The 55,100-nt window shown below is 65.2% G+C and carries 59 protein-coding genes and 1 tRNA gene (1 of these 60 running past the window's edge); 37 read left to right on the forward strand and 23 right to left on the reverse strand.

What is annotated here, in order from left to right; genetic code table 11:
- Positions 1–289: transposase (locus H1B27_RS22190; RefSeq protein ID WP_197967352.1), on the forward strand; the 289-nt coding region annotated here is incomplete at its 5' end.
- Positions 290–379: 90 nt separating this feature from the next.
- Here the strand turns inward: H1B27_RS22190 and H1B27_RS22195 are convergent.
- Positions 380–676, reverse strand: a complete 297-nt coding sequence (locus tag H1B27_RS22195; RefSeq protein ID WP_018648333.1) for a DUF4282 domain-containing protein — start codon at positions 674–676, stop codon at positions 380–382.
- A gap of 156 nt (positions 677–832) precedes the next feature.
- Here H1B27_RS22195 and H1B27_RS22200 point away from each other — a divergent pair, with 156 nt between their 5' ends.
- The 3 genes from H1B27_RS22200 to H1B27_RS22210 all read left to right on the forward strand — a co-directional run bounded on the left by H1B27_RS22200 (position 833) and on the right by H1B27_RS22210 (position 2,110).
- A complete protein-coding gene (locus tag H1B27_RS22200; RefSeq protein WP_197967534.1) occupies positions 833–1,285 on the forward strand; it encodes a MaoC family dehydratase in 453 nt (150 codons plus the stop codon).
- Positions 1,285–1,767 carry a MaoC family dehydratase gene (locus H1B27_RS22205; RefSeq protein WP_197967535.1) on the forward strand — a complete coding sequence of 161 codons (483 nt, stop codon included), beginning with the start codon at positions 1,285–1,287 and terminating at the stop codon, positions 1,765–1,767. The genes H1B27_RS22200 and H1B27_RS22205 overlap by 1 nt, the downstream gene beginning before the upstream one ends.
- Before the next feature lie 196 nt (positions 1,768–1,963).
- Positions 1,964–2,110, forward strand: a complete 147-nt coding sequence (locus H1B27_RS22210) for a hypothetical protein (protein ID WP_164934669.1) — start codon at positions 1,964–1,966, stop codon at positions 2,108–2,110.
- A gap of 139 nt (positions 2,111–2,249) precedes the next feature.
- Here H1B27_RS22210 and H1B27_RS22215 read toward each other — a convergent pair whose 3' ends face one another.
- From H1B27_RS22215 to H1B27_RS22235, 5 genes are all read right to left on the reverse strand, one after another.
- Positions 2,250–2,387: a hypothetical protein gene (locus tag H1B27_RS22215; protein WP_165935882.1), complete on the reverse strand. Its 138-nt coding sequence runs from the start codon at positions 2,385–2,387 to the stop codon at positions 2,250–2,252.
- A 410-nt stretch (positions 2,388–2,797) separates the two neighbouring features.
- Complete coding sequence (locus H1B27_RS22220; RefSeq protein ID WP_061877449.1) at positions 2,798–3,220, reverse strand: hypothetical protein; 423 nt, start codon at positions 3,218–3,220, stop codon at positions 2,798–2,800.
- Positions 3,221–3,577: 357 nt separating this feature from the next.
- Entirely contained in the window at positions 3,578–4,486 is a 909-nt protein-coding gene (locus tag H1B27_RS22225) for a hypothetical protein (protein ID WP_197967605.1), read from the reverse strand.
- Positions 4,487–4,857: 371 nt separating this feature from the next.
- Positions 4,858–5,298 carry a nuclear transport factor 2 family protein gene (locus H1B27_RS22230; protein WP_061877450.1) on the reverse strand — a complete coding sequence of 147 codons (441 nt, stop codon included), beginning with the start codon at positions 5,296–5,298 and terminating at the stop codon, positions 4,858–4,860.
- 236 nt (positions 5,299–5,534) lie between these two features.
- The gene (locus H1B27_RS22235; RefSeq protein WP_061877451.1) at positions 5,535–5,981 is read right to left on the reverse strand and encodes a nuclear transport factor 2 family protein; all 447 of its coding nucleotides are present in this window, start codon (positions 5,979–5,981) and stop codon (positions 5,535–5,537) included.
- A 400-nt stretch (positions 5,982–6,381) separates the two neighbouring features.
- Here H1B27_RS22235 and H1B27_RS22240 point away from each other — a divergent pair, with 400 nt between their 5' ends.
- Entirely contained in the window at positions 6,382–6,531 is a 150-nt protein-coding gene (locus H1B27_RS22240; RefSeq protein ID WP_197488641.1) for a hypothetical protein, read from the forward strand.
- A gap of 104 nt (positions 6,532–6,635) precedes the next feature.
- On the opposite strand, the gene uvrB is transcribed toward H1B27_RS22240, so the two are convergent.
- The 4 genes from uvrB to H1B27_RS22260 all read right to left on the reverse strand — a co-directional run bounded on the left by uvrB (position 6,636) and on the right by H1B27_RS22260 (position 11,228).
- Positions 6,636–9,602 carry an excinuclease ABC subunit UvrB gene (uvrB, locus tag H1B27_RS22245; protein WP_197967536.1) on the reverse strand — a complete coding sequence of 989 codons (2,967 nt, stop codon included), beginning with the start codon at positions 9,600–9,602 and terminating at the stop codon, positions 6,636–6,638.
- A gap of 94 nt (positions 9,603–9,696) precedes the next feature.
- Positions 9,697–9,924, reverse strand: a complete 228-nt coding sequence (locus H1B27_RS22250) for a hypothetical protein (RefSeq protein WP_061877453.1) — start codon at positions 9,922–9,924, stop codon at positions 9,697–9,699.
- Positions 9,925–9,978: 54 nt separating this feature from the next.
- Entirely contained in the window at positions 9,979–10,200 is a 222-nt protein-coding gene (locus H1B27_RS22255) for a hypothetical protein (protein WP_061877454.1), read from the reverse strand.
- Positions 10,201–10,313: 113 nt separating this feature from the next.
- Positions 10,314–11,228: a LysR substrate-binding domain-containing protein gene (locus H1B27_RS22260; RefSeq protein WP_061877455.1), complete on the reverse strand. Its 915-nt coding sequence runs from the start codon at positions 11,226–11,228 to the stop codon at positions 10,314–10,316.
- A 326-nt stretch (positions 11,229–11,554) separates the two neighbouring features.
- On the opposite strand from H1B27_RS22260, the gene H1B27_RS22265 reads away from it, so the two are divergent.
- The 3 genes from H1B27_RS22265 to H1B27_RS22275 all read left to right on the forward strand — a co-directional run bounded on the left by H1B27_RS22265 (position 11,555) and on the right by H1B27_RS22275 (position 13,381).
- Positions 11,555–12,334 (forward strand): sulfite exporter TauE/SafE family protein, encoded by a 780-nt coding sequence (locus tag H1B27_RS22265; RefSeq protein WP_197967537.1) that lies wholly within the window; start codon positions 11,555–11,557, stop codon positions 12,332–12,334.
- Entirely contained in the window at positions 12,331–12,561 is a 231-nt protein-coding gene (locus H1B27_RS22270; RefSeq protein WP_028176669.1) for a hypothetical protein, read from the forward strand. Before H1B27_RS22265 ends, H1B27_RS22270 begins: the two co-directional genes overlap by 4 nt.
- Positions 12,562–12,682: 121 nt before the next feature.
- A complete protein-coding gene (locus H1B27_RS22275; RefSeq protein ID WP_197967538.1) occupies positions 12,683–13,381 on the forward strand; it encodes a glutathione S-transferase family protein in 699 nt (232 codons plus the stop codon).
- 31 nt (positions 13,382–13,412) lie between these two features.
- Here H1B27_RS22275 and H1B27_RS22280 read toward each other — a convergent pair whose 3' ends face one another.
- From H1B27_RS22280 to H1B27_RS40260, 3 genes are all read right to left on the reverse strand, one after another.
- Positions 13,413–13,898, reverse strand: coding sequence for a hypothetical protein (locus tag H1B27_RS22280; RefSeq protein ID WP_197967539.1), 486 nt, complete (start codon positions 13,896–13,898; stop codon positions 13,413–13,415).
- Complete coding sequence (locus H1B27_RS22285; protein ID WP_197967540.1) at positions 13,895–14,491, reverse strand: hypothetical protein; 597 nt, start codon at positions 14,489–14,491, stop codon at positions 13,895–13,897. The genes H1B27_RS22280 and H1B27_RS22285 overlap by 4 nt, the downstream gene beginning before the upstream one ends.
- 208 nt (positions 14,492–14,699) lie before the next feature.
- On the reverse strand, positions 14,700–14,930 hold the full coding sequence (locus tag H1B27_RS40260; protein WP_246515607.1) for a cysteine-rich CWC family protein: 231 nt from the start codon (positions 14,928–14,930) through the stop codon (positions 14,700–14,702).
- Between the two features lie 113 nt (positions 14,931–15,043).
- On the opposite strand from H1B27_RS40260, the gene H1B27_RS22290 reads away from it, so the two are divergent.
- The 3 genes from H1B27_RS22290 to hmuQ all read left to right on the forward strand — a co-directional run bounded on the left by H1B27_RS22290 (position 15,044) and on the right by hmuQ (position 18,308).
- Complete coding sequence (locus H1B27_RS22290) at positions 15,044–16,588, forward strand: DUF1800 domain-containing protein (RefSeq protein ID WP_197967541.1); 1,545 nt, start codon at positions 15,044–15,046, stop codon at positions 16,586–16,588.
- A gap of 2 nt (positions 16,589–16,590) precedes the next feature.
- Positions 16,591–17,808: a DUF1501 domain-containing protein gene (locus tag H1B27_RS22295; protein ID WP_197967542.1), complete on the forward strand. Its 1,218-nt coding sequence runs from the start codon at positions 16,591–16,593 to the stop codon at positions 17,806–17,808.
- A gap of 176 nt (positions 17,809–17,984) precedes the next feature.
- Positions 17,985–18,308, forward strand: a complete 324-nt coding sequence (gene hmuQ / locus H1B27_RS22300; RefSeq protein ID WP_024340421.1) for a heme-degrading protein HmuQ — start codon at positions 17,985–17,987, stop codon at positions 18,306–18,308.
- Between the two features lie 13 nt (positions 18,309–18,321).
- On the opposite strand, the gene H1B27_RS22305 is transcribed toward hmuQ, so the two are convergent.
- The 6 genes from H1B27_RS22305 to H1B27_RS22330 form a co-directional block, all read right to left on the reverse strand.
- Positions 18,322–19,263 (reverse strand): aldo/keto reductase, encoded by a 942-nt coding sequence (locus H1B27_RS22305; RefSeq protein ID WP_061877461.1) that lies wholly within the window; start codon positions 19,261–19,263, stop codon positions 18,322–18,324.
- 257 nt (positions 19,264–19,520) lie between these two features.
- Positions 19,521–19,976 (reverse strand): GNAT family N-acetyltransferase, encoded by a 456-nt coding sequence (locus H1B27_RS22310; RefSeq protein WP_197967543.1) that lies wholly within the window; start codon positions 19,974–19,976, stop codon positions 19,521–19,523.
- Between the two features lie 72 nt (positions 19,977–20,048).
- Complete coding sequence (locus tag H1B27_RS22315; RefSeq protein WP_197967544.1) at positions 20,049–20,861, reverse strand: PAS-domain containing protein; 813 nt, start codon at positions 20,859–20,861, stop codon at positions 20,049–20,051.
- Between the two features lie 128 nt (positions 20,862–20,989).
- Positions 20,990–21,148, reverse strand: a complete 159-nt coding sequence (locus tag H1B27_RS22320; RefSeq protein ID WP_061877464.1) for a hypothetical protein — start codon at positions 21,146–21,148, stop codon at positions 20,990–20,992.
- Positions 21,149–21,221: 73 nt separating this feature from the next.
- Positions 21,222–21,398 carry a hypothetical protein gene (locus H1B27_RS22325; RefSeq protein ID WP_162832045.1) on the reverse strand — a complete coding sequence of 59 codons (177 nt, stop codon included), beginning with the start codon at positions 21,396–21,398 and terminating at the stop codon, positions 21,222–21,224.
- A 152-nt stretch (positions 21,399–21,550) separates the two neighbouring features.
- Complete coding sequence (locus H1B27_RS22330; protein ID WP_197967545.1) at positions 21,551–22,201, reverse strand: glutathione S-transferase family protein; 651 nt, start codon at positions 22,199–22,201, stop codon at positions 21,551–21,553.
- 566 nt (positions 22,202–22,767) lie between these two features.
- Here H1B27_RS22330 and H1B27_RS22335 point away from each other — a divergent pair.
- From H1B27_RS22335 to H1B27_RS22365, 7 genes are all read left to right on the forward strand, one after another.
- On the forward strand, positions 22,768–23,970 hold the full coding sequence (locus H1B27_RS22335) for a pyridoxal phosphate-dependent aminotransferase (RefSeq protein ID WP_028176678.1): 1,203 nt from the start codon (positions 22,768–22,770) through the stop codon (positions 23,968–23,970).
- 336 nt (positions 23,971–24,306) lie between these two features.
- Positions 24,307–24,786 (forward strand): DUF992 domain-containing protein, encoded by a 480-nt coding sequence (locus H1B27_RS22340; RefSeq protein ID WP_061877466.1) that lies wholly within the window; start codon positions 24,307–24,309, stop codon positions 24,784–24,786.
- 154 nt (positions 24,787–24,940) lie between these two features.
- Positions 24,941–26,989 carry an elongation factor G gene (locus tag H1B27_RS22345; RefSeq protein WP_197967546.1) on the forward strand — a complete coding sequence of 683 codons (2,049 nt, stop codon included), beginning with the start codon at positions 24,941–24,943 and terminating at the stop codon, positions 26,987–26,989.
- 332 nt (positions 26,990–27,321) lie between these two features.
- Complete coding sequence (locus H1B27_RS22350) at positions 27,322–27,588, forward strand: helix-turn-helix domain-containing protein (RefSeq protein WP_061877468.1); 267 nt, start codon at positions 27,322–27,324, stop codon at positions 27,586–27,588.
- A 99-nt stretch (positions 27,589–27,687) separates the two neighbouring features.
- Positions 27,688–29,430, forward strand: coding sequence for a SulP family inorganic anion transporter (locus H1B27_RS22355; protein ID WP_197967547.1), 1,743 nt, complete (start codon positions 27,688–27,690; stop codon positions 29,428–29,430).
- 66 nt (positions 29,431–29,496) lie between these two features.
- On the forward strand, positions 29,497–30,336 hold the full coding sequence (locus H1B27_RS22360) for a shikimate dehydrogenase (protein ID WP_197967548.1): 840 nt from the start codon (positions 29,497–29,499) through the stop codon (positions 30,334–30,336).
- A 65-nt stretch (positions 30,337–30,401) separates the two neighbouring features.
- On the forward strand, positions 30,402–31,028 hold the full coding sequence (locus tag H1B27_RS22365; RefSeq protein ID WP_061877502.1) for a hypothetical protein: 627 nt from the start codon (positions 30,402–30,404) through the stop codon (positions 31,026–31,028).
- A 228-nt stretch (positions 31,029–31,256) separates the two neighbouring features.
- Here the strand turns inward: H1B27_RS22365 and H1B27_RS22370 are convergent, their stop codons facing one another.
- Positions 31,257–32,393 carry an alpha-hydroxy acid oxidase gene (locus H1B27_RS22370; protein WP_131869236.1) on the reverse strand — a complete coding sequence of 379 codons (1,137 nt, stop codon included), beginning with the start codon at positions 32,391–32,393 and terminating at the stop codon, positions 31,257–31,259.
- Positions 32,394–32,507: 114 nt separating this feature from the next.
- On the opposite strand from H1B27_RS22370, the gene H1B27_RS22375 reads away from it, so the two are divergent.
- From H1B27_RS22375 to H1B27_RS22425, 11 genes are all read left to right on the forward strand, one after another.
- Entirely contained in the window at positions 32,508–32,675 is a 168-nt protein-coding gene (locus H1B27_RS22375; protein ID WP_165935878.1) for a hypothetical protein, read from the forward strand.
- Positions 32,676–32,899: 224 nt separating this feature from the next.
- Entirely contained in the window at positions 32,900–34,243 is a 1,344-nt protein-coding gene (gene glmM / locus H1B27_RS22380) for a phosphoglucosamine mutase (RefSeq protein WP_061877473.1), read from the forward strand.
- 156 nt (positions 34,244–34,399) lie between these two features.
- On the forward strand, positions 34,400–35,650 hold the full coding sequence (locus H1B27_RS22385) for an MFS transporter (protein ID WP_197967549.1): 1,251 nt from the start codon (positions 34,400–34,402) through the stop codon (positions 35,648–35,650).
- 227 nt (positions 35,651–35,877) lie between these two features.
- Positions 35,878–36,708 (forward strand): outer membrane protein, encoded by an 831-nt coding sequence (locus H1B27_RS22390; RefSeq protein ID WP_197967550.1) that lies wholly within the window; start codon positions 35,878–35,880, stop codon positions 36,706–36,708.
- 167 nt (positions 36,709–36,875) lie between these two features.
- Positions 36,876–37,757, forward strand: coding sequence for an outer membrane protein (locus tag H1B27_RS22395; protein WP_061877475.1), 882 nt, complete (start codon positions 36,876–36,878; stop codon positions 37,755–37,757).
- A gap of 69 nt (positions 37,758–37,826) precedes the next feature.
- The gene (locus tag H1B27_RS22400) at positions 37,827–38,417 is read left to right on the forward strand and encodes a glutathione S-transferase family protein (protein WP_197967551.1); all 591 of its coding nucleotides are present in this window, start codon (positions 37,827–37,829) and stop codon (positions 38,415–38,417) included.
- An 18-nt stretch (positions 38,418–38,435) separates the two neighbouring features.
- A complete protein-coding gene (locus tag H1B27_RS22405) occupies positions 38,436–38,900 on the forward strand; it encodes a GNAT family N-acetyltransferase (RefSeq protein ID WP_131869240.1) in 465 nt (154 codons plus the stop codon).
- 265 nt (positions 38,901–39,165) lie between these two features.
- Positions 39,166–39,357 carry a hypothetical protein gene (locus H1B27_RS22410; RefSeq protein ID WP_239621322.1) on the forward strand — a complete coding sequence of 64 codons (192 nt, stop codon included), beginning with the start codon at positions 39,166–39,168 and terminating at the stop codon, positions 39,355–39,357.
- A 79-nt stretch (positions 39,358–39,436) separates the two neighbouring features.
- The gene (locus H1B27_RS22415; RefSeq protein WP_197967552.1) at positions 39,437–40,609 is read left to right on the forward strand and encodes a phosphoserine transaminase; all 1,173 of its coding nucleotides are present in this window, start codon (positions 39,437–39,439) and stop codon (positions 40,607–40,609) included.
- Between the two features lie 219 nt (positions 40,610–40,828).
- Entirely contained in the window at positions 40,829–42,418 is a 1,590-nt protein-coding gene (gene serA, locus H1B27_RS22420) for a phosphoglycerate dehydrogenase (RefSeq protein WP_197967553.1), read from the forward strand.
- A 303-nt stretch (positions 42,419–42,721) separates the two neighbouring features.
- Positions 42,722–43,894 (forward strand): thiolase family protein, encoded by a 1,173-nt coding sequence (locus H1B27_RS22425; protein ID WP_197967554.1) that lies wholly within the window; start codon positions 42,722–42,724, stop codon positions 43,892–43,894.
- A gap of 66 nt (positions 43,895–43,960) precedes the next feature.
- Here H1B27_RS22425 and H1B27_RS22430 read toward each other — a convergent pair whose 3' ends face one another.
- Positions 43,961–44,941 (reverse strand): LysR family transcriptional regulator, encoded by a 981-nt coding sequence (locus H1B27_RS22430; protein WP_197967555.1) that lies wholly within the window; start codon positions 44,939–44,941, stop codon positions 43,961–43,963.
- Between the two features lie 173 nt (positions 44,942–45,114).
- Between H1B27_RS22430 and H1B27_RS22435 the strand changes: the two genes are divergently transcribed.
- Entirely contained in the window at positions 45,115–45,594 is a 480-nt protein-coding gene (locus H1B27_RS22435; RefSeq protein ID WP_246515609.1) for a YybH family protein, read from the forward strand.
- Positions 45,595–45,599: 5 nt separating this feature from the next.
- Here the strand turns inward: H1B27_RS22435 and H1B27_RS22440 are convergent, their stop codons facing one another.
- Positions 45,600–49,085, reverse strand: a complete 3,486-nt coding sequence (locus H1B27_RS22440) for a PAS domain-containing sensor histidine kinase (protein WP_197967556.1) — start codon at positions 49,083–49,085, stop codon at positions 45,600–45,602.
- 598 nt (positions 49,086–49,683) lie between these two features.
- On the opposite strand from H1B27_RS22440, the gene H1B27_RS22445 reads away from it, so the two are divergent.
- The 5 genes from H1B27_RS22445 (at position 49,684) to H1B27_RS22465 (ending at position 52,654) form a co-directional block, all read left to right on the forward strand.
- The gene (locus H1B27_RS22445) at positions 49,684–50,118 is read left to right on the forward strand and encodes a phasin (RefSeq protein ID WP_197967557.1); all 435 of its coding nucleotides are present in this window, start codon (positions 49,684–49,686) and stop codon (positions 50,116–50,118) included.
- A gap of 302 nt (positions 50,119–50,420) precedes the next feature.
- Positions 50,421–50,497 (forward strand) — tRNA-His (locus H1B27_RS22450).
- Positions 50,498–51,184: 687 nt separating this feature from the next.
- Positions 51,185–51,649 (forward strand): Xre family toxin-antitoxin system antitoxin, encoded by a 465-nt coding sequence (locus H1B27_RS41045; protein ID WP_197967558.1) that lies wholly within the window; start codon positions 51,185–51,187, stop codon positions 51,647–51,649.
- Between the two features lie 9 nt (positions 51,650–51,658).
- The gene (locus H1B27_RS22460) at positions 51,659–52,132 is read left to right on the forward strand and encodes an RES family NAD+ phosphorylase (RefSeq protein WP_197967559.1); all 474 of its coding nucleotides are present in this window, start codon (positions 51,659–51,661) and stop codon (positions 52,130–52,132) included.
- A gap of 63 nt (positions 52,133–52,195) precedes the next feature.
- Positions 52,196–52,654, forward strand: a complete 459-nt coding sequence (locus H1B27_RS22465) for a GNAT family N-acetyltransferase (RefSeq protein WP_197967560.1) — start codon at positions 52,196–52,198, stop codon at positions 52,652–52,654.
- Between the two features lie 225 nt (positions 52,655–52,879).
- Here H1B27_RS22465 and H1B27_RS22470 read toward each other — a convergent pair whose 3' ends face one another.
- Positions 52,880–53,287, reverse strand: coding sequence for a nuclear transport factor 2 family protein (locus H1B27_RS22470; protein WP_197967561.1), 408 nt, complete (start codon positions 53,285–53,287; stop codon positions 52,880–52,882).
- A 682-nt stretch (positions 53,288–53,969) separates the two neighbouring features.
- Between H1B27_RS22470 and H1B27_RS40855 the strand changes: the two genes are divergently transcribed.
- Entirely contained in the window at positions 53,970–54,104 is a 135-nt protein-coding gene (locus H1B27_RS40855; protein WP_283808228.1) for a hypothetical protein, read from the forward strand.
- Positions 54,105–54,652: 548 nt separating this feature from the next.
- Positions 54,653–55,100: the beginning of a vanadium-dependent haloperoxidase gene (locus H1B27_RS22475; RefSeq protein ID WP_246515613.1), read on the forward strand. 803 nt of this gene lie beyond the right edge of the window; the window shows 448 of its 1,251 coding nt (coding positions 1–448); its start codon is at positions 54,653–54,655; its stop codon lies off the right edge, out of view.

A 55,100-nucleotide genomic window follows, 5' to 3' on the forward strand; every position in this document is an offset into this window, starting at 1 on the left:
CCGCCGAATCTTCATCTCTGGCCAGAAGCGCGGCGTCTTCGGTGTCATCAAGCGCGAGCTGCGCCGCCGTTCCGCCATCGAACCCATCATCGGACACCTGAAGACCGATGGCCACCTCGGCCGCTGCTACCTCAAAGGCCGCGCCGGCGATGCGGCCAACGTCATCCTCTCAGCCGTCGGCCACAACTTCCGCCGCATCCTCGCCTGGATCAGAGAACTCTTGTGCCTGTTCCTGATCCAGCTCTGGCGCACGCGCGCCTGTCCGGCCCCGCTCAATTCGGCTTCTTAACGGACGACGGTGTAACCCACCACTGTCTCGGTCCGCGGAAACGGAAGAGGTGGGTTACGGCTTCGCCTAACCCACCCTACGAGACCAACCTCACCGCATCCCGCCGCCCTGGTCGCGGATCGCGCCGAGATGCTCGTTGATGCGGAAGACGATCAGGATCAGCTCCGCGACGATGCGCGAGAACACGATGCCGACCACGACGCTGGCAATCGAGGACAGTAGCACCAGGAAGCCGCCGAACGGGCTGATCGCCATCGCGGCCAGGCCAGAGAAGATGCCGGAGAGGCCGAACAGGCAGATCAGCGCGATCACCAGCCAGTAGAAGGTCTTGATGATCGTCGGCGTGATGAAGCGGTCCCATTGAAACAGGTCGCTGAATGAAAACATCGCTCTCCCCAGGGGCAAATCAGGCCTCGGCCGTCGGTAGATCCGACTCAGGATCAACGCCGACACCCCATATGTAGCACGAGCCATGCGGGCCGGCGGGTTGAGATTGCCGCAAAGTGCGGCCACAATCTGTCATTTCCGCCAACCCATCCCAAGATGACCCTGACCTTCGAAGATTTCCCGCCCGGCCGGTTCGGAACGTTCGGCCCGCGCCATGTCACCCGCGACGAGATATTGGCCTTTGCCGCCGAGTTCGATCCGCAGCCGATGCACCTCGACGAGGAGGCGGCGGCCAAGAGCATGCTGCGCGGCCTGTCCGGCTCGGGCTGGCACCTGTGCTCGCTGATGATGCGGATGATGGCCGACGGCTTCATCACCAGCGCCGCGTCGCTCGGCTCGCCCGGCGTGGACGAGGTGCGCTGGCTGTCGCCACTTCGACCCGGCGACGATCTCATGCTCGACGTCGACGTCGTGGAGGCGCGCACCTCGAAGAGCCGGCCGGAGCTCGGCATCGTCAAATTCAAATGCACTGTGCGCAACGCGGCGGGGCAGGCGCTCGCCGAGATGACCTCGCCGATCCTGATCAAGCGGCGCGAGGGAGCTGTCTGATGCGGTTCTTCGACGACATCGCGATCGGACAGCGCCGCGAGATCGGCAGCTATACGTTCACTGCCGAGGCCATCAAGACATTCGCCGCCAAATTCGATCCGCAGCGCTTTCACCTCGACGAGGAGGAGGGCAAGAACTCGCTGTTCGGCGGGCTCGCCGCCTCCGGCTGGCATGTCGGCTCGGCCTGCATGAGCCTGCTTGTCGTCGACGGCCAGCGTCTGGCGCGGGAAGCCGCAGCGCGCGGCGAGGAGGTCGCGGTGTGGGGCCCGTCGCCGGGCTTTCGCGACCTGCGCTGGATCAGGCCCGTGCTCGCCGGCGACACCGTTGCTTTCGTCAACGTCGTCGTCGACAAGCGCACCTCCGCCTCGCGCCCCGGCTGGGGCATTCTGACGGCCCGGACCACCGGCACCAACCAGCGCGGCGAGGAAGTCTATTCCATCACCGCCAGCGCGTTCGTGCCGACGCGTGCGAACAGCGCTTAGACTCGTTCCAGAATGAACGTGCAAATGAGTGCGCGAGTGTTGCCCGCGCGCTATGGACGCGATTCCGGGTGGCTGCCATAAGCCTGCGCAACATGGTTACCGCGAGCAGTTTGGCGGAACCAGTGAGTTGCTAACTAATTATGAACCTGTCGCTGTCTATTTGAAACGAATTGGCAGAGAACAGGGGACGAGGACCATGGCAGACCGCGGCGCACTCAAATTCGTTGGATTCATCTTCGCGACCGCGACGCTCGCCGTGATGCTGGTCGCCGGCATGGTGGTGAAGGGCTATGCCGATGGCGGCTACACGCTGGAAGCCTCGACCGTGGAGGCCGCCCGGTAAGGGGGCGTTGATTTCTGAAGCATGATCCGGAAGAGCGCGCAGCGATTTCAGGGACCATCTGCTCAAACGACAATCCGGACCGCGATGACGCTTCATCCGAATCGCATCGCACTTTAGGAGGGCGGAGTCCGGCCCTCTGTCAGCGGCTGTAGACGAACGCCAGCACCGCGATCGCAGCCGCCAGCAATCCGACAAAGCGCAGCATGATCGTGCCGAGCTGATTCGGCGCGGGCTGCAGCGATATAGGGTCCGTATTGTCGGGCCGAATGCTTTCCATGACGTGTCCCCAAGGCTCGGCCAAGACGGCCACGAGCGCTTGGCGTTTGTCGCCGGAGAGGGGTGGAGGGTTCAAAGGTGGGGCTGTGCTGGGCCGCGTGAGTGTGTGACCGCGTGTTCACTGCCGCGCTGCCATGTCCTTCAGCCATCCCCTCCACGGTCATGCCCCGGCTTGGCGCCTTCGCTAAAGCTTCGGCGGCCGAGCACCCTCGTGGCCCGGCGTAGCCTTCGCGGAGACGGGACCGGGGCATCCAGTACGCCGCGGCCCCTTGGCTCCTGCCTCACCGTCTCGGAGTACTGGATCGCCCGATCTTCGCGGGCGATGACACCTTCGTTGGGGAGATCGCCCCCCAAATCAAAACCGCCGCGCCCCTTCCGGAACGCGGCGGCCGGTGATGCGGTGCTTTGCGATCAGCTGTTGCGCAGGCCGTCGGCGGCGCGCTTCCATTGCGCGACGTTGTCGGCGATCATGCGGGTCGACTTCATCGCGGCCTGGCTGAGCTGGGCGTAGCCGGAGATCTCGCGCTGGACGCGCTGGCCTTCGGCGTGGAGCAGGTCGCGCAGGCTCTCGAGCTCGGAGATCAGGTTCTCGATCTCGGCGAGCGACGTGCCGGCGACGCGCTGGATCAGCGAGTTCACGTTGTTGACGGTGGCTTCCGCGCTCGGGTCGAGCGGCGGCGCGTCGGTCGTGGTCGAGGCGGGGCGGCGCAGATAGGCGATGTCGTTGCGGACGAAATCGCGGATGCCGGCTTCGACCTCAGTCACGGCGGCAAGGTTGGTGTCGACCGTCTCGGTCTCGGTGGCTTCGATCTTTTCGGGACGGGTGGCGTTCATCGTTATTCCCCTGTTCGCGTTGAGCGCAGCGCGAGTGTCCCCGCACGACGACGTCTGTGAGGCTGCCTCATCAAGGCGTCCGAATTTGGCCGCAAATGGGCCGAGATGCGGCAAGGGGGGACGATTCAGGGGTTTTGCCGTGGCGCATGGTTAGGAGAGTATGAATGCTGTCGCGGCGACGCGAAGCTCTAGCCAGGTCGGTGGTCTGCTCCCTCGCCCCGCTTGCGGGGAGAGGGTTGGGGTGAGGGGGAGTCTCCGCAGGAACGGTGACAGAGGTGTTCGCGGAGAGTCCCCCTCACCCGGAATTTGCTTGCGTAAATTCCGGCCCCTGCCCGCAGGCGGGGAGAGGCGAAAGAGTCACCAGCTCTTCTTGAACCCTGCCGTCACGCTCTTGTTGATCGCACCTTGCGAGGTCTCGCCGACCGAGCCGGAGACGGTGACGTTGTCGAACAGCTTCTGCTCGGCGCCGATTCTGCGCAGCCATTTGTCGTCGGTGGTCGACAGCGTCTGGCCGGCGGTGATGCTGGTGCCGGTGTCGGTGAGGGTGACCTTGGCGGTCTGGTCGGTCTCGTAGTTGCGCGTGACATGTCCGCCGATGCCGGGGACCGCGGTGGTGCCCTGCTGGTTGACGCTGTAGCCGTTCTGCAGTGTCAGCGACGTGTCGCCCGACAGCGGCACCGACTTGGTCAGCGATGCCCCGATCTTGCTGTGCTCGGCGCCGGGATCGACCCGGGCCTCCACGGCGGTCTTGTCCCAGAGCGAGCCTGCGCCCGGCGCGGTCGCGGTGGCCCAGGCGCTGCCGGAGGATTGCGGCAGGCTGCCGCCATTGGTGGCCTTCTGCGCCAGCAGCTCAGACATCGTCCGCGGCTCGCTCGTCACCGTCATGTCGGCGCCGATCCGCGTATCCCAGAACGAGAACACGGACTGCTTCACGGTCACGGCCGAGGAGCCGTTCGCATTGGGATTCGAGGACCAGTCCAGGCCGTCCCTGGCTGCGGCCTGGGCGCGCTTCTTGGCGGCCATGGGGTCGATACCGGTCCCGGCATCGACCGCGAGCTGGCTCCAGTCGAGCTTGTCGACATCGATGCCCTTGAGCACGTCGGGGTCGTTGACGTCGGGGGTTTCGGCGGTCTCGGTCGCCTCGTCGTCAGGCGCAGCCGCCGTGGGCGGAATGATCTGCGCCGAGACCGTCAGCACCGAGCCCAGAATGAATGCGGCCGCCAGCACCGGCAGCCTGGTCCAGCCAAACCCTGTCGAGAATTCCATCGTCCTGCCCGCGAACCCCAGCGCATGCTTGCCGCTAATATACATCGGCGTTCGGCCATGCGCCATTCCGCTCACAGGATGCTGATCCATCGTTGCGGAATTGTGGCGGTGCTCCAAAGGGGACGCGAACCAACGGGCCGCGCGAACCGCGCGCGCCCGACGACGAGCTTTTGATGCGACGGCATCCGGCGGGGCTGGAGGCCAGGACGTCGCGATAGCCTTGTCGTCGGTCCCGACAAGCGGGGCCCGTTGGCGTCCCCCCTAAAGCGCGATGATCATCATCGCGCTTCAGGTTGTTGTGTGCGCATGATCTTCTCGGAAAACCGCTTCGCACTTTGCGCTAACGCGGCCCTTCGGGTCCGGATCATGCGTTAGCCAACGCTGGTCATCTTCGGCAGATGAATGGCGCGGCCGAGTGCCTGCTCGACCAGATCGAAGGTGTCGATCAGCACGCGCATGCTGACGAGCTTGCCCGCCCTGAACTGGGCGAACTGCGCTACGCGCAAGCTGATCGGCTTGTTGGAATCCAGTGCGGTCAGTGAATAGCGCAGCATCGAGGCGGCGGAATCGACGCCGAGCATGATGCTCTCGCGGTCGAAGCGGCGAACGTGGAAATTGTCGGCGAGCTGGCGGATGACGTCGAGCACGGCCTCCTTGCCCTGGCGCGCGCCGAGGAACGGAAACATGTCGATCGGGCCGTAGAGCGCCCACTCGACGTCCTCGTCGATGAGCGCTTCGATGTCCTCGAAATGCCGGTCGTTGATCGCGCGGTGCAACGCGCGCGAGAAACGCCAGAGGCTGTGCTCTGTCATTTTGGGCAGTCCTGAAGCTGGCTTGCGAAAGAAACGGAAAACAACCCCATGCACGGTCTCGTGCCGGGGCTCAACTCGTTTGTATACGAATAAAATAAGCGGTTTCGGCCAAAACGCAAATCACATTTCTGCAATGCACCATTGAACGGAATTTGTAAGATTTACAACAGAACCCCGTAATCTTCCGGGTCTGTACGCAAGCCCCGGATGCGGGTTCCAGGCGAGGAGGAGACGCATCAATTCCCCCGCGCCCCCGTGATCAGCGGCCCGATCTCCCGCTCCAGCACCTGCTGCACCAGGTCGTAGGAGTCGATGATCTCCCGGATCTCCGCCACCAGCCCGCCGCGGAAGGTGTAGAACACGGCCATGTCGAACTGCACGATGCGGTCGTTGCTGCGCTTCCTGTAATAGGCGTGCATGTAGGTCGCGACCGCCTCGCCCTCGGCGAGAATGTGCGGCGCCTTGTAGCGGATTTCCGAATAGCGCGACCAGACCGTCTGCCAGAGCTCACGCAGCTCGGCCTTGCCGTGGCGCGGCACCATGTGCGGCAGCACGTCGACGGGCGCGTGAGTGAGGAAGTCGACGTCGTCGGTGCAGCAGGACAGCGCCGTCTCGATATCCCCGCGCGCGAAGGCCTCGAGCAGATGCACGATGCGTTGGCGATTCAGCTTCTCGACCGTCATCCTGCCCGTCCTTGTCTGGCCCTATGGCGTCGCGCAGTGCCAAGGCGCGGTCGCGCGCACCGGCAATCCGCTAGGTCACAGGGACGTTGCAGACGATATGACGCGCGAGCGCCATGCCTGGTTCATGGCATGCAATTGCGGGTTGAATTGCGGTATGCAGGAATTTTCTGCCCATCCGGTTGCGTGGCGCGGATGGCGTAATGCGTTCGGGGCAGGTGGAGGCGCCTAAGCGCCGTCTCGCAGGACGTGGCGCGCTCAGGCGCCGCCAGAGTCATGTGAGATGGTGCTGCCGCCCGCGGGGGAGAGGCGAAGTCCGCGGCCGCACCGCGTGACCCATCTCACATCACCCCAGATATCCCGCCCAACGTCATCCCCGTCTCAACAGGGAGAATTCCCGGCCTTGTTCAGGACCGTCTATGAACCAGAATTCTTCGAGGCCCATCTGTCGCTCTTCGACAAGATCACGGCCTGGCGCACCCTGCCCGTCGCCTCGCTCCAGCTCGTGACGATCTTGCTGCTGCTGCCGGTGATGACGGCGAGCGTGGGGTGAGGAGAGCAAATCTCTCCTCGTCATTCCGGGGCGCTGCGAAGCAGCGAGCTATGATGCGCAATTGCGCATCTGAGAATCCATAGCCACCACTCGCGCGGTTGCGCCTACCTCTTCTTCCACCCACCCCGTCGCCCCGGCATTCCGCCCGTCGACTTCGGCGCGGGTCCGAACTCCGGTCCGGACTGCCGCGAATCCGTCGGCTGGATGATCCGGCTGGTGCTGCCGAACGGCTTTGACGGCAGCGCGCGGTTTTCGCGGTAGGGCAGGGATTCCGGGCCGTGCATCTCGTCGAGATGAGGCTTGTGCACCTTCGAGCCGCTGCCGCCGCCGCTGGCTTTCAGCGCGGAGCTCACGGTCTTCTTCTTCATGGCGCTGACCGGCAAGTTCGCGGCGTCGCCGTACTTCTTCGCGCCGGCATAGGCGCCGGCCTTGCCCTGCACGGTGCGTTGCTTCGCGGTGGGGTCGTCGACCACCGCGAGCTCGGTGGCGCGCAGGCGCTTGACCTCGTCGCGCAGGCGTGCGGCCTCCTCGAAGTTCAGGTCGGCCGCGGCCTCGCGCATGCGGGTTTCGAGATCGGCGAGCACGGCCTCGAAATTGTGGCCGATCGAGATGACGTCGTCGGTCATGTCGTGGCCGCCGACCTCGACCAGCACGTGGTCGCGCTCATAGACGGAGTTAAGGATGTCGCCGATCTGCTTCTTCACGCTCTCCGGCGTGATGCCGTTGGCGGTGTTGTACTCGACCTGCTTCTCGCGGCGGCGGTTGGTCTCGGCGATGGCGCGCTCCATCGACCCGGTCATCTGGTCGGCATAGAGGAGCACCTTGCCGTCGACGTTGCGCGCGGCGCGGCCGATGGTCTGGATCAGCGAGGTCTCGCTGCGCAAAAAGCCTTCCTTGTCGGCGTCGAGGATCGCGACCAGGGCGCATTCGGGAATGTCGAGGCCTTCGCGGAGCAGGTTGATGCCGACCAGCGCGTCGAACGCGCCGAGTCGCAGGTCGCGGATGATCTCGATACGCTCGATGGTGTCGATGTCTGAGTGCATGTAGCGGACGCGGATGCCCTGCTCGTGCAGATATTCGGTGAGGTCCTCCGCCATGCGCTTGGTCAGCACCGTGATAAGCGAGCGATAGCCGGCCTGCGCGGTGGCGCGCACCTCGCCGACGAGATCGTCCACCTGCGTACGCGCCGGGCGGATGTCGACGGGCGGATCGATCAGGCCCGTCGGGCGAATGACCTGCTCGACGAACACGCCGCCGCTCTCGTTCAGCTCCCAGCTGCCGGGCGTCGCCGATACCGCGACGGTCTGCGGCCGCATCATGTCCCACTCCTCGAAGCGCAAGGGGCGGTTGTCCATGCAGGAAGGCAGGCGGAAGCCATATTCGGCCAGCGTCGCCTTGCGGCGGAAGTCGCCGCGGAACATGGCGCCGATCTGCGGAATGGTGACGTGGCTCTCGTCGGCGAAGATCAGCGCGTTGTCGGGGACGTATTCGAACAGCGTCGGCGGCGGCTCGCCGGGGCGGCGCCCCGTGAGATAGCGCGAATAGTTCTCGATGCCGGCGCAGCTTCCGGTCGCTTCCATCATCTCGAGGTCGAAGGTGGTGCGCTGCTCCAGCCGCTGCGCTTCCAGCAGGCGGCCCTGGTCGTGCAGCTGGTCGAGCCGCTGCTTCAGCTCGAACTTGATCGACTTGATCGCCTGCACCAGCGTCGGGCGCGGCGTCACGTAGTGCGAATTGGCGTACATCTTGATGAATTCGAGCTCGTCCTGCTTGTGGCCGGTGAGCGGGTCGAACTCCTCGATGGTCTCGATGGTGTCGCCGAACAGGTTCACGCGCCAGGCGCGGTCTTCATAGTGCGCCGGGAAGATGTCGATGACGTCGCCGCGGACACGGAAGGTGCCGCGGGTGAAATCCGCCTGGGTGCGCTTGTATTGCAGCGCGACGAGGTCGGCGATGAGCTGGCGCTGGTCGATGCGCTCGCCCTTCTTCAGCGCGAACGTCATCGCGGTGTAGGTCTCGACCGAACCGATACCGTAGATGCAGGACACCGACGCCACGATGATGACGTCGTCGCGCTCGAGCAGCGCGCGCGTCGCCGAGTGGCGCATGCGGTCGATCTGCTCGTTGATCGAGGAATCCTTCTCGATATAGGTGTCGGTGCGGGGGACGTAGGCCTCCGGCTGGTAATAGTCGTAGTACGAGACGAAATACTCGACCGCGTTGTCCGGGAAGAAGTTCCTGAACTCGCCGTAGAGCTGGGCGGCCAGCGTCTTGTTCGGCGCCAGGATCAGGGCCGGGCGCTGCGTCGCCTCGATCACCTTGGCCATGGTGTAGGTCTTGCCCGAGCCGGTGACGCCGAGCAGCACCTGCGAGCGGTCGTTGCGGTTGATGCCCTCGACCAGTTCGGCGATCGCGGTCGGCTGGTCGCCCTTGGGCTCGTAGGACGACTTGATCTCGAAGCGCACGCCGCCTTCGGACTTCTCCGGGCGCGGCGGCCGGTGCGGCGTCCACACCTTCATGGAGCCGTCGTCCTTGCGGAACTCCGGCCGGCCCTCGCGGATCAACGACTCCAGCGCATCCGCGGTGGCCTTGACGCCGAGCGCCTCCATCTTGCTACGCGGCGGGCGGGCCAATGCCTCGGCATCGTCCTCCTCGGTCGGCAGTCCAAGCTGCCGCGCCAGTTCCGGATCGAGCGTCGGGATCGTAGCCGCGGTGCCGTAATTGGCCTGCGGCGCTTCGTCCAATCCTGCAAGCTCACTGGACTGACGGGCGCCCGGCGGCTGCGGATTGGGCCGCAGCGGCATCGGCCGTGCGGCATCCTGCGGGAACTCCTTCGGCGTCGAAGCCCGCGCCCGATGCGCGGCGGCCTCGCCTCCGGCGCGGCGGTCGCGCGAATTGTCCGGCGGCGGCTGCAGCCCCGTACCGGATCCGAGGCCCGCATCGCCGCGATTGATCGCGGGATTGAGCAACTCGGCCAGCGCCGGCCCGATCGGCTGCACGTCGGGGCGGTGTGCCTTCGAGTTCGGAGCCTTGGTTTTCGGGGATTTTGCGGGGGGAGCAGGTTTCTTCGCCATCAGGCGAATATGGGACGAGTCCGCCCCGCAATAAAGGGCGATTGGCCGCCTCCATGCAGGCTGCTGACAGCAGGTTGGCAGCAGGCCGGGACCTTCAGGCCGCCGGCAGCGGCCCGCCGTCGTCTTCGGCCGGGACATGCGGCTCGAGGATGTCGAGATGGATGCCGCCGCAATCGCTGCAGCGCATGGCCCAGTACTCGCATCCGGCGCGGCCGGGGATCACGCGGAGCACCGCGAGATCGCCGTCGCATTCCGGGCAGTTGGACAGCACCGCACGGATGTAGATCCGCGGCCGCGCTGCGTCGGTTTCGATGATGGACATGACCGGTGTTCCCCCTGCGCGCTTTTTCTCTGGTCCGCCCGCGGACCCGCTGGGCTATTCGTCGCCTTCGGCCCGCCGGCGAAAGCGATCGATGTGGTGCTTGGCATCGGCGATCGCCGCATCGGGATCGGGCCAGGCGAAGCCGACTTCCATGGCAGGAAACAGCACGCCGTCGATGGCTACCGGGCTGAAATCGGCCCGGCGGATCCGCGCGTGCCACAGCCCCTTGCCAGCTTCGAAGGATTCGATGTCAAAGCCGTCGTAAAGGGTCGTCATGAGTGTAGGTCCCACTTTTTTTCGGAGGGTCAGGGGACCACGATTACGGGTTTCAGAATGTGAAGCGGTTCACAAGCGACGTGGCTTTTTTGCTCAAGCTTGTCGAAAAGACTTCAGTTCCGCGCGCCGGCGCGGCCGATCCGGCGGGGGCGGGCGGCGGGTTCCGAGGCCGCGCGCATGATCCAGCGGCGGAAGGCGGCAAAGTCGCGCTGCTCGGTCTGAAAGCTGCGATAGAGCAGGTACCAGCGCATGCCCTTGGGCACCGAGAGGTCGAGAGGCGCCACCAGCCGGCCGGCCGCGAGATCGTCGTCGATATAGGGCCGGATGCCCATGGCGATGCCGAGCCCGTCGGCGGCGGCCTGCAGCGCCTGGCCGTAGAACTGGAACTCGGGCCCCCGCGCGTTGATCCGCGCAACGCCCGCGGCCTTCAGCCAGATCGGCCAGTCCTCGGGCGAGTGCGCGACGCGGATCAGGCTCGGTCCCTTCAGGTCGGCCGGACGCTTCAGCCCGCCCGCGAGGCGTGGCACGCAGACCGGCGTCAGGTCGCCGGCAAACAGCGGCTCGGCGACGAGGCCGGGCCAGTCGCCGGTGCCGAGCTTGATGCCACAGCTCCAGTCCTCGCCGAACGGCACCGACGCGCCGCCGGTGGTGAAGCGCACCTCGATGTCGGGCTCCTCGTTGCGAAACTCGGACAGGCGCGGGATCAGCCAGCGCATCGCAAAGGTGTGGCCGACGCCGATGGTGAGCACGCGCACGCTCGAAGGCGCCGTCACCTGCGCGGTGAGGCTCGCCAGCGCATCGAAGATCGGGGTCAGCCCGCTCTGATAGGCGCGGCCGGCCTGCGTCAGCACCAGACGGTTGGCCTTGCGCTCGAACAACGCGACGCCGAGCCGCTCTTCGAGCAGATGCACCATGCGGCTGACGGCGGCCGCCGACACGCTCAGCTCCAGCCCGGCCGCAGCAAAGCTGCCGGTCCGCGCCGCCGCCTCGAACGCCTTGATGCCGTTGAGAAACAGCAGTCGCCGCAAATGCAAGACCCTTATGCAAGACCCTCAGGAAAGCTGATGCCAGGGCAAGATAACTCAGTTTGCGCGAGGCGAGCAAGCGAGGCACTAGAATGAGCGCAATTCCTGCTGATTTGTTGGAGCGCGGGCGCGGCCTCTTCGCCTCTCCCCGCTTGCGGGGAGAGGCCGGAATCCAAGCAGAGCTTGGATTCCGGGTGAGGGGGACTTTCCGCGAGTCCAACTGCCACTTCCCTTGCGGAGGGTCCCCCTCACCCCAACCCTCTCCCCGCAAGCGGGGCGAGGGAGTGAAACAGTTTGCGTCCCTCACTCGCCCTCAGGAGATTCCTTTCGTGACGCCCCTCATGATCGCGGCCCTCGGATTGCTGATGGTCGCCACCGCATTCCTGTCCGGGCTGTTCGGCATGGCGGGCGGGCTGATTCTGATCGGTGTGCTGCTGGCCCTGATGCCGCTGCCGACCGCGATGGTGCTGCATGCGATCACGCAGATGGCCTCGAACGGCTGGCGCGCTTTCTTGTGGCGGGCGCATATCCGCTGGCGGCCGGTCGCGAACTATATGGTTGGCGCTGCCGTCGCGCTCGTAGCCTGGTCGCTCACCCGCTACGTGCCGGACAAGCCGGTGGCGCTGCTGATGTTGGGTGCCACGCCGTTCATGGCGCGACTCCTGCCGGCGAACATCAAGCCCGATCCCGACCGTCTCTGGCAGGGCACGGTCTACGGCACGATCTGCATGGGCCTGATGCTGATGACCGGCGTCTCCGGCCCGCTGCTCGACACCTTCTTCCTCGGCGGCAATTTCGGCCGGCGCGAGAAGGTCGCGACCAAGGCGATGTGCCAGCTCGTCAGCCATTTCACCAAGCTGGTCTATTTCGGCGGCATCATCGACCAGGCGGCGAGCCTCGATCCCGTTCTCGCCGGCGTTGCGATTGCGGCCTCGATGCTCGGCACCACGCTGGCGCGGCGCATCCTCGAAGCCATGACCGACCAGCAATTCCTGGCATGGTCGAACAAGCTGATCACCACCATTGCCTGCTACTACATCGCCTATGGCGGCTGGCTCCTAGTCCGTACCCCGGTGCTGGCTGCCTTCGACAAGGGAGGTTTGCAATGAGCCGCAACGCCGATCCGCTGGTGCTGGACTTCGTCGAATGGGTCGCGCGCGAGCCGCGCGCCTATGCCGAGGTAATCGCGACCTGGAAGACCTCCTGCCCGCGCCTCACCATCTGGGAAGACGCCGCGGATCGCGGCTACGTCGCCCGCGAGACGATAGCCGGCGTGGGGCTGGTCATCGCGGTGACGGAGGACGGCGAGAGGCTGCTGCGCACCAACGGGCGGTGATCTCTCCACATCGTCATTGCGAGCGCCAGCGAACCAATCCAGAATGCTTCCGCGGCGACAGTCTGGATTGCTTCGTCGCAGGAGCTCCTCGCAAGGACGGAGCATGAGGAGGCGCCAGCCCATGTCACTCAAACTCTACGAGCTCGTTGGCACCGATGCGTCGCGTCCGTTCAGCCCGTATTGCTGGCGCACGCGGATGGCGCTGGCGCACAAGGGGCTGGCGGCGGAATCGCTGCCCTGGCGTTTCACCGAGAAGAGCGCGATCGCGCCGCATGGCTCGGAGAAGGTGCCGGTGCTGTTGCACGACGACAAGCCCGTGGTCGATTCCTGGACCATCGCGAATTATCTGGAGGACAAGTTTCCCGATCGTCCGTCGTTGTTCGGCGGCGAGGGCGGCCGCGCCATGGCGCGCATGATCAATGCCTTCGGCGACATCGCCATCGTCGGCGGCATCTTTCCGCTTGTAGTCGCCGACATCCCGAACAACCTCGCCGAGGTCGACGCCGCCTATTTCCGCAAGTCGCGCGAGGCGCGCTTCGGCGGCAAGAGCCTGGAAGAGGTGATGGCGAGCCGCGACACCGGCGTGGTCGCGTTCCGCAAATCGCTGGAGGTGATGCGGCAGACCTTGAAGAAGCAGCCCTATCTTGGCGGCAACGCGCCGAACTACGCCGACTACATCGTGTTCGGCGGTTTTCAGTGGGCGCGCGTGGTCAGTCCGTTCAAGCTGCTGGAGGTGGACGATCCGGTCCATGCTTGGCGCGAAAGACTGCTCGACGCGTTCGACGGCATGGCGCGGACATCGCCGGGGTACAAAGTGTAGCGGATGATGCGCTGCTCGCTCCTGGACGCGTTCAACCCGCGCAGGCATGTCCTGTTACGCGTTCGCCCTTGACGACGATTGCGATCAATTTGCTGGCGACGCCATTGAAGTCCGACGGTTTGAAGTAGCCCCTCACGTAGGCTTCCTGTGTGAGCCGCTCGATGCGCTTGTCCTCTCCCGTCGACCATTGCTTGGCTATGTAATCAGCGCCCGCCGGGCCGAAGATCTCGGGATAGCGCTCTGTCTGGTTCTGGCGGTGATAGTAATACTCGTTGAGGCCCTCGATGAATTGTTCGCGCGTGTCCCCGGTGCAGCGCCCACTCCAGGGAAGCTCCAGCGCGGCCATCGCGCCGCGACGCTGGCTGATGCGCGATTCGACCGCATATTTTTCGGTGTCTCCGTAGCCTTTGCCGTCACCCGCAAAGACCTGTGGCCGAGCCTTGGGCTCCGGCGCAAAGGCCCAGACCGCGACTTGCCAGACCACGATCGCCCAGATCACGAACCAGATGCGGTTCATTTGCCGCTCGCTGCGGCGCGCATCCGCGGCAGGCAAACCGGGGAGGGCTCGGACCACAGGCCGGGGCCGGCAAATTGCTTGACCGTGAGGCGGAGTTCCTCCGGAAAGTCGGTCTCGACGACGCCCTTCTGCTCAAAAGCTTCGGCAAGCGCGGCCCGGACGCGAATGTCGAGCGGCGTAGAGAACGCCGCGTTGGCCTCGTCCCGCTTCTTCTCGCTGCAGAACATCGCCATCATGGGGTTCGGGCAGTCGAAGATCTTCATGTACGCGCGGGCATAGGCCGTCGTGGCGGCGACGAGATTGGCTTTCATCGTGTCGTCGCATGGCGACATCGCGTAGGCAGTGCCTGCCTGCAACGCGTCGAGCCGCAGTGCGTCGCGTTTCGGATCCTTGTCGCTTTGCGAGGTGTGTGCGGCTTCCCACATTTTGCGATCGTAAGCTTTGGCGCTCTCTCCTCCGAATGTCGTGGTGAGCGTCGGCTGCAATGCGCTGATCGGCGAAACCGTGTAGGCGGGAAATCCCCGCATCGCCCAGAACACGCCGACGAAGGCGGTCGTGAAAGCCATACAGGCGAACAGTACGAAACGGATCATTGGCGCCACACTTGTATTTGCGGGGCACAACCTAGCCGTGCTTGATTAAGAGATGTCTGAAAACGCGGGATGCCGGCAGTATTGGGTAAACGGATCTGCAAGGCCGCAACGACAATTGTCCCGAGCGCCGCAACTCCGTGACGCCGTGTTCGGATGGCATCTCGAACGAGGGAGCGTCCTGCTTCAAGACGCGTATTCCGCGCTCCCTTTAGGATCGTGAGCTCGGGTCGTCGCTGTCCGCGGAGGACAACGCAACGGCCGCAGCCTTCCGCAAGCACTCCCGGCACAGACAATCCTCGCCCGCGAGCGGCATCGGCAGTTTCGCCGTCTCCTCCGCGCACCAGCACGTGCCCGAGAGGTCGCAGCCGAACTCGGCGCCGCAGCGGGAGCAGGCGAGGCGGCGCGGTTCCTGCAACGCGGATTCTTTCGGATTTGTCATGATCTACGCCGAAGCTTCGCCGTCATTTTCATGTCGGGTTCATCTGTCGCTGCGGTATATTACGCGCCGCGCACGTATCAGGAAAGCGGCTCCAACGCGCGAAGGACAGATCGATGGCCCGCGATACGCAAGCTGCCCTCGTCGCGCTCAACCGCTTTGGCTTCGGCGCCCGCGGTGGCGCGTCGGGCGATCTCATCAACGCAAGCTCCGACCCGCGCGGATTCGTGAAGGCCGAGCTTGCGCGTCCCAACGGCGTGCTGCTGGAAGCGCCGGGACTGCAATCGACGCCGCAACTCGGGCAGGCCGTCTTTGCCTATCAGGACCAGGTCAAGCAGGCGCGCGAAGCGGCGAAGGCCGCCGCGCCCGCTGAGACGCCGCCGGCCGCACCGACCGAACTCCGCCGCAATCCCTCCCTGAACGCGGCGGCGACGGAGATCGCAGGCCAGATGGCGGAGGCGAAGCCTGCGGACAATGCGGCAAGGCCGGACGCCATGCAGCCCAACGCGGCGGCACCGCCGGCCGCAAAGCCCGCGCCGCAGCCGCTCAACGTGATCCAGAAGACCTTTCGCGCCGAAGCGCTGGCGCGGTTGCAGCGCGCGACGCTGGCCGAGTGCGGCTTCACCGAGCGCCTCGTCGCGTTCTGGTCCAACCATTTCTGCATCTCCGCCAGCAAAGGCGAATTGGCGCGGATCTGGGCCGGCGCGTTCGAGCGCGAGGCGATCAGGCCGCACGTGCTCGGGCGCTTCCCCGACATGCTGAGGGCAGTCGAGCAGCATCCCGCGATGCTGTTCTTTCTCGACAACCAGCAATCGCTCGGACCGGATTCTCGCGCCGGGCAGAATCGCAAGCGCGGGTTGAACGAAAATCTCGCGCGCGAGATCATGGAGCTGCATACGCTCGGCGTTGGCGGCGGCTACACGCAAGGCGACGTCACCTCGCTCGCGCGCATCATCACCGGCTGGACCTTCGCGGGCCGGCAGGGGCAGCTAGGGTCGCCCGGCTCCTTCGTCTTCAGCGTCAATGCGCATCAGCCCGGGCCGCAAGTCCTGCTCGGCAGGAGCTACGAGGCCACCGGGCTCGCACAGGGCGAAGCAGCGCTCGCCGACCTCGCGCGGCATCCGTCGACCGCGAATTTCATCGCCACCAAATTCGTCCGTCACTTCGTCGCAGATGATCCGCCGCCGACGCTCGTTGCGCGCCTGCGCGATGTCTTCGTCAAGTCCGACGGCGATCTCAAGGCGCTTGCCATGGCGCTGGTCGATTCCGATGAAGCGTGGAAGGCGCCGCTGACCAAGATGCGCTCACCTTACGATTTCCTGGTCGCGAGCGGCCGGCTGCTCGCGCAGGTGCCGGAGGACCCGAGCCGCTATCTCAGCGGCCTCAACCTGCTCGGTCAGCCGCTATGGTCGCCGCCCGGCCCCAACGGCTTTCCCGACACCAATGCCGCCTGGGCCGCGCCTGAAGGCATCAAGCTCAGGCTGGACATCGCGGCGCAGATCGGCGCGCGGCTCGGCAACAACATCGATCCGCTCGACCTCCTGGAGTTCGCAGCCGCCGACGCGGCCTCGATCGAAACGCGCAGAACCATCGAGCGCGCGGAGTCGCGACAGCAGGCGCTGGCGCTGCTGTTGATGTCGCCGGAAATGCAGAGGAGATGAAGATGATCGACTGCGTCGAAAACCGGCTCCTCACCTCGCGCCGCGGCCTGCTGCTCGGCGGCGCTTCCTTCGCGGCCTGGGCCTACCTGCCGAAATTCGCCCGCGCCGCCGATGGGCGCGATCCACGATTGATCGTGGTGATCCTGCGCGGCGCGCTCGACGGTCTCTCGACGGTCGGTCCGATCGGCGACCCCGACTATGCCGGCCTGCACGGCTCGATAGCGCTCACCGCTGATGGTGCGCATCCCGCGATCATGCTCGATTCCTTCTTCGCGCTGCATCCGGCGATGCCGGAATTTGCGCGCATGTATCGCGACAGGCATGCGGCGGTGATCCATGCGGTGGCGACGCCCTATCGCGACCGCTCGCATTTCGACGGCCAGGACGTGCTCGAAAGCGGCTTTGTCGGCCCGGGCCGCGTGCAGTCCGGCTGGCTCAACCGCGCGCTGGAAGCGCTGCCGCGCGGCGAGCGCGTGTCGAGCGGTCTGGCCGTCGGGCCGACCACGCCGCTGGTGCTGCGTGGCAACGCGCCCACCGTCGGCTGGGCGCCGGTGGCGCTGCCGCAGGCCGATGACGACACCGCGATGCGCCTCATGGAGCTCTACCGTCACCGCGATCCCGCACTGGCCTCGGCGTTGTCGCAAGGCCTCCAGCTCGACAAGGCCGCGAGTGGCGACGACATGAAAGCGACGCGCGGCAACGCCGTCGCACAGATGCGGCAGGTCGCGCGCGGCGCGGCGAAGCTGATGGCGGCCGACGATGGCCCGCGCATCGCCGCGCTCGCCTTCGACGGCTGGGACACGCATGCCAACGAAGGCGGCCCTGTGGGGCGTCTCGCCTTCCTGCTCGGAGGCCTCGACGGCGCGCTCGCCGAGTTCGAAAGCGGCCTGGGGGATCGCTGGCGCGAGACCGTCGTCGTCGTCGCCACCGAGTTCGGCCGCACCGCGCGCATCAACGGCACCGACGGCACCGATCACGGCACGGGAACGATCGCGCTGCTCGCAGGCGGCGCGGTGAAGGGCGGCCGCGTCATCGCCGACTGGCCCGGCCTCAAGCTCGCCAACCTCCACGAGGCCCGCGACCTCAAGCCGACGACGGACCTGCGCTCCGTGATCAAGGGCGTGCTGCAGGACCGGTTCGGCCTGTCCGACCGCGTGCTGGCGGAGACGGTGTTTCCGGATAGCGCAAGCGCAAGGCCGATGAAGGGGCTGGTGGCTTAGGTCGTCATTCCGGGGCGCGCGGCTTGTCCGCCGAAGCTCGAAGAGCGAAGGCGGAAGCGCGAACCCGGAAATCCATTCATCGACTTGTTCCGTGGCGAAATGGATTCCGGGCCTGCGCCTTGCGGCGCATCCCGGAATGACGACATGATGGGCGGAGCATCAGGAGAGACCACCCAATGTACATCGCCATGAACCGCTTCCGCGTCGCCAAGGGCTCCGAGGCTGCTTTCGAGCAGGTCTGGCTTTCGCGCGACACCCATCTCGACAAGGTGCCGGGCTTCGTCGAATTCCATCTGCTGAGGGGCCCCGAGCTCGAGGACCACACGCTCTACGCCTCCCACACCGTGTGGGCGAACCACGCCGCGTTCGAGGCCTGGACCAAGTCGGAGGCGTTTCGCGCGGCGCATCACAAGGCGGGAGACAACAAGCCGCTTTATCTCGGCCATCCCCAGTTCGAGGGCTTCGAGGTGGTGCAGACGGTCGGCCGCGGCGCGAAGTAGCGCGCCGCAGAGCTCAGCCCAGGGTGATCTTGTCGATCTCCGCCATCTCATCCGCGCTGAGCTTCCAGGCGATCGCCTTCACGTTCTCCTCGATCTGCTCGACGCGCGTGGCGCCTGCGATCACGCTCGACACCTGCGGGCGCGCGGCGAGCCAGGAGAAGGCGAGCTCCAGCATCGAGCGGCCGTGCGCCTTGGCGAAGGCCTGGAGCTTCTCGACCATGTCCTCGTTGCGCGGCGTGACGTAACGGTCGCGCAGCGCCGGGGCCTTGGCAAAGCGCGTGTCGGCGGGTGCCGCCGCGCCGCGCTGGTACTTGCCCGTCAGCAGGCCGCTCGCGAGCGGGAAGAACGGCAGCAGGCCGAGCCTGTACTCTTGCGCCGCCGGCAGCAGGTCCTTCTCGATATCGCGAACCAGCAATGAGTATTCGTCCTGGCAGGAGACGAAGCGGCTGACATTCATCGCGCGCGCGGTGAACTCGGCTTCCGCGATCCGCCAGGCCGGGAAGTTGGAGTTGCCGATGTAGCGCACCTTGCCTTGCCGGATGAGATCGTCGAGCGCACGCAACGTCTCCTCCATCGGCGTCAGCGGATCGTAATCGTGCTGCTGGTAGAGGTCGATGTAGTCGGTCTTGAGCCGCCTCAGGCTCGCCTCGACCGCATCCATGATGTAGCGGCGCGAGGCGCCCTGCCTGGTGCCGTCGGTCGCCATCGGCTTGGCATATTTGGTGGCGAGCACGATGTCCTTGCGGCGATCGCCGAGCACGGTGCCGAGCACCGTCTCCGAGCCGCCCATCCCGGCATAGATGTCGGCGGTGTCGAACAGCGTGATGCCGAGATCGAGCGCGCGATGGATCACCTTGCGCGAGGTCTCCAGATCCGTGCGCTGGCCGAAATTGTTGCAGCCGAGCCCGACCGCAGACACGCGAAGGCCGGAGGCGCCGAGATTGCGAATTTCCATGGGAGATCCTGTCAGATGAGCAGCGGCACATTGTGACCACCGTGCGCCGCATCAGCAAGCCGATGCCTGCGCTGCTGCCATGCAGACAATCCCGGACAAAAAAATGCGGCCCCTGTCAGACGCGGCGACTGACGGGGGCCGCTTTGGGGCGCTTGATCGGTGACGGGGGGCCTGACCAGACGCAGGCGCAGCGTAGTCTTGCTGTGTTACGCCCGGGTGACAGGCGGAGTTATCCACAAGGCTTCAGGGCGCAGGACTCAGAAGATCTTGCGATAGACGATGAAGCCGGACCGCTCCGCGACCTTGTCGTACAGGCGCTGCGCCGTCAGATTGGTCTCGTGCGTCTGCCAGTACACGCGCGGCGATCCCGCGAGCTTTGCCCGCTCATAGACGCCATGGATCAGCGCCGAGGCAACGCCCTTGCCGCGCGCTGCCTCGAGCGTGAACAGGTCCTGCAAATAGCAGGACGGCTCGATCGCGGTGGTGCTGCGATGAAACAGATAATGCGTCAGCCCGAGCAGGCGGCCGTCGTCCTCGGCCACCAGCGCATGCATCGGCTCATAGGCATCGAAGAAGCGCTGCCACGTCATCTTCGTAATCTCGGGCGCCAGGGCGGTCGGGCCCGAGCGGCCGTAGAAGGCGTTGTAGCCGTCCCACAGCGGCAGCCATTGATCGTAATCCTGCCTCGTGACGGCGCGAATGGTGAGCGACATGTGAAATTCCCGCGATCGATGAAGCGTCCTTCATACGTGATGGTCGCACTGCCGATCAATCGCGCCGTCGCGTCACTCCGCGATGCGCAGGTAGCGGGTCAGCTTGCGGTTTGCGGGGTCGCGCAGCGAGCGGTAGTAGTCGGCGCGTGATGGCTCGTCGGTGTGGCGCACGAGGTCGGTCACCGGGGTGTAGCTCAGCATGCGTCCACCGTCGGGCAGCGCGGTGCAGACGAAGCGCAGCACCTCGCCGTTGCTCAATTTGATGTTGATCGGCGTGGCATCGCCGCCCCGCACCATCTCCATGCGGCGCGCGATGAAGGTGCCGAGTTCGTCCTCCGGCAGCTCGAACGCGCCGATGTCGCGGCCGTGATACATCAGCGCGATGAAGGGCGGCTTACGTTCGGCGATCTGGTCGGGCAGTGCAAAATAATCGCGGAACGCGCGGTTGATGAATTCGGCCCGGGTCTCGGCATCGAGCAGCACGATGCCGATATCCACCTGGTCGAGCGCGGCCGACAGCCGTGCGGCCGTGGCGTGGCTCCGGCGCTCGGCCGCGACCGTGCCGAGCAGCCGCTCGCGCATCAGGCCGGTGATGCCGGCGGTGCCGACAGCCGTGACGGTCAGGAGACCGAGCCGGACCAGATCGGCGGCGCCATAGCCGGAAACGCCGTGGCGGTTGAGGAAGAACAGCGCCGCGCCGATCACTGCGACAGCGGCCGTCGTCATGGCGGAGGCGAGCCCCGCGAGCGCGCCGGCGAGAGCCACGATGCAGACCAGCAGCGGCGCGGGCGAGGGGGGTGGGATGAAGCGATCGAACAGCATTGCCAGCAGCAGGGCGGCTGCCGTCAGCACCGGACCGGAGATCGCACGCCATCCGAGCCGCATGGGCCAGTCTCGCTCCTTCCGAACGAGGTCAGGCCGCAACACTGACTGATTGTTGCGTGACTGCGATGCGGTTTCGTGCGGCGTGCTTAAGGCGCGCTTGCGTGCAACCCTCAAGCTTTCCGATGATTTTAGACCATGTGCGCGTGCTTGACGCGCTGTTGCAGCGTGGGCGCATTCAGGGTCGACGTCCCCGTGCCCTTGCGCGTGCCGACGATGATCAACAGCGACGCCGCGACCAGGATGGCCGCGGTCAGGGTGATTGCAACGACTACCACAGGTGATTTCATCGACGTCCTGTCGCGATGCCGGTCGGCGCGGGCCGCACGGCGCCCTGAAGGCAGGTCCAGGATGAAACGGGAATCAGACCGGCAGGCCCATCGCCATGGTCGCCTTGGTCGACAGCACCGTCAGGGTGACGATCAGGCACAGCGAGAGCGCGGCGACGGCGAGCGAGGCCGCGACCGCATGGGTGAGCCGGGAAGACGCGACGGTAGCGGATGGGCTCTGAAAGCCTGCCGTGCCGGACGCCCGCATCATGGTCTAAATCCTTCAACACGCGAGCGAATCACCCGCGACTTTCCGGAATTTCCCAGTTCCAACCGGCAATATTGCGGCGGCCATCGCGCCAAAAATGGCGAGATTGCGGCAAACGGGCCCTTCTGCCCGCTATTCGCGCAGGTGCGGCGCCGTCAGGCGCCCGCCGCGATGCTGGCGGGGTCGTCGATGTCGGCCGGGCGCCAGTCCATGGTCACGAAGCCGGGCGCGGCTTCGACGCGCGCGAGCCAGTCCCGGATCGCCGGGAAGGTGGAAAGATCGAAGTCGCAACGGTCGGCGAGGTGGGTGTAGCCATACAGCGCGATGTCGGCGACCGTGAGCTGGCGCGCGGCGAAATAAGCGTTGGTCTTGAGATGGTTCTCCATCACCTGGAGCGCGCCATAGCCGCGCTCCATCCAGTCCTCCAGCGAATGGGTCTGGAGATCGCGGCCGCCCTTGACCAGCGACAGCCAGAAATAGGCGGCGCCGATGTTCGGCTCGAGCGCGTGCTGCTCGAAGAACATCCATTGCAGCGCCTCGGCGCGATCGATGCGGTTTTCCGGCGCAAGCGGCGTGCCGACGGCGACGTACCAGAGAATGGCATTGGACTCGGCGAGATGGCGGCCCTCGCCGACCTCGAGCAGCGGCACCTGTCCCGACGGGTTCTTGCTGAGAAAGTCCGGCGTGCGGCTCTCGCCGCGCAGGATGTCCACCTCCACCGCTTCGTAAGGCAGGTTGAGCAGCGCCAGCGCAAGGCGAACCTTGTAGCTGTTGCCCGAGCGTTGCATCGAATAGAGCTTGTACATTCTGCAGTTCGAATCCGAGGACGTGAAGACGCGGCGATCGTTGCCCCCGCGAGGCGGCTAAACAATGATGCCGATGCGAATCCGCCGCAAGAGCCGGCCAATAGAAAAACTCGAAAACCCTGCCGCACTGCAACGTTGCGGAAGATCATTTCCGCGCGAGCATGCAATTCAGCTCACGCTTGCGTCAACGCGGGCATTGCTCGGCGAGATCATCAAGTGGGTAGGGATCGTATCGACGATCGGACGGACCAGTGCCCACGCATTGCCATGGCCGGGCTTGTCCCGGCCATTCACGTGTTGCCACATGACAAGAAGTACGTGACTGGGCGGACAAGCCCGGTCATGCAAAATTGCTCCGAGGACAGGCCTTGCCGGATATGAGGAATTTGGCCGGCAAAGTTACGGAACATTGCGGTCGGGGCGCTCCGAAACGCCGGAAATCGGCAATCTTTTTCGAGATCGGGCCGAAGTTTCTTGCGGCGCAGCGGCACACGTTTTAGGGTAGCTCATTCCCACAAATGGAGTCGTGAGGCGAAAGGCTTCACGACGCTCGCCAGGAGATGATGATGTCCTTCCTTGCCGCTGCGCTCGACCGTGTGAAGCCGTCCGCGACCATCGCGGTCACGGATAAAGCACGCGCGCTGAAAGCGGCTGGCCGCAACGTCATCGGCCTCGGCGCCGGCGAGCCCGACTTCGACACGCCCGCCAACATCAAGCTGGCGGCGATCCACGCCATCGAGGCCGGCAAGACCAAGTACACCGCGGTGGATGGCATCCCCGAGCTGAAGGAAGCCATCATCGCCAAGTTTCAGCGCGAGAACGGCGTCGCCTACAAGCCGAACCAGATCATCGTCGGCACCGGCGGCAAGCAGGTGCTCTACAACGCGCTGATGGCGACCATCAATCCGGGCGACGAGGTGATCATTCCCGCGCCCTATTGGGTCAGCTATCCCGAGATGGTCGCGCTCGCCGGCGGCGAGCCGGTGCCGGTGGTCTGCACCGCGGCGACCGGCTTCAAGCTCCAGGCAGAGGCGCTTGAGCGCGCGATCACGCCGAAGACCAAATGGGTCATCCTGTGCTCGCCGTCGAACCCGACGGGAGCCGCCTACACGCGCTCGGAACTGAAAGCACTCACCGACGTGCTGGTGAAGCATCCCCATGTCTGGGTGATGACCGACGACATGTACGAGCATCTCGTCTATGACGACTTCCAGTTCACCACCGTCGCGCAGGTCGAGCCGGGTCTGTACGACCGCACGCTGACCGTGAACGGTGTCTCCAAGGCCTATTGCATGACCGGCTGGCGTATCGGCTATGCCGGCGGTCCGGCGCATCTCATCAAGGCGATGGCGACGATCCAGTCGCAATCGACCTCGAACCCGTGCTCGATCGCGCAATGGGCCTCGGTCGAGGCGCTGAACGGTCCGCAGGAGTTCATTCCCGCCAACAACAAGGTCTTCAAGGAGCGGCGCGACCTCGTCGTTTCCATGCTCAACCAGGCGAGCGGCATCGAGTGCCCGCGCCCCGAAGGCGCGTTCTACGTCTATCCGTCCTGCGCCGGCACCATTGGCAAGAAAGCGCCGTCGGGCAATGTGATCTCCAACGACGAGCAGTTCGTCACGGAGCTCCTGGAGACCGAAGGCGTCGCCGTGGTGCAGGGTTCGGCCTTCGGCCTGGGACCTGCGTTCCGCATCTCCTACGCGACCAAGACCTCGGACCTCGAAGACGCCTGCAAGCGCATCCAGCGCTTCTGCGGCAATCTGCGCTGAGGCTCTCGCGGAATGCGGTGAACCCCTCTCCCCTTGTGGGAGAGGGCGGATCGCCGCGAAGCGGCGAGACGGGGTTCTCTCTCCGCGAGTCCGTCTGCCAGTTCAATTCGCGGAGACAACCCCTCATCCGGCGCCATAGCCGAAGCTCCGCTTCGGCGTTGTTGAACGGCGGCCGAAGGCCGCCTATGCCACCTTCTCCCACAAGGGGAGAAGGAAGACAGCGCACCAATTCGTCGTGCGCGATCTGGCACCACCACGGCTGTTGTGGCATAGACCATCACGCAACACGGGTGGGGCGCTCTCTCTGCTCGCATCACATCATCGCCGGAGACATTCATGCGCCGTTCATTCCTCCTCGCAGGGCTCACTGCCGCCAGCCTTCTTGCCACCGTCGCGAGCGGCAGCGCGCAGCAGCGGATGACGCGGGTCGGCGTGCTCGAGTGCCGCGGCGGCGCCAGTGTCGGCTTCATCGTGGGTTCGGTGACCCATCTCGGCTGCGTGCTGCGCGCCGACGGCTTGCCCGATGACCGCTATGTCGCGACCATCCGCAAGGTCGGCCTCGACATCGGCATTACCCAGGAGACGGCCCTGGCCTGGGGTGTGTTCGCACCGGTCGACCGGCTCGGCCCCGGCGACCTCTCCGGCAATTACGCGGGTGCGCAGGGCAGCGCCTCGGTCGGCGTCGGTCTCGGCGGCAACGTTCTGGTCGGCGGCTCCAACAACTCGATCGCGCTCCAGCCGCTCAGCGTGCAGGGCCAGGTCGGCCTCAACATCGCCGCCGGACTCGAAAGCCTGGAACTGCGTCCGGGGCGGTAACACTTTCGCGTGTGATCGCGCCGCGCGAAGCGGCGCGATTTTACTGACGACGCACCGCAGCGACTTTTGACGCTTGCCAAATCTCGGGGACGGGCAGAGCATCGGCGCTTGCCGACCCAATCATGGGCCGAGCTCCACACCAAGGAGGCGGCGAATGGGACAAGACGTCAGAAGTCCCCGAGGTCCACGGTGCATCGCGCTGGTGGGCCCTTTCCAAAGCGGTAAAACCACACTTTTAGAAGCAATCCTGGCGCGAACGGGCGCGATCCCGCGTGCCGGCAGCGTCGATGCCGGAACCTCCGTCGGCGACGCCACGCCAGAGGCCCGTCAGCACAAGATGACCGTCGGGCTGACCGCCGCGACCACGAATTTCATGGGCGACAGCTACACCTTCCTCGATTGTCCCGGTTCCGTCGAGTTTGCCCACGACATGCGCGCCGCGTTGCCCGCGGTCGATGCCGCAATCGTGGTCTGCGAGGCCGACGAGAAGAAGCTGCCGCAGCTTCAGATCATCCTGCGCGAGCTGGAGGAGCTGAAGATCCCGCGTTTCCTGTTCCTGAACAAGATCGATCGCGCCAGCCAGCGCATCCGCGAGACGCTCGCCATGCTGCAGCCCGCCTCGCGCGTGCCGCTGGTGCTGCGCCAGATCCCGATCTGGAAGGACGAGTTGATCGAGGGCTTCGTCGATCTCGCGCTGGAACGCGCCTTCATCTATCGCGAGCACAAGGCGTCCGAGGTGATGGCGCTCGAAGGCGGCGATCTCGATCGCGAGAAGGAAGCCCGCTTCTCGATGCTGGAGAAGCTTGCCGATCACGACGATGCGCTGATGGAGCAACTGCTCGAGGACATCCAGCCGCCGCGCGATGCCGTGTTCGACGATCTCGCCCGCGAATTGCGCGAAGGCTTGATCTGCCCGGTGCTGCTGGGCTCGGCTGCGCGCGAAAACGGCGTGCTGCGCCTGATGAAGGCGCTGCGCCACGAGGCGCCCGGCATCGCGGAGACGGCGAAGCGTCTCGGCGTCCCCGAGTCCAAGGACGCGCTCGGCTACGTCTTCAAGACAGTGCATTCGCAGCACGGCGGCAAGCTGTCGCTGACACGCCTGCTTGCCGGCCATCTCGACGACGGAGCGACGCTGCAATCCGCCTCCGGGGGCCTGGGGCGCGTCTCCGGCGTCCTCGCCGTCAACGGCGCCTACGACACCAAGCGTGCCTCGGCCGAAGCCGGCGACACGGTGGCGCTCGCCAAGCTCGATGCGATCAAGACCGGCGATACGGCGTCGAACGGCAAGACGCCGCCCGCGGCCTTGATCACGATCGAGCCGACGCCGCCGGTGCTCGCGATCTCGATTGCCGCCGTCGATCGCAAGGACGACGTCAAGCTCGGCCAGGCGATGGCGCGGCTGCATGAGGAGGATCCGTCACTCGTCGTCGTGCAGAACGCCAAGACCCATGACACCGTGCTGTGGGGGCAGGGCGAGATGCACCTGCGCGTGGCGGGTGAGCGGCTGCGCGACCGCTTCGGCGTCAAGGTCACCTCGCATCCGCCGGGGATCGGCTACCAGGAGACCATCCGTAAGCCGATCACCCAGCGCGGGCGGCACAAGAAGCAGTCCGGCGGCCACGGTCAGTTCGGCGACGTCGTGCTCGACATCAGGCCGCTGCCGCGCGGCGACGGCTTCAGGTTCGGCGAGAAGGTCGTGGGCGGCGCGGTGCCGCGCAACTACATCCCGGCGGTGGAAGAAGGCGTCGTCGACGGATTGGCCCGCGGCCCGCTCGGCTTCCCCGTTACCGACGTGGAGGTGACGCTGACCGACGGCTCCTATCACAGCGTCGACTCCTCCGATCTCGCCTTCCGCACGGCCGCGCGGATCGGGCTCAACGAAGGCCTGCCGCAATGCCAGCCGGTCTTGCTGGAGCCGATCCACATGGTCGAGATCGTCTGCCCGACCGACGCCACAGCCAAGATCAACGCGATCCTGTCGGCGCGGCGCGGCCAGATTCTCGGCTTCGATACCCGCGAGGGCTGGAGCGGCTGGGACTGCGTCCGCGCCATGATGCCCGAAGCCGAAATCGGGGAACTGATCGTCGAGCTGCGCTCGGCCACCGCCGGCGCCGGCAGCTTCACCCGCCAGTTCGACCACATGGCCGAGGTCACCGGCCGCGCCGCCGACCAGATCATCGCCGCGCATCAGCACGCGGCGTGAATCTGCCGCTCGCGCGGTGACAGACGGACAGTAAGGGAGGCACCGCTCTCTCACGCCCTCTTCCCGTTCTTACGGGGCGAGGGCGGGTTGGGGCTGCCTCCGCGAGTTCGGCGTCTCATTCAGGCCGGCGCCCAAACCACCGTCATTGCGAGCGAAGCGAAGCAATCCAGGCTGTCTCTACGGAAATAGCCTGGATCGCTTCGTCGCAAGAGCTCCTCGCAATGACGGAGGAGACAGACGGGCAGCCACTTGCGCTCGCCGCGGGATGATGTATTTTATATCATTGTATATGCACCAGATATCATTTATGCGTTCTGGTAAGTGAGGCCAAGGTGATCACGTCATTCCAGATGCGGGCAGCCCGCGCGCTGCTCGGCATTGACCAGAAAACCTTGGCCGAGCTCGCCGGCGTTTCATTGCCGACCATCCAGCGGATGGAGGCCAGCACCGGCAATGTTCGTGGCGTAGTCGAAACCCTGATCAAGGTGGTCGAGGCGTTCGACCGGGCCGGCGTCGAGCTGATCGGCGAGCAGGCCCGCAGCGACGGCGGCGGGCGCGGCGTTCGCCTGAAGGAGCCGGGGCAGCCGCGCCGCGTCTGAGCATGATCGCGCGTTGATCGTGCCCGGAATCAGGATGGGCTGGCGCATCGTCGCACCTCGGCAACGAAGGGGCGCACGGTGCTTTGGAGCATTGTGGGCATGAGCATCACGACCGACCAGGCAAGCCGGCTGCACCAGCTGCGTCAGCCGACCTTTGCCGAACTGTACTTGCCGAAACTCGTCACCGTCTGGCGCGAAGGCTACGGCATCGCGGATTTCCGTGCCGACGTCTTCGCCGGCCTGACGGTTGCGATCGTCGCGCTGCCACTGTCGATGGCGATCGCGATCGCCTCGGGCGTGACGCCGGACCGCGGTCTCTATACCGCCGTTGTCGGCGGCTTCATCGCCTCCCTGCTCGGCGGCAGCCGCTTCCAGATCGGCGGGCCTGCGGGCGCGTTCATCGTATTGGTCGCGGCGACCGCGGAGCGGCACGGCGTCGATGGCGTCATCCTCGCCACCATGATGGCGGGCCTGTTCCTGGTCGCTGCGGGCCTGTTGCGGGTCGGCACCTACATCAAGTTCATTCCCTATCCGGTGACGGTCGGCTTCACCGCCGGCATCGCCGTTATCATCTTCGCCAGCCAGCTCCGCGATCTCTCAGGCATCACGCTCGCAGGGAGGGAGCCCAGCGAGTTCGTGCCAAAGCTCGTCGCGCTCGCCGGCGGCCTCGACACCGTTAATCCGTCCGCCGTCGCAGTCGCCATCGTCAGCATCGCCATCATCGCCGGCTTGCGCCGCTGGCGGCCGTCTTGGCCCGGCATTCTGATCGCGGTCGTGTTTGCGGCGGTCGCCAGTAGCGTGCTGTCGCTCCCGGTCGAGACCATCGGCTCGCGCTTCGGCGGCATTCCGCGCGAGCTGCCCTCGCCGGCGCTGCCCGCGTTCTCGTTGGAGAAGGCCCGGGCCGTGCTGCCGGATGCGATCGCCTTCGCGCTGCTGGCCGCCATCGAATCGCTGCTGTCGGCGGTGGTCGCCGACGGCATGACCGGCCGCCGTCACCGCTCCAATTGCGAACTGGTGGCGCAAGGCGCGGCCAATATCGGCTCGGCGCTGTTCGGCGGCATCTGCGTCACCGGCCTGATCGCACGCACCGCCACCAACATCCGCGCCGGCGCGCACGGACCGATGGCGGGCATGCTGCACTCCGTGTTCCTGCTGCTGTTCATGCTGATCGCGGCGCCGCTGGCGAGCTACATTCCGCTGGCCGCGCTCGCCTCGGTGCTGGTCGTGGTGGCCTGGACCATGGCGGAGAAGCACGAATTCGCCACGCTCCTGCGTTCGTCATGGGGCGATGCCGTGGTGCTGCTCGCGACCTTCCTGCTCACGGTCTTCCGCGATCTCACCGAGGGCATCCTGGTCGGCTTCGCGCTCGGCGCGGTGCTGTTCATCCACCGCATGGCGGAGATGACCGGCATCGAGGAGCGCACGCCGCTGGTGGCGGCCGATCGCCCCGACGATGGCAATGGCGATCGCGTTCCCTACGATTCCGCCCTCGCGGTCGACCGCGACGTGCTGGTCTATCGCATCACCGGTGCGTTCTTCTTCGGCGCGGCCTCGGCGATCGGCGGCGTGCTCGATGGCATCGCCGACAAGCGCAAGGCCTTCGTGGTCGATTTCGCCGCGGTGCCGTTCCTGGATTCGACCGCGGCCAACGTGCTTGGCCGCGTCGCCGCCAAGGCGCACCGCCAGGGCATCAAGCTGTTCATCACGGGAGCCTCGCCCACGGTCCGCCGCGCGCTGCTCACCCATGGCGTGACGCCGCCGCGCGCGCGCTATCGCACGAGCCTCGAGCGCGCCATCGCCGACATCAAGAGCCGGGCCGCCGACGAGGCCGCTGCGAGCTGACGACGTACGCTTGACAGAGCGGGCGCGACGCGAAATGGATCGCCTCGGAAACGACCCGAGGGAAAGATGACCGCGCCAAGAACTCCCGCAGCCTGTCTGATCGGATGGCCGGCCGCGCATTCGCGCTCGCCGCTGATCCATCATTACTGGCTGCGCACGCTCGGCATTGCAGGCGGCTACGTCATCGAGGCGGTGCCTCCCGAGAATCTGCGCGATTTCGTGCTGCGGCTGTCGCTCCGCGGCTTCGTCGGGGCCAACGTTACCATCCCGCACAAGGAAGCCGTGCTGGCGCTGTCGACGCCTGACGCCCGCGCAAAGGCGGTCGGCGCCGCGAACACGCTGTGGTTTGCCGACGGCGAGCTGCGTTCGACCAACACCGATGTCGAAGGTTTCATCAACAATCTCGACGCCGGCGCGCCCGGCTGGGGCGCGGCCGAGCAGGCGCTGGTGCTGGGCGCCGGCGGCTCCTCGCGCGCGGTGGTGTTCGGCCTGCTGGAACGCGGCATCAGATGCGTGCATGTCGCCAACCGCACCGTCGAACGGGCCGAGGCGCTGGCAAGGCAGTTCGGGCCGAACGTGCGTCCGCTGTCCTGGGACGCGATCAGCGACGTGCTGCCGCGCGTGAAACTTCTCGTGAACACGACCTCGCTCGGCATGCATGGCCAGCCTCCGCTCGATGTTGACGTCGCGCGCCTGCCGCAGGCGGCGGTCGTCGCCGACCTCGTCTATGTTCCCCTGGTGACGCCGCTGCTGGCCGCAGCAACGGCGCGCGGCCTGAAGACCGCCGACGGGCTCGGCATGCTGCTGCATCAGGCGGTGCGCGGCTTCGAGCTGTGGTTCGGCCGCCGGCCCGAGGTCACGGCCGAGCTGCGCGCATTGGTCGAGGCCGATCTCACAAAGACTTGAGAGGGGCTCGGCGAATAGCACACCATCTCTGGAGTTCTACCGTCGTGGGGCAATCGGAGATCGTCATGCCTGTTCAACGTGCAACTTTCACACGTCCGCTGATCGCCGTCGCGATGGTGGCCGTCTCAACCTACTGCGCCTTTGCCCAGAGGGCGCCGGTGCCGACGCGCGTGCGCGGCACGATCGAGAGCGTCAATGGCGACACCATGCAGGTCAAGTCGCGCAGCGGTGAAGACGTCAAGCTTCATATCGCCTCCGACGTGAACGTCTCGGGGATCACCAGGATCTCACTTGCCGACATCAAGCCGGGTTCTTTCATCGGTGCGACCACCGTGCCGGGACCGGACGGCGGCCAGAACGCGGTCGAGGTTCATGTGTTTCCGGAGAGCATGCGCGGCACCGGCGAGGGCTCCCGGCCCTGGGACCTCAAGCCGAACTCCAGCATGACCAATGCGACCGTGGCCGAAAGCGTTGTCGGCAATGACGGTCACACGCTGCTGGTCAAGTACAAAGACGGCGAGAAGAAGGTGTTCGTCGCCGACAACACGCCGGTGGTGACCTTCGTGCCGAGCGACAAATCCGAGTTGAAGCCGGGTGCGAAGGTCATCGCCTTCATGAAGCAATTGCCCGACGGCTCGTTCGAGACCAACCGCGTCAGTGTCGGCCGCGACGGCCTGGCGCCGCCGATGTGAGGGGGGTGTGAGACGCGCGCCTGCCGCCTCAAATACCGCCGTCGTCCCGGACAAGCGTCAGCGCAGATCCGGGACCCATAATCACAGGAAAAAGTTGTTACGCGATGCAGGTCACTCCGAGTCCCCTTAGCCACACCCGCCTGTGGCTATGGGTCCTGGATCGGCGCGCGCTTCGGGCGCGCTTGTCCGGGACGACAGTGATTATTGCACGGCATCCTGGCAGAAGCCTCACATCGCAATGATATGATCGTCGATCTCGTCGATCCGGTTGACGCCGCACAGGCCCATGGTCGTGAGCAGCTCCTTCTGGATGATGTCGATCGCCTTGGCGACGCCGGCCTGGCCGCCGGCACCGAGGCCATAGGCATAGGCGCGGCCGATCATGCAGGATTTTGCGCCGAGCGCGAGCGCGCGCATCACGTCCTGGCCGGAGCGGATGCCGCCGTCGAACATGATCTCCATCTTGTCACCGACGGTGTCGACGATTTCGGGAAGGACCTCGATCGAGGACGGTGCACCGTCGAGCTGACGGCCGCCATGGTTGGAGACCACAATCGCCTGCGCACCGGTTTTCGCGGCGAGCTCGGCGTCCTCGACGTCGAGGATGCCCTTCAGGATCAGCTTGCCCGGCCAGATCGAGCGGATCCAGTCGATGTCGTTCCAGTTCAGCGAGGTGTCGAATTGCGAGCTGATCCAGGTCGATAGCGAGGTGATGTCGTCGCTGACCTTCAGATGACCGGCGAGATTGCCGAAGGTGCGGCGCTTGCCTTGCAGCACGCCGGAGACCCAGGCGGGCTTGCTGGCGAAGTCCAGCAGCTTCGACAGCGACCATTCCGGCGGCACCGTCATGCCGTTCTTGATGTCGGCATGGCGTTGGCCGATCACCTGGAGGTCGACGGTCAGCACCAATGCGCTGCACTTGGCCGCGATCGCGCGCTCGATCAACGCCTTGATGAAGCCGCGGTCCTTCATCACGTAGAGCTGGAACCAGAACGGCTTCTCGACATTGGCGGCGATGTCCTCGATCGAGCAGATCGACATGGTCGATTGCGTGAACGGGATGCCGGCGGCCTGTGCGGCGCGGCAGGCGTGGATCTCGCCGTCGCCGTGCTGCATGCCGAGAAGGCCGACGGGCGCGAGCATCAGCGGCATGGTCGCGGGCTCGCCCAGGATCGTGGTCGAGGTGTCGCGCTTGGAGACGTCGACCAGGATGCGCTGGCGGAATTTGATCGCCTGCATGTCCTCGCGGTTGGCGCGCAGCGTTTCCTCCGCATAGGAGCCGCGGTCGCAATAATCGAAGAACGCCTTCGGCACGCGGCGCTGATGCAGCGCGCGAAGATCATCGATACAGGTGATGTGCTTCATGTCTTTTCCCCGGCCCGTCTTGCTTGGAAGTCTTGCATCGGAAGATTTCGGGGTCATCTAGCATGGTTGGATGCATAGCCAAATCGTTTGCAGGACGTTTTGCAGGAGGGCGCGATGACGAGGCCGCACGCTGGACCTTCGCCGGAAGAGATCAAGGAGAAGCACGATCTCGAGGAGGCGCTGGAAGAGGGATTGGAAGAAACGTTTCCGGGCTCGGATCCCGTCAATGTCACCCAGCCGGCGCCGAGCCGCGAGGATGGCCATGTGAAGCGCACCCGGTAGGGGCAGGTTCCGCCTCGGCGCCGCGCTTCGGCCGGAAATATAGTGTTAACAAGATCTTACTGAGCCGGTGCCGCGCCCGGTTCCGTAATGATTCATCATATTTCTTGAAGCCAAGTTAGCCGCGATAGCATTATAAGAACCCCAGCAAATCAGGGATGCGGGGCCCTTTCGGGCATCCCGTGGTTGTAGAGGGGATCCCCTGGTTGTTGCCTTTGGGGGACGATATGAGCCGCAAATATTTCGGGACGGACGGGATTCGGGGCCGCGCCAACGGACTGATCACGCCGGAGCTCGCGCTCAAGGTCGGCCAGGCCGCAGGCCTTGCGTTTCAGCGCGGTGACCACCGCCACAGGGTCGTGATCGGCAAGGACACCCGCCTGTCCGGCTACATGATCGAATACGCGATGGTCGCAGGCTTCACCTCGGTCGGCATGGACGTGCTGCTGGTCGGCCCGATGCCGACGCCGGCGGTCGCGATGCTGACCAAGTCGATGCGCGCCGATCTCGGCGTGATGATCTCGGCCTCGCACAATCTGTTCGAGGACAACGGCATCAAGCTGTTCGGCCCGCAGGGCTTCAAGCTTTCCGACGACGTCGAGAAGCAGATCGAGCAGCTGCTCGACGAATCTCTCGACAGGAGGCTGGCACAAAGTGCGAGCCTGGGCCGCGCCCGCCGCATCGACGGCGTGCACGACCGCTACATCGAATTCGCCAAGCGCACGCTGCCGCGCGATCTGTCGCTCGACGGCCTGCGCGTCGTGATCGATTGCGCCAACGGTGCCGCCTACAAGGTGGTGCCGGAGGCGCTGTGGGAGCTGGGCGCCGACGTCGTGCCGATCGGCGTCGAGCCCGACGGCTTCAACATCAACAAGGAATGCGGCTCGACCTCGCCGGAAGCGCTGTCGAAGAAGGTGCGCGAGATGCGCGCCGACATCGGCATCGCGTTGGACGGCGACGCCGATCGCGTCATCCTGGTCGACGAGCGCGGCCACATCGTCGACGGCGACCAGTTGCTCGCGGTGATCGCGCAGAGCTGGAAGGAGGACGGACGCCTGTCGCGCCCGGGCATCGTCGCCACCGTGATGTCCAATCTCGGCCTGGAGCGCTTCCTGAAAGGGCAGGGGCTCGATCTCGTGCGTACGCCGGTCGGCGATCGCTACGTGCTCGAGCAGATGCTGAACGGCGGCTACAATCTCGGCGGTGAGCAGTCCGGCCACATCATCCTCTCCGACTACGCCACCACCGGCGACGGTTTCGTGGCTGCCTTGCAGGTGCTGGCCGTGGTGCAGAAGCTGCGCCGGCCGGTCTCGGAGGTCTGCCACCGATTCGACCCGCTGCCGCAGATCCTCAAGAACGTCCGTCACAAGGGCGGCAAGCCGCTCGACGATTCCGACGTCAAGTCGGCGATCTCCGACGGAGAGATGCGCCTCAACGGCCACGGCCGTCTGCTGATCCGTTCTTCCGGCACCGAGCCCGTGATCCGCGTCATGGGCGAGGGCGAGGACCGCATCCTGGTCGAGGACGTCGTCGACACCATCGTCCTGGCGCTCGGCCAGGCCGCGGCTTGATGTTTTTCTTACCCTCCCCTGGAGGGCCCTCCAGGGGAGGGTAAGCGACGGGAACACCCACGCATCCCAGCCATCGACGATTGACGGTGGTTCGACCGCCGCTTGCTTCGTAACTAGCGGATGCGGCGGTTCGCCGCGCCCGCCGGGACCGCTCCATTGAACAAGCCTGTCGTCGTCTCCGAGGAAACGCTGACCGAGCCCGTCGTCGTCAGCGACGTGTCGCCCGCCGCCGCCAAGGCGGCAGGGCCGGCTTACGTCGTGCTCGCCGGCATCAGCGTCTCGCACTTCCTCAACGACACCATGCAGTCGCTGATCGCCTCGGTCTATCCGATCCTGAAGGACACCTACGCGCTCGACTTCGCGCAGATCGGCATGATCACGCTGGCCTTCCAGTTCACGGCCTCGCTGCTCCAGCCGGTGGTCGGGCACTACACCGACAAGAAGGCGCAGCCCTATTCGCTGGCGATCGGCATGGCCTCGACCTTCTTCGGCCTGCTGCTGCTCAGCGCCGCGCACCAATATCTCGTCATCCTCGTCGCTGCCGCCCTGGTCGGCCTCGGCTCGGCGGTGTTTCACCCCGAGTCGGCCCGGATCGCGCGGCTCGCGTCCGGCGGCCGCTACGGATTTGCGCAGTCGGTGTTCCAGCTCGGCGGCAGTTTCGGCACCTCGATGGGACCGGTGCTCGCCGCGCTGATCGTGGTGCCGTTCGGTCAGGGCAGCATCGCCTGGTTCTCCTCGATCGCGTTCCTCGCGATCCTCATCCTCTGGCGCATCGGCAATTGGTATGCGCCGCAGATCAAGGCGAGGAAGTCGGCCACGATTCAGGCCCATCCCGACGCGCCGAGCTCGCGCCGCGTCGCAGTGGCGCTGGCGGTGCTGGTCGGGCTGCTGTTCTCGAAGCAGCTCTACGTCTCGAGCCTGTCGAGCTACTACATCTTCTACCTGATCGATCGTTTCGGCGTGTCGACGCAGGCAGCCCAGATCTATCTCTTCATCTTCCTCGCCGCGAACGCCGTGGGTGCGTTTCTCGGCGGCCCCCTGGGCGACCGCTTCGGCCGCAAGATCGTGATCTGGATCTCGATCCTGGGCGCGCTGCCGTTCACGCTGGCGCTGCCCTATGCCGGCCTCTACGCCAGCGCCGTGCTCAGCGTCGCCATCGGCCTGATCATCTCCTCGACGACCTCGTCGATCATCGTGTTCGCGCAGGAGCTGGTGCCGCACCGCTTCGGCATGATCTCCGGCGTGTTCTTCGGCGTCGCGTTCGGCATCGGCGGTCTCGGGGCCGCCGTGCTGGGCAAGCTCGCCGACCACACCTCGATCGAGTTCGTCTACCAGGTCTGCGCCTGGCTGCCAGCGATCGGGCTGCTCGCGGTGTTCCTGCCCAAGCTGCCGCGGCACGCGCGTTAACGCATTACTATTCGCTGCATTGCAGCTTCATACATCGTTAGGAAATGCGGCCAGCCCCGCGCCGCATTTTTGCAACGCTGCCGCCGCATCGGCGTGTGGGTACAGAAAAAATCAACCTTAAAAATTAGGGTTAAGTGGCGCTTAAACATTTGCTGCCATCGTCCGGGTCGTGAGTTTCCAGAACGTGGGGCGCCCGTCTTTGCCTCACCGGCCAAAAGGACGAAGCAATGCGTAGCGTTAAGTCTCTGCTTGCCGCGGGTGCGGCAACCCTGATCTCGTCGATGGCGTTCGCCGCCGATATGCCGATCGCGGCGCCCCCTCCCATGTACGCGCCGCCCGCCCCGCCCGCCGATTTCGGCGGCTGGTATCTGCGCGGCGACATCGGCATGACCAACCAGCGCGCCAAGAGCATCGACGCCTCCTTGCCGGCTGGGTATCAGAAGACGACGGAGGGGTTCGGCTTCGACTCGTCGCCGCTGTTCGGTCTCGGCGTCGGCTATCGCTTCAACAACTGGTTCCGTGCGGACGTGATCGGCCAGTACCGCGGCAAGGCCACCCTGCATGGCGCCGATAACGTCATCGGGCCGGGCTTCGTCGGCTCCAACAACTACAGCGGCAGCAAGTCCGAGTGGGTCGTCATGGCCAACGCCTACGTCGACCTCGGCACCTGGTGGTGCATTACGCCGTTCATCGGCGCCGGTGTCGGCGGCTCCTACAATAAGATCAGCGGCTTCCGCGACGACGGCGTCTCGTACAGCCCGGGGCTCAACAACAGCGTTGCTTACTTCGCCGACAACGGAAAGTGGAACTTCGCCTGGGCCGCTCACGCCGGTCTCGCCTACAAGGTCAACCCCGGCTTCACGGTCGAACTGGCCTACAGCTACATGGACCTCGGCGACGCCGCGCCCGGCAACTACCGCCTGTTCGACAACAGTGCCTCCGGCCCGACCTCGATCAAGATCAAGGACATCACCTCGCACGACATCAAGCTCGGCGTGCGCTGGGATCTCAGCAGCCCGCCGGCCTACATGCCGCCGCCGCTCGTCACCAAGGGTTGATCGTCGGCCTCATCGCTTAACGTCTCTTAACGGCGCGGGATCATCCCGCGCCGTTTTGCTTTGCGTATTTTTCACGGCTCGCACTGACGAAATTGCCTACCGCAACCATTGGTTAAGGTTAACGAGCCATGATCACGGGCGAAAGTTAGTGTCGATGGAGCGTTGCGATGCGTGGGCTTTTGTTGGGGGCGGCGATGTTGGGGACGGTGTCTGCCGCGCACGCGGCCGACATGCCGGATCTGCCCGTCCTGCGCGGCGGCTACACCGAGGGCCTGTCGAAGACGACCCGCAATTGGGATGGCGTCTATATCGGCGGCAACGCCGGCTACACGACCGACGCGACCGATTTCAGCCAGAGCGTGGTCGGCCTGACCAACTACATCTTCCGCGACAGCGTCCTGCAGCAACCAACCGCGAACTGGTCGCTCCTGAACAAGGCCAACACGCAAGGCGTCAATTTCGGCGGCTTCATTGGCCGCAATTGGCAATGGTACGATGCCATTCTCGGTCTTGAAGGCACCTACAGCTACTTCGACACTCTCTACACGCAGACCAGCGGTTACAACTCGCTCGTTATCACCAACCCGCCCGGGGATAACCCGCCAGAGGGCACGACCAACAATTACAACGTGACCTTGATCGGCACCGCCGCGGCGAAGGTCAAGGACATGATTTCGCTCCGTGGCCGCGTAGGCTGGGATGGCGGCGATTTCATGCCGTACGCCTTCTTCGGCGCCGCGGTTGGCCGAATGGACGTCTCCCGCACGGTGACGAGCGACGTGACGCTCACGCAGGTCGTATCGACAACGATCGGCGGCGTTACGACGACCACGAGCAATACGTATGCTGTTCCGGTGCAGTCGCAGACTCAGAGCCAGCACAGGACCAACACTTTCGCTGTGGGTTGGACCGCGGGCCTCGGGCTCGAATATTGCATTTGGGACGGGTTGTTCGCGCGCGTGGAATACGAGTATGTGAGATTCTCGCCCGTCATGAACACGCAGGTCACGCTGAACAACGCGCGCGTCGGGCTCGGATACAAGTTCTGAGCCGTCCGCTTCCTGTTGACAGATTCCCTCTGTCCTGATGCTCTGTCGCCCGAAGGCGGGGCGGCAGCGATGAAGATCTACGGCGACGGCAATTCCGGAAACTGTCTGAAGGTGAAGTGGGTCTGCGACAAGCTCGCAGTGCCCTACCAGTGGATCGAGATCGACACGCGCAAGGGCGAGACGCGCACGCCGCGATTCCTCAGGATGAACGGCGCCGGTCAGGTGCCGACCGTCGAATTCGACGACGGCCGCACGCTCGCACAGTCCAACGCCATCATCCGCTATCTCGCCCGCGACAGTACGCTCATTCCGCGTGACGCCTTTGCAGCGGCCAAGATGGACGAATGGCTGTTCTGGGAGCAGTACAGCCACGAGCCCTATATCGCGGTGTGCCGCTTCCTCCTGGTCTACCTGGGCAAGGACGCATCCGAGCTCGACCCCGAGAAGGTCAAGCGCGGCTATGCGGCGCTCGACCGCATGGAGCAGCATCTCGCCGGCAGCCGCTTCTTCGCCGGCGATGAGGTTTCGCTCGCCGACGTGTCGCTGCTCGCCTATACGCGCCTCGCGCATGAAGGCGGCTTCGATCTCGGCCGCCATGCGTCCGTCCGCCGCTGGATCGGCGAAGTCGAAGCGTTTCTCGGCCTTGCGCCGGCGCGCTGAGGTGCGGAGTTGTCTGACATGAATGCCGAAGCCGTTTCCATCCGTCCCGCGCGCCGCGAGGACGTCGCCGCGATCGTGGCGATGCTCGCCGACGATCATCTCGGCCGCGCGCGCGAGCGCGTGGAGGATCCGTTGCCCGCGTCCTATTACGACGCATTCGCGCGGGTCGAGCGCGATCCGAATCTCACGCTCGTCGTTGCCGAGAGCGCGGGCAGGGTGGTCGGCTGCCTGCAACTCGCGATCCTGCCGGGCCTGAGTTCCCAAGGCGGCGTGCGCGGCCTGCTCGAGGACGTTCGCGTTGCTTCCGATTGTCGCAGCCGCGGCATCGGCGAGCAATTGGTGCAATGGGCGGTCGCGGAAGCGAAGGCGCGCAATTGCAATCTCGTCGAGCTGCTGACGCATCAGACCCGCGTCGACGCGCAGCGCTTCTACAAGCGGCTCGGATTTGCCGCGAGTCATGTGGGCATGACTGTCCGCTTTTGAGGCAGCGGAAGCGTTTTCAAGCGAAGTGGGTTCGCGTCAAGAAAACGCGTCAATACAAGAATCCAGAGTCCCGTTCCGATTGTATCGGAATGAGGCTCTGGCCGCGAGCCTTGCACGATCAGCAAATTCGGATCGCGCATTCGTTCATCTTAATGGGCGGTAAACTACCCGTCCGTCGTTCACGTTGAATCGGGAACGAACAGTGCTACGGCAGCTTCTGGCACCGGGCTCGGTCGGTTCGGGGATTTCGATGACAAGCTATTCAATGATCAAGGTCGGCAACGACTACGTCGTGCAGGCCCATGACAAATGCATTTTGAAGGTCGGCAGCCGCCGCAGGGCCGCGCAATTGATCAGCGATGCCACGGACTTGCTGAATGCGCTCGCCGTCGTCCAATCCCCGGAGATCGCACCCGAGGCGCCATCACTCGCACGTGAGGCCCCGGAACTTCCTTGACTGGTCTTCCCGATTCCCGTATCAGCCGCGGCGGGACACCTCCCCCCAACGGGAGGCTTACTATCTGGAAGGGTAGATCATGACTGTAGCGAAGCCCGCTTCGCGGCCGACCGTGCCGCATTTCTCCTCCGGTCCCTGCGCCAAGCGCCCCGGCTGGAACGCCCAAAATCTCAAGGACGCAGCGCTCGGCCGCTCGCATCGCGCGAAGATCGGCAAGACCAAGCTCAAGCTCGCCATCGACCTGACGCGCGAAGTGCTCGAGGTCCCCGCCGATTACCGCATCGGAATCGTGCCGGCCTCCGATACCGGCGCGGTCGAGATGGCGCTGTGGTCGCTGCTCGGTGCGCGCCCCGTCACCACGCTCGCCTGGGAATCCTTCGGCGAGGGCTGGGTCAGCGACATCGTCAAGGAATTGAAGCTCAAGGACGTCACCAAGCTGAATGCGGCTTACGGTGAGATTCCCGATCTGTCGAAGGTCGATCCCAAGAGCGACGTCGTCTTCACCTGGAACGGCACCACCTCGGGCGTGCGCGTGCCTGATGCCAACTGGATCAGCGCGACCCGTGAAGGCCTGACCATTTGCGACGCGACGTCTGCCGCATTCGCGCAGGCTCTTGATTGGCCGAAGCTCGACGTCGTCACCTTCTCCTGGCAGAAGGCGCTCGGCGGCGAGGCCGCGCATGGCATGCTGATCCTGTCGCCCCGCGCGGTGGAGCGGCTCGAGACCTACAAGCCGGCCTGGCCGCTGCCGAAGATCTTCCGCATGACCAAGGGCGGCAAGATCAACGAAGGCATCTTCGTCGGCGAGACCATCAACACGCCCTCGATGCTCTGCGTCGAGGATTATCTCGATGCGCTGAACTGGGCCAAGTCGATCGGCGGCCTCAAGGCGCTGATCGCGCGTGCGGACGCCAACACCAAGGTGCTCGCCGACTGGAAGGCGAAGACGCCCTGGATCGACTTCCTCGCCAAGGACGCTTCGATCCGCTCCAACACCTCGGTGTGCCTCAAGTTCACCGATCCCGCGATCACGTCGCTGTCCGAGGACGCGCAAGCGGAGTTCTCGAAGAAGTTGGTGGCTCTCGTCGAGAAGGAAGGCGCGGGCTACGACTTCGCCTATTACCGCGACGCGCCGGCCGGCCTGCGCATCTGGTGCGGCGCCACCGTCGAAGCCAGGGACGTCGAGCTGCTGACGCAGTGGATCGACTGGGCTTTTGCCGAGACCAAGGCCGCTCTGCCCAAGGCAGCGTGATTGCTTTCTTCGCCTCTCCCCGTTCTTACGGGGAGAGGCCGGGTCGCGCAGCGATCCGGATGAGGGGCTCTCTCCACGAGCACCTCGCCTGTGGCTGCCCCTCACCCCAACCCTCTCCCCGTAAGAACGGGGAGAGGGAGAGCAAAGTGCTTCTGCGCAATTCCTCATTCCGGCCCTCGGGGCCGATCCTCCCTCAGGGACGGTGAAGGACACATCCCCATGACCAAACCCAAAGTTCTCATTTCCGACGCGCTCTCGCCCGCCGCCGTACAGATCTTCAAGGATCGCGGCATCGAGGTCGACTTCCAGCCGAACCTCGGCAAGGACAAGGACAAGCTGGCCGAGATCATCGGGAACTACGACGGCCTTGCGATCCGCTCGGCGACCAAGGCAACCGCCAAGATTCTCGAGAAGGCGGCGAAGCTGAAGGTGATCGGCCGCGCCGGCATCGGCGTCGACAATGTCGAGATTCCCGCCGCCACGGCCAAGGGCATCATCGTGATGAACACGCCGTTCGGCAACTCGATCACGACCGCCGAGCACGCCATCACCCTGATGCTGGCGCTGGCCCGCGAGATCCCGCAGGCTGACGCCTCGACCCAGGCCGGCAAGTGGGAGAAGAACCGCTTCATGGGCGTCGAGATCACCGGCAAGGTGCTCGGTGTCGTCGGCTGCGGCAATATCGGCTCGATCGTCGCCGACCGTGCGCTCGGCCTGCGCATGAAGGTGATCGCGTTCGATCCCTTCCTCTCGCCGGAGCGCGCCAAGGACATCGGTGTCGAGAAGGTCGAGCTCGACGACCTGCTGAAGCGCTCCGATTTCATCACGCTGCACACCCCGCTCACCGACAAGACCAGGAACATCATCGACGCGGCCGCGATCGCCAGGATGAAGAAGGGCATGCGCCTGATCAACTGCGCCCGCGGCGGCCTCGTCGACGAGCAGGCGGTGGTCGATGCGCTCAACGCCAAGCAGATCGCGGGCGCCGCCTTCGACGTGTTCGTCGAGGAGCCCGCGACCAAGAACGTGCTGTTCGGACATCCCAACGTGATCTGCACGCCGCATCTTGGTGCGTCCACGACCGAAGCGCAGGAGAACGTCGCGCTCCAGGTCGCCGAGCAGATGTCGGATTACCTGCTCACCGGCGCGATCTCGAACGCCGTCAACTTCCCCTCGATCACGGCCGAAGAAGCGCCGAAGCTGAAGCCGTTCATCGCGCTTGCCGAGAAGCTCGGCTCCTTCGCCGGCCAGCTCACCGAGACCGGCATCCTCAAGGTGGAGATCACCTATGAGGGCCACGTCGCCGAGATGAAGATCAAGGCGATCACCTCCGCCGTGCTGTCCGGCCTGCTGCGGCCGATGCTGGGCGAGGTCAACGTGGTGTCCGCACCCGTCGTCGCCAAGGAGCGCGGCATGGTGGTGGACGAGATCGTGCGCGCCGCCCAGAGCGACTATGAGAGCCTGATCACCGTCACCGTCGCGACCGAACGCCAGGAGCGCTCGGTCTCCGGCACCGTCTATCACGACGGCAAGCCGCGCCTCGTCGATGTCAAGGGTATCCGCGTCGATGCCGAGTTCGGCAAGTCGATGATCTACGTCACCAACGAGGACAAGCCGGGCTTCATCGGCAAGTTCGCAAGCCTGCTCGGCGACGCCAAGATCAACATCGCCACCTTCCATCTCGGCCGCGTCGCGCCCGGCAGCGATGCCATCGCGCTGGTCGAGGTCGACGGCGCGGTGCCGGCGGACCTGCTCGCCAAGGTGCAGGCCCTGCCGCAGGTCAAGCAGGCCAAGGCGCTGACGTTCTGAACTCTCACCGTCGTCATGGCCGGGCATAGCCGTCCAAAGGACGGCGTCGCTTCGCTCGCCTATGTCCCGGCCATCCACGCCTTCCCACGCATGACCAAGATCGTGGATGCCCGGGACAAGCCCGGGCATGACGTGTGGATAGAGTGACGCTCACATTGATATTCCGACCCGCGGAACAACGCCGCCTCCGTCACCGGGAGCGGCATTTTTATTTTCCCGCGATCTGCTGACTTTGTGTACCAATGGCGCCCAGAACGCCTCGTAACTACGTTCCGTTCAAATCGTTCGACAAGGGAGAAAACAATGCGTGAAGCCGTCATCGTTTCCTATGCGCGCACGGGCCTGGCCAAATCCGGCCGCGGCGGGTTCAACATCACCCCGCCGATGTCGCTGGCTGCCCACGCCATCCAGCACGCCGTCGATCGCGCCGGCGTCGAGAAGGATTATGTCGAGGACTGCTATCTCGGCAATTGCGCCCATGGCGCGCCGAACATCGGCCGCCAGGCCGCGCTGCTCGCCGGGCTGCCGAAGACCACCGCCGGCGTCTCGGTGAACCGCTTCTGTTCCTCGGGGCTTCAGACCATCGCGATGGCCGCCAACTCGATCCGCTCGGATGGCGCGGACTGCATCGTCGCTGGCGGCGTCGAGAGCATCTCGATTCCGGGCGGTGCCACGCCGAAGGAATCGGTCGATCCGGAGCTGCTCAAGGTCGCCCCCGACATCTTCATGGCCATGATCGACACCGCCGACATCGTCGCCGAGCGCTACAAGCTCAGCCGCGAATATCAGGACGAGTTCTCGCTGGAATCGCAGCGCCGCATGGCCTCGGCGCAGCAGGCCGGCAAGTTCAAGGACGAAATCGTCCCGATGAAGACGAAGATGAAGGTCGTCGACAAGCAGACCAAGGCCGAGAGCATCGTCGACTACGTCGTCGATCGCGACGAGTGCAATCGCCCTGACACCACGATGGAAGGATTGGCAAAACTCGAGCCGGTGAAGGGTCCCGGCAAGTTCGTCACCGCCGGCAATGCCAGTCAGCTCTCGGACGGCGCCGCCGCCGTGGTGCTGATGGAAGCCAAGGATGCGGAGAAGCGCGGGCTGAAGCCGCTCGGCCGCTTCGTCGCGTGGGCGACCGCCGGCTGCGAGCCCGACGAGATGGGCATCGGCCCGGTGTTCGCGATTCCGAAGCTCTTGAAGCGCACCGGCCTCAAGATCGACGACATCGATCTGTGGGAACTCAACGAGGCCTTCGCCAGCCAGTGCCTGTATTGCCGCGACCAGCTCGGCATCGATCCCGCCAAGTACAACGTCAACGGCGGCTCGATCGCGATCGGCCATCCCTTCGGCATGACCGGCGCCCGTCTCACCGGCCACCTCTTGCAGGAAGGCGCCCGCCGCAAGGCGAAGTGGGGCGTGGTGACGATGTGCATCGGCGGCGGCCAGGGCGGCGCCGGCCTGTTCGAGATCTACAGCTGAGGCCAGCGACAGGAATGCGAAAGGGCACGGCGCCGCAAGCGCCGTGCCCTTTTTGTCATTCGGGCATCAGGAGGAGACGCGACGCCTGGGCGCTGTCGGCGTCGGCGGACCCAAGCAGCGCGCCACTGTCTCGAACAGCCAGGCGACACCGGCATCCGCCATCGCGGCTTGCGAGGCGACGACACGCACCGGGTCGGGCGTCCACGGAAACGGCACGGGACGTATCACCAGGTCGAATCGCGCGGCATGGCGTTCGACCAGATGGCGCGGCAGGGTCGCAATGAAATCGGTCTCGGCGAGCTGCGCCAGCGCCAACATGAAGTTGGGCACGGTCAGCGCCACGCGCCGGGAATGGCCCCGTTCGGCAAGCCTGACGTCGACGATCCCGAGCGCATCACCGGTCGCCGACACCAGCATGTGCCGTGCTGCCAGATAGGTCGCGAGCGTGACTTTGCGGGCCATCGTGTGGCCCTTGCGCATGGCGACGACGAAGTCCTCCTCGAACAGCAGCCGTTCGGCGTAACGTGACGGCAGCGGACCGACCGGCAGCACGGCGAGGTCGAGCCGGTGCGAATCAAGCTCGGAGAGCGTGTCCTGCCAGACCTGACTCGACGCCTTGCCATGACGTTGCGGCATCAGCTGCAGCAGCCGGATGTCGATCCCCGGGCCTTCCCGGACGAGGGTCTCGAGGAGAGACGCGAGAAACACCGCGGCCAACGCATCCGGTGTGCCGATCGTGAACGATCGCCTCGCCGTTCGCGCGTCAAAGGGCTCGGCGGCCGACACGATCGCATCGAGGCGCGACAGGAGTTCGGCGACGGGACCTGCAAGCGCGAGCGCACGCTCCGTCGGCTTCACGCCGCTCGGCGTCTTCAGGAACAACGGATCGTGGAAGATGCGCCGCAGCCGGGCCAATCCGTGGCTCACCGCCGAAGGCGTGAGCTTGAGCTTGTCCGCCGCGCGCGAGACCTGGCGCTCCCCCAGCACGGTGCTGAACACGACGAGGAGGCTGACGTCGATCCGGGCAAGCTGAGCAGGATTCAGCATGATCCTGAGATCTTATCACTGGCTTCATCACGGTCAAAGCGGCATGCAGCATCTTGTGCAACCGCATGAACCGTCAACACCGGAGCCCTCGGATGAAGAACGATCAAGATCTGCATCGCGCAGCCGCGCCCGCGGCTGTGTCCAGGCGTCACACGCTCGCAGGAATGGCATGCATGCCGCTCGTCGTCGCCGAGGCGGCCACGGCCGACGACGTCATCGCAAAGCTGCTCGACCATACCCAGCAAGCGAACGCGGCGCTGATGCGCGGCGACGCCGGCACCTACCGGCAGATGGTCTCCCTCACCGACGACTTCGTGCTGATGTCGCCGTTCGGCGGCGTCCCGTCAAAGGCCGCGGAGTACACGCCCGAAAGGTGGGAGCGGATGGGCCGGTTCTTCAGGAACGGCACGCACAGGCAGGAGGTCGTCCAGACCTACGGTTCGCAGGACATGGTCGTTCTGGCGCTGATCGAGCGGGACAGCGTCGAGGTCGGAGGGCTGCCGGCTCAGGAATGGGCCTTGCGCGTGACGCTCGTCTACCGGCGCGTGGGCACCGAGTGGCACCTGGCGCATCGTCATGCCGACCCGCTGGCCAACGGCATCAGCCTGCAGCAGGCGGCGGCGCTTGCGCGCGGTCTGCCCGCAAGCCAGTGAGCGCCTCACGCCCCCGCCAGCGCTGGTGCGAACACCACCTCGATCAGCGTGCCGTGGCCCGCGCTCTTGATGTTGAACCGCGCGCGGTTGGCTTCGACCAGCGCTTTGGTCAGCGACAGGCTCAGCGCCGAGCTGTCCGCGGCATCGCCGGGCGGCGGGGTGCGGAACGGCTCCATCGCGGCGGCGACCTCGCGCTCGGACAGGCCATGGCCGGTGTCGCGGATGCGCAAGGCAATCTCGCCGTGGTCGGTCAGCGCGGTCGAGACGATGACCTGGCCGCCGGCGCTGGCGAGCCGGATCGAGTTCGAGATCAGATTCATGGTGATCTGCCGCATCGCGCGCGCATCCACGTTCACCTGCGGCAGCGCATGGGCGAGCGAGGTACGGATGATGATGCGCTCGCGGTTGGCCTGCGGCTGCATCACCGCGACGCAGGCCTCGACGAGGTCGTTGAGGTTGAGGTTGTCGAAGGTGAGGTCGAGCTTGCCGGTCTCGATCCGCGTCAGTTCGAGCAGGTCGTCGATGATGGCGATGACGCGCTCGCCGGAGGCGCGGATGTCCTTCATGTATTCGCCATAGCGCTCGTTGCCGAGCGCGCCGAAGCGTTCGGAGATCATCACCTCGGCAAAACCGATGATGGCGTTGAGCGGCGTGCGGATCTCGTGGCTGATCCGCGCCAGCATGTCGGCCTTGGCATTGGCCGCGCCGTCGACGAGGCGGCGGGCCTGCGTCAGCTCGCTCTCGCCCTTCTTGCTCTGCGAGAGGTCGCGGAACACGGCGAAGAAGTTCGGGCCGTCGGGCCGCGTGCGGCCCATGATCATCGCGAGCGGAATGACGCCGCCCTTCTTCTCGCGTCCCAGCACCTCGCGGCCGTGGTCGAGCAGGCTGGCAATGTCCTGGCTCTTCAGGCTTTCGAGATAGTCGGCGACGATCTGCTGGCTTTCCGGCGCGAACAGCGTCGAGAGGTTCTGCTCGAGCAGCGCTTCGCCGTCATAACCGAACAGCGCCTCGGCGCTGCGGTTGCAGGCGTGGATGTTGCCCTCGGCATCGAACATGACGATGCCCTCGGCCGTGGTGTCGAGGATGGCGGCGAGATCCTCGGCCTCGGCTTCGCCGGCCGCGGACTCGGGTTCGTAGGTGTAGGACGCTGCGACGACGGACTCGGTGACGACGGATTCGGCAATCACGGTCTCTGCGATGACAGGCGCCGCGGCGACCGGTGTCGCCTGCGGCAGCGCGCAGATCAGAGCGTGCGCACTCTCGCCGTCCCAGTCGATCGTGTGCAGATGCGCGTCGGTCGTCGCAAGCGGCGCTTCGCCGTTCGCGACCGTCGCGCTGATCGTGACGGGTGTGCCGCCTTGCGAGGTGCTGCTCGCCGACGACACGCCCGGCTCGACATAGAGCGCGTCGAGCCCGCCGGCATTCTCCAGCGCGCCGAGGCCGGCATAGCCCATGCGCGCGAGGAAGGCGGGATTGGCGTAGAGCAGGCGGTCGAGCCGGTAGATCAGGATTCCCGTCGGCAACAGATCGAGCAGCGTGCGGTCGCGCGCGCTGATGCCGCGCGCCGGGGCTGCGGGCTCGCTCAGCCATTCGGCCGCGGTGTGCGGCACCTCGGGCTCCGGCGCCGATGGCTCGGCCGCGATCTCCGCCGCCGGCTCGGCCGCGTCGGCCGCGATCGTCTCGCGATCGCGTTCGAGCCGCTCGGACAATTGCCGTGCGAGCTCGTTGAACGCGCTGTTCTCGACCGGCGTCAGCGTCGGCGGTCGCGTGTCGCCGGCCGGTCGGAACGGCACGACATTGGGGGGCGTTTCCACGGGCGTTTCCAGATCGGTTGGGTGTGAATTCGCGTCGGCTGTGGCGGCTGCAGGTTCAGGCTCGGGTTCGGGCGGCTCGACCGGCGGAGGCGCTGCCGTTGCTTCCGGCTCGGCCGCGGGCTCTGTCTCGAGCTTGGCTTCGGGCTCGACGTCGGGCTTGGCCTCCGGCTCCGGATCGGGCTCGGCGGCGTCGGCGGAGAGGTCCTGCTGCGCCGGCGGCGCGGCGAGCAGCTCGAAGCGGCGCAGCGCCTCGAGCCGGTTGAGGCCGTCGAGATCGCGGCAGACGCCGAATCCCCTGAAGCCGGCAAAGTTACGCTCGTGGTCGTAGACCGGCAGGCCCGCGAGCTCGACCGGAAGACGCTCGCCGCCGTCGGCCGGCCAGTTCACGGTGATGCCGGCCCAGGTATCGTGGCTCGCAAGCGCCTGCGCGACGCGCCCGTCCGGGTCGAGCGAGAATGTTTCGGCGATCTCGCGCCAGGGGCGGCCGAAGCCGGCAGCCGTGTGCGCGCCGATCAGGCGGATGAATTCATCGGAGAGAAGCACAAAGCGGCCCTCTGCATCCATCTGCCAGAGGAGGCGCAGCGGATGCTGACGCGGTGCGGGCGGCTCCTGCTGGCCCGAGGACTCCGACTCCGGCTCGACCATGCCTCGAGTGATCGGCACAACCTGCGGCGACACAATGGCCCCTGCCGGGTTTTCAACCGGAGTCTTGGACGTGGCTTCGGGCGTGGCTTCGGGCGCGGCGTCGGCCGCGGCGGGGACGATCGGCTCTTCAATGGTCCGGACCGGCGCGGCCTCCGGTGCCGCCCCGCAGCCGGACTGCGCGGGCGTGTGCGCGATCGTCTCGCCTGGCGCAGCTGTCTCGGTCGGTTCGATGATGGCGTCGAACAGCGCGAACGCGGACGGCGCCGCGTTCGACGCTGCCGCAGGCTCGACGGGGGTGACTTCGGGCGCGGGCGGAGCCGGCTGGCTCTGTGCGATATCGGGCACCACCTCGGGCGCGGCCTCGCGCGCCGCCTCTGTCCGGGCGGCCGGCTCGATCAGCGCGACCAGGCCGACATCGGCCCCCGTGCCGACCCTTTGCAGCACCATCTGGCCGATGCCGATCGGCGTCGCGGCGCGGCCGGTTGCCAGCGCATCGCTGCGTGCCCGGTCGAGGCCGGCCTCGAAGAGATCGCGGAAGCCGAGCAGGGAGCGGGCGGCCTCGCTGGCGCCGACGAACAATCCGTCCGGCGCGAACGCGGCCATCGGCACCTTGGCGCCCGCGACCAGGCGAGACAGCCGCTCGACCAGCGGCATCGGGCGCGACGTGGGATCCATGGCGGTGACCAGCACCGCATGGCCGCCATCGGCGAAGTCGAGCCGCGCGCAGGCGCAGGTCATCAGCGTGCCGAGCCGGGCGCCGAAGCCGCGCAGCCGTTCGAGCCGCACCGTGCCGTTCGCCGGCAATTGGCCCGCGAGCCGGGCGACCTGGCGGCGATGGCTGTCCGCCGGGCCGAACACCTTGTCGGAGAGGCCGGCGCTGGTCGCCGCGCCGAACAGGTTCGCGCCGACCGGATTGGCCCACAGCACGCGCGAGCCGTCGACCGACCACAGCCAGGTGGCCAGCGGCGAGGTCGCATGCACGGCCAGCCGCGGATCGCCCACACCTCGCAACTGGAAATCCGAACGCTTCATGAGGCCGGCTGTCGCTCACGCATCAGGTGGCGGCTGCCGGAATGGCAGCCTTAAGAAAGAGTTATCGCCCGAGAGGCGCGGGCAGGTCCACGGCCGCAAGCCCGGAAGGGCGCCCCAAGCGGCGATAACCTTAATGGTGCCAACCCCGCAAGCCGCAGCGCCGCTGCATCCAAGGGATTCGAAGGGCAGCGGGTCAGGCCGGCCTGACGAGTGAGATTCGCTGAGAGCTCCGACGAAGGTGCGCTCCGCTTGCGGGGGAGGGTTCGGGAGAGGGTGTCTCGACAGCGAAGACTCTCCCGCAAGCAAGCGGAAGAGGTGAAGAGCCACCTGCCCAACACACCTGACTACCTCAACCCCCGGTTCCCCCGACCGGGAACCTCGCCCTAACCTAGATTAAATTTCGCGGCGCACCGTCGTGGCGCATTGCGATGCACAATGTTGACATGATAGGCAATTATAGTGCTGGGCGCTGGGCGAGCCATCTCATTCGTTTCGCGTTTCCAGACTTTCGTACCCGCTGAATGCGAGGGCCCGCGATCGGGGCCGGCGGGCGCGCCAGAAGGCTCACTCGATTTTTTCATTAGCGTGAGGGACAACCATGACAGGTGCGACTGATCCGTTTTCTGCCTCGATCATTCCGTTCGAGGTTCCCGAGCAGATGCGTGCGTTCGCCGAGAAGGGCGTGTCGCAGGCCCGTGAGAACTACGCCAAGTTCAAGGACGCCGCCGAGACCCACAACGGCACCGTCGAGGCCGTCTTCACCTGCGCCAGCAAGGGCGCGAGCGAGTACACCGCCAAGCTGGTCGAGTTCATGAAGGCCAATTCGAGCGCCCAGCTCGACTTCGCCCAGCAGCTGTTCGGCGCCAAGTCGCCGACCGAAGCGATGGAGCTGTGGACCGGCCACGCCCGCAAGCAGTTCGAGACCTTCCAGTCCCAGGCCAAGGAACTGGTCGAGCTCAGCCAGCGCGTCGCCAATGAGACCGCCGAGCCGATCAAGGCCAGCGCCTCGAAGTATTATCCGTCCGCCGCCTGAGCGATCGGACTGGCATTGACGACGAAACCCGGGCCTGGCGTCCGGGTTTTTTCTTTGGAAATAGCGCTGCGGGCGAATTCGCCTGGGGTTCAATCGACGCTCGCCAAGACCTCCGACCACCTCTCCCAAAGGGAGAGGTGAAGAACGGAGCCGATCAACCTCATTTTCTTGCGCCGGAGACGGGCAAATATCGGGTTTTGCGGCCTTGCCAAAAACGCCTGTTGCACCTAGTTTCCGCCCCGTCCAGCCCCCTCGGTGATCGGCCCTTATCAAGGGCGCCCGAAGCGGCGGCTCGCCAGGATGCAGTTGTAGCTCAGTTGGTTAGAGCGCCTGTCTGTGGAACAGGAGGTCGGTGGTTCGAGCCCACCCAACTGTACCAGCTTCTCATTGGTAAGCCGGCCAACCGAGAATCTTGGCTCTTTCTTTGACTTAGCTCGAAGGAAGATTTGAATTCCTTGGCTCTACCGCCAGGTTCGAACCCGTTCTGCTGCATCGGGGGGAGCATGAGAACAGTCATGGCGATAGGCTTCGCTCTGGCTGTATCTGGAAGATTAAGCGCGCTTTTGCCGCCTCGGAATTGCAGCAACAGTGAGCGGCAGCAGGGACCATCGCCCGCATCATTCCGATCTTTTCGTCATCAGTTTTCAAAGCGTAAGACCCCTGGCATCGCCGGCTACGATGACAGTGCACGAACCCCGGGGCAGGAGCGCCTCAGTTCCTCGGAAATCCTGCTTGAAGCCACTGGCCCATATGCTTAAATGCCACTTGGCTGCACTCTTCAGGCACTTGGCACAGCGCTATTGAGCGGGCTCCGATGAGAAAGAATGAACGTACCGGCAAAGGCGTTGGTTCAATCGTTTCGCGAGGTCCTCGTGCCCCCGGCTCGTCAACCGACAAGCAAATTAAGTCGATTGCGGCATCGGCCCTGACGCAGCGACCTGGCCGCACGTCGTCGTCAAGGCCTGCGCACAAATCCCCTCCCGGCAAGCGCCAGCTGGCAAAGCCCGCACGTCTGTCCGCCGCCGAGCCGGAGCAGACCTATCAAGCGCAGCCCGGCGCCACCGTCGTGCGTGGGCATTTCGATGCGGTGACCGGCCTCTCGACCGTCACGGATGCGCCTTCGCTCCAGTTTGCCGGTCGTGCGGATGAAACGGGGCCCTCGGCCGAGTTGTTCAATGTCGTCATCGACGCCAACCATCTGTTTCGCATCGAGCCCGCCGCGCTGAAGCGTCTCGCCAACTACAGCGACGACGAAATTTTCGCGCTCGTCGTGCCGAAGCGGACGCTCGCGCGGCGACTATCGGATGGCGAGCCACTGACGGTCGAGGAGACCGACAAGGCGGTGCGGCTGGCGAGGGTCGATCGTCTCGCCGCCAACGTGTTCGGCGAGCCCCAGAAGGCGCACCGCTGGCTCCGCAAGCCCAAGAAAGCGCTTCGCGGGGAGACGCCGCTTGCCTACCTCGCGACGGAGGCAGGCGCGCGTGTCGTCGAGGAGATGTTGCAACGGATCGATCACGGCATCCTCAGTTGAGGATCTGGTGTGAGGATCTGGCGAATCTCCAATTTCGACGATCTATCGGGCATCGGCGGTTTGAAGGCCGACGGACGCTGGCATGATCGCGGCCGACATGTGGTCTACGCCGCGGATCATCCGGCTTCGGCGCTGCTCGAAGTGATGGTGCATCTGGAAATCGATTTCGAGGATTTGCCGACGAGCTACCAGCTGCTTGGCATCGACGTGCCAGATGACCTCGCCGTCGAAACGGTAAGCCTGGTCGACATCGAGAAGATTTCACAGGATTGGGCCGATGATCCCAGGATGACACGTGGTATGTTGCGGCCCTGGTTTGACGAGGCGCGCACCGCGGTGGCGTCGGTGCCATCGGTCATTGTGCCGTTCGCGCAAAACTATCTCATCAATCCCAAACACAAGGACGCATCGCACATCCGCATCGCACATGTCGGGCGCTATCCCCACGACCTGCGGCTTTTCGGGCAAAGGACCGGCGTCTGAGTGTATCTGGCCGTAGCATCTGATAACATGCCAGGTAAAGGAATGCCCCCGGATGTCGACCCCATGACCGAAGCCATTGTCCGCTCTGCGGCGGAACGCGATCTGCCCGAGGTGTTGAACCTTTACCTGCATCTTCACCCGCACGATCCCCCGCTGGAGGCCGCCACTGCCGAGCGCGTCTGGACGACTCTGGTGTCCTCCAGCTTCATGACCGTGATCGTGGCGCAGGCAGCCGAAGCGCTTGTAGCTTCGTGTACGCTCGCGATCGTACCCAACCTGTCTCGCGGCGCGCGGTCATACGGGGTGATTGAGAATGTCGTTACCCATGCCGACTACCGCAGGCTCGGCCTTGGCCGACGGGTTCTCGCGCACGCGCTCGATCTTGCCTGGCAAGCCGACTGCTACAAGGTTCTGCTGGCGACAGGTTCGAAACGGGAGACGACGCTGCGCTTCTATGAGGGGGCGGGCTTTCTTCGTGGCGGCAAGACGTATTTCGAAGTGCGCCGTCCTTCGTCAGGTTGAGCTTCTCGCCGCCTTAAGCGCGAGGTCGTCCCGCCCCATCGTATCGCCCGTCAGGGATTTATCGCCTCAATCTGCGCCGTGTCCGCGTGTGAATGCAAACCCGTCGGGCCCCATGTGCAAGTGCTCACCCCGCCACACCCACACTACCACCGGCAACGTCACCGCCGCCGGCATCGCGAACGCCGCGCTCCTCACCAACCGCGGAGACGATTCGACCCAGCTTCATCACGCGGAGACCATGGCCTTGACCTGCGCAGTATCCGCAAACTCGATCAGCTCGACGATCTTGCCATCCTGAATTTTGAACAGATCGAGGATCTCGGTCCGCGTGGTTTGCCCCGTGGGACCGTATCGAACGTCTACGCGGGAATGGATGGCGACACGATCCCCGTCAACCAGCTCAGCCACGATCTCGCGCCGTTCGAAGCGGAAGTCTTCGATCAATTGACTGAAGACACCACGAAGGTTCGGGTGTCCGTGCACGCTGCCCGTCAATTCGAGCGCGTTCTTGTCGCCCTTCAAACTGAACAGACCGTCGGGATGAAAAGCGGTCACCAAGCCTTCGGTGTCACCGCCGTCACGTGCGGCGTAAGCGCTCATGACCAGTGCGAGCATGTCTTCGCGTTGTCCCATGTTACCCTCCCTGCAACACGTATCAGGGCAGCCTAGCGACCTTTGCGTGTAAAGGCAAAAGCACAAGATCCATGGTGCAGGTGCTCAGCGCGCCACGAAGCAGGATCGTTCGTTTTCGTTCCCCAGCTTTGGCAGAAAACGGCGGCCAGCACCGGTGAACCTTTTGATCACCCCAAGTGTTTGTAGCCGAGGCAGGACGAACAACGCTGAGGAGCAGAGATATGAACGGAATTATCTATCTGGTCGGACTTGTCGTCGTGATTGGCGTAGTGCTCTCGTTCCTGGGCCTGCGGTGATTGGCAATTTGGGCGAGGCCGAGCGGCGTCGACCGTAAAGCCTCACCTCACCACGCCACCACCCACACCACCACCGGCAACGTCACCGCTGCCATCAGCGCCACCGCGCCCCATTACGGCGACAGTGCACGAAACTTCACAACATCGGGCGACATCGATTTTGTCACCGCAACCCCCGTAACCCCGCGCAGAACTATGCGAGCCGCTTGAGTGTCCCGGAAAGTCTCCACGCTCTCCTGAACACTTATATCCAAGCCGCGCGAGCGAATTGTGGGCCGGCGTTCGGCTGGACAAATTCGCCGTTTGGAGTAGCCTTTTCAGACACAGCAACATGTTAGCGGAGGTTCTCCGTGGAACATCGCGGCGTAAGCTTCTCGATCGTTGAAATGAGCTACCCGGCTGGTTGGAAGTGGACGGTCGGAAAGGGCCGAACAGTGTCGGTCGGTGTCTGTGCGACGAGGCTCGACGCGATCCGCCAGGCTCGGACCTTCATCGACGCGATCATGGACTGGGCTGCCTAGGCTCAAGTCAAAATGCTCACCTTCGATTGGTCATGCCGGGCACCGTAAACCCAGCAGCTGAGTTTCTGTCGGCGCGGCGCTACCTCCCTCCCGCCACCACCCACACCACCGCCGGCAGCGTCGCCGCAACCGGCAGCGTCTCCAGCGCCATTGCGCCCGACACCGGGTTTACCAGCCGCTGATACTGCCCTGCGGCCGGCATTGCCGCAAGCCGGAGCGGCACGCATCACCAAAATGCTCGGCCGCGCGCTCTTCACCTCGCGCGAAACAAATCGCTTGATCAGCGCCGCCAGCAAGCGCGAATGCGCAAAGGATGTGATGATCGTTCGAGGACTGCCGAGATTGCAGGTCGTGCATCAGGTAAGCCAGTCGATCTTACTCTTTCGGGCGCAGCCTCCAACTCTTTTTCGACAAAAGCGAGGACGGGTGTAAGCTGTTTCACAGCAGCCGGCTTGCTGCACTCTTAAGATCGTTCTGCACTTCTACGCTCTTGCGCGGCTCGTCCGCACAAGATGTCGCTCTCTGTTGAAACAACGAGGAGCATGAAGATGAAGACGTTTCTTGCAACGAAATCTCCATTTCTGATCGTCGCCACTCTTGCAGTCTGCATCGGCACTGCGCGTGCCGATGTCATCATGGACTGGAACGCGAAAGCAGATGCGATTGCCGCTGAAAAGAAAGTGCTGCCTGTGCCACAGGCCCGGACGATGTCGATGCTTCACGTTGCCATGTTCGAGGCCGTCAACGCGATCGACAGGCGATACACTCCATACAAGCTGGATCTCGTGGCAGACCGATCCACGTCCAAGGAAGCCGCAGCATCGACTGCGGCTTACAACATTCTTCTGACGATCTATCCGGACCAGAAAGCTGCCCTCGATGCGGCATTGATTGCATCGCTTTCCGGCATTCCGGACACGGAGGGAAAGGCGAATGGAATCGAGCTTGGAAAGATGGCCGCTTCCGGCGTGATAGCCTTGCGCAGGGATGACGGCA

The organism is Bradyrhizobium diversitatis, assembly GCF_016031635.1.
Taxonomy (GTDB): domain Bacteria; phylum Pseudomonadota; class Alphaproteobacteria; order Rhizobiales; family Xanthobacteraceae; genus Bradyrhizobium; species Bradyrhizobium diversitatis.

Excerpts from the sequence above, each read along its gene's own strand:
- H1B27_RS22345 (WP_197967546.1), top strand. The coding sequence starts at position 24,941 with ATGGGACAAGACGTCAGAAGTCCCCGAGGTCCACGGTGCATCGCGCTG.
- H1B27_RS22220 (WP_061877449.1), bottom strand. The coding sequence starts at position 3,220 with ATGAACGCCACCCGTCCCGAAAAGATCGAAGCCACCGAGACCGAGACG.
- H1B27_RS22230 (WP_061877450.1), bottom strand. The coding sequence starts at position 5,298 with ATGACAGAGCACAGCCTCTGGCGTTTCTCGCGCGCGTTGCACCGCGCG.
- H1B27_RS22340 (WP_061877466.1), top strand. The coding sequence starts at position 24,307 with ATGCGCCGTTCATTCCTCCTCGCAGGGCTCACTGCCGCCAGCCTTCTT.
- H1B27_RS22425 (WP_197967554.1), top strand. The coding sequence starts at position 42,722 with ATGCGTGAAGCCGTCATCGTTTCCTATGCGCGCACGGGCCTGGCCAAA.
- H1B27_RS22330 (WP_197967545.1), bottom strand. The coding sequence starts at position 22,201 with ATGTACAAGCTCTATTCGATGCAACGCTCGGGCAACAGCTACAAGGTT.
- H1B27_RS22285 (WP_197967540.1), bottom strand. The coding sequence starts at position 14,491 with ATGATCCGTTTCGTACTGTTCGCCTGTATGGCTTTCACGACCGCCTTC.
- glmM (WP_061877473.1), top strand. The coding sequence starts at position 32,900 with ATGAGCCGCAAATATTTCGGGACGGACGGGATTCGGGGCCGCGCCAAC.
- H1B27_RS22430 (WP_197967555.1), bottom strand. The coding sequence starts at position 44,941 with ATGCTGAATCCTGCTCAGCTTGCCCGGATCGACGTCAGCCTCCTCGTC.
- H1B27_RS22400 (WP_197967551.1), top strand. The coding sequence starts at position 37,827 with ATGAAGATCTACGGCGACGGCAATTCCGGAAACTGTCTGAAGGTGAAG.
- H1B27_RS22295 (WP_197967542.1), top strand. The coding sequence starts at position 16,591 with ATGATCGACTGCGTCGAAAACCGGCTCCTCACCTCGCGCCGCGGCCTG.
- H1B27_RS22195 (WP_018648333.1), bottom strand. The coding sequence starts at position 676 with ATGTTTTCATTCAGCGACCTGTTTCAATGGGACCGCTTCATCACGCCG.
- H1B27_RS22415 (WP_197967552.1), top strand. The coding sequence starts at position 39,437 with ATGACTGTAGCGAAGCCCGCTTCGCGGCCGACCGTGCCGCATTTCTCC.
- H1B27_RS22405 (WP_131869240.1), top strand. The coding sequence starts at position 38,436 with ATGAATGCCGAAGCCGTTTCCATCCGTCCCGCGCGCCGCGAGGACGTC.
- H1B27_RS22325 (WP_162832045.1), bottom strand. The coding sequence starts at position 21,398 with ATGATGCGGGCGTCCGGCACGGCAGGCTTTCAGAGCCCATCCGCTACC.
- H1B27_RS22370 (WP_131869236.1), bottom strand. The coding sequence starts at position 32,393 with ATGAAGCACATCACCTGTATCGATGATCTTCGCGCGCTGCATCAGCGC.
- H1B27_RS22235 (WP_061877451.1), bottom strand. The coding sequence starts at position 5,981 with ATGACGGTCGAGAAGCTGAATCGCCAACGCATCGTGCATCTGCTCGAG.
- H1B27_RS22200 (WP_197967534.1), top strand. The coding sequence starts at position 833 with ATGACCCTGACCTTCGAAGATTTCCCGCCCGGCCGGTTCGGAACGTTC.
- H1B27_RS22375 (WP_165935878.1), top strand. The coding sequence starts at position 32,508 with ATGACGAGGCCGCACGCTGGACCTTCGCCGGAAGAGATCAAGGAGAAG.
- H1B27_RS22270 (WP_028176669.1), top strand. The coding sequence starts at position 12,331 with ATGAGCCGCAACGCCGATCCGCTGGTGCTGGACTTCGTCGAATGGGTC.
- H1B27_RS22205 (WP_197967535.1), top strand. The coding sequence starts at position 1,285 with ATGCGGTTCTTCGACGACATCGCGATCGGACAGCGCCGCGAGATCGGC.
- H1B27_RS22440 (WP_197967556.1), bottom strand. The coding sequence starts at position 49,085 with ATGAAGCGTTCGGATTTCCAGTTGCGAGGTGTGGGCGATCCGCGGCTG.
- uvrB (WP_197967536.1), bottom strand. The coding sequence starts at position 9,602 with ATGGCGAAGAAACCTGCTCCCCCCGCAAAATCCCCGAAAACCAAGGCT.
- H1B27_RS22320 (WP_061877464.1), bottom strand. The coding sequence starts at position 21,148 with ATGAAATCACCTGTGGTAGTCGTTGCAATCACCCTGACCGCGGCCATC.
- H1B27_RS22470 (WP_197967561.1), bottom strand. The coding sequence starts at position 53,287 with ATGGGACAACGCGAAGACATGCTCGCACTGGTCATGAGCGCTTACGCC.
- H1B27_RS22410 (WP_239621322.1), top strand. The coding sequence starts at position 39,166 with ATGATCAAGGTCGGCAACGACTACGTCGTGCAGGCCCATGACAAATGC.
- H1B27_RS22290 (WP_197967541.1), top strand. The coding sequence starts at position 15,044 with ATGGCCCGCGATACGCAAGCTGCCCTCGTCGCGCTCAACCGCTTTGGC.
- H1B27_RS22255 (WP_061877454.1), bottom strand. The coding sequence starts at position 10,200 with ATGACGACCCTTTACGACGGCTTTGACATCGAATCCTTCGAAGCTGGC.
- H1B27_RS22210 (WP_164934669.1), top strand. The coding sequence starts at position 1,964 with ATGGCAGACCGCGGCGCACTCAAATTCGTTGGATTCATCTTCGCGACC.
- H1B27_RS22335 (WP_028176678.1), top strand. The coding sequence starts at position 22,768 with ATGTCCTTCCTTGCCGCTGCGCTCGACCGTGTGAAGCCGTCCGCGACC.
- H1B27_RS22390 (WP_197967550.1), top strand. The coding sequence starts at position 35,878 with ATGCGTAGCGTTAAGTCTCTGCTTGCCGCGGGTGCGGCAACCCTGATC.
- H1B27_RS22215 (WP_165935882.1), bottom strand. The coding sequence starts at position 2,387 with ATGGAAAGCATTCGGCCCGACAATACGGACCCTATATCGCTGCAGCCC.
- H1B27_RS22465 (WP_197967560.1), top strand. The coding sequence starts at position 52,196 with ATGACCGAAGCCATTGTCCGCTCTGCGGCGGAACGCGATCTGCCCGAG.
- H1B27_RS22225 (WP_197967605.1), bottom strand. The coding sequence starts at position 4,486 with ATGGAATTCTCGACAGGGTTTGGCTGGACCAGGCTGCCGGTGCTGGCG.
- H1B27_RS40855 (WP_283808228.1), top strand. The coding sequence starts at position 53,970 with ATGAGCTACCCGGCTGGTTGGAAGTGGACGGTCGGAAAGGGCCGAACA.
- H1B27_RS22445 (WP_197967557.1), top strand. The coding sequence starts at position 49,684 with ATGACAGGTGCGACTGATCCGTTTTCTGCCTCGATCATTCCGTTCGAG.
- H1B27_RS40260 (WP_246515607.1), bottom strand. The coding sequence starts at position 14,930 with ATGACAAATCCGAAAGAATCCGCGTTGCAGGAACCGCGCCGCCTCGCC.
- H1B27_RS22365 (WP_061877502.1), top strand. The coding sequence starts at position 30,402 with ATGCCTGTTCAACGTGCAACTTTCACACGTCCGCTGATCGCCGTCGCG.
- H1B27_RS22305 (WP_061877461.1), bottom strand. The coding sequence starts at position 19,263 with ATGGAAATTCGCAATCTCGGCGCCTCCGGCCTTCGCGTGTCTGCGGTC.
- H1B27_RS22310 (WP_197967543.1), bottom strand. The coding sequence starts at position 19,976 with ATGTCGCTCACCATTCGCGCCGTCACGAGGCAGGATTACGATCAATGG.
- serA (WP_197967553.1), top strand. The coding sequence starts at position 40,829 with ATGACCAAACCCAAAGTTCTCATTTCCGACGCGCTCTCGCCCGCCGCC.
- H1B27_RS22280 (WP_197967539.1), bottom strand. The coding sequence starts at position 13,898 with ATGAACCGCATCTGGTTCGTGATCTGGGCGATCGTGGTCTGGCAAGTC.
- H1B27_RS22355 (WP_197967547.1), top strand. The coding sequence starts at position 27,688 with ATGAGCATCACGACCGACCAGGCAAGCCGGCTGCACCAGCTGCGTCAG.
- H1B27_RS22360 (WP_197967548.1), top strand. The coding sequence starts at position 29,497 with ATGACCGCGCCAAGAACTCCCGCAGCCTGTCTGATCGGATGGCCGGCC.
- H1B27_RS22315 (WP_197967544.1), bottom strand. The coding sequence starts at position 20,861 with ATGCGGCTCGGATGGCGTGCGATCTCCGGTCCGGTGCTGACGGCAGCC.
- H1B27_RS22250 (WP_061877453.1), bottom strand. The coding sequence starts at position 9,924 with ATGTCCATCATCGAAACCGACGCAGCGCGGCCGCGGATCTACATCCGT.
- H1B27_RS22275 (WP_197967538.1), top strand. The coding sequence starts at position 12,683 with ATGTCACTCAAACTCTACGAGCTCGTTGGCACCGATGCGTCGCGTCCG.
- hmuQ (WP_024340421.1), top strand. The coding sequence starts at position 17,985 with ATGTACATCGCCATGAACCGCTTCCGCGTCGCCAAGGGCTCCGAGGCT.
- H1B27_RS22435 (WP_246515609.1), top strand. The coding sequence starts at position 45,115 with ATGCCGCTCGTCGTCGCCGAGGCGGCCACGGCCGACGACGTCATCGCA.
- H1B27_RS22395 (WP_061877475.1), top strand. The coding sequence starts at position 36,876 with ATGCGTGGGCTTTTGTTGGGGGCGGCGATGTTGGGGACGGTGTCTGCC.